The 57,671-nt window shown below is 45.6% G+C and carries 57 protein-coding genes and 1 pseudogene (1 of these 58 only partly in view); 6 read left to right on the top strand and 52 right to left on the bottom strand.

Going from position 1 to position 57,671, the window contains the following annotated elements; genetic code table 11:
• Together ACUTVW_RS19530 and ACUTVW_RS19525 are read right to left on the bottom strand one after the other, a co-directional pair.
• A protein-coding gene (locus ACUTVW_RS19530; RefSeq protein WP_445647352.1) for a LacI family DNA-binding transcriptional regulator crosses the window boundary here: on the bottom strand, nt 1-388 show its start. It extends 626 nt beyond the left edge of the window; the window shows 388 of its 1,014 coding nt (coding positions 1-388); it begins with the start codon at nt 386-388; the stop codon falls past the left edge of the window.
• Nucleotides 389-588: 200 nt separating this feature from the next.
• Nucleotides 589-1,500, bottom strand: coding sequence for a DMT family transporter (locus ACUTVW_RS19525; RefSeq protein ID WP_445647304.1), 912 nt, complete (start codon nt 1,498-1,500; stop codon nt 589-591).
• A 182-nt stretch (nt 1,501-1,682) separates the two neighbouring features.
• On the opposite strand from ACUTVW_RS19525, the gene ACUTVW_RS19520 reads away from it, so the two are divergent.
• Nucleotides 1,683-2,567 carry a LysR family transcriptional regulator gene (locus tag ACUTVW_RS19520; protein WP_445647303.1) on the top strand — a complete coding sequence of 295 codons (885 nt, stop codon included), beginning with the start codon at nt 1,683-1,685 and terminating at the stop codon, nt 2,565-2,567.
• Nucleotides 2,568-2,626: 59 nt separating this feature from the next.
• On the opposite strand, the gene ACUTVW_RS19515 is transcribed toward ACUTVW_RS19520, so the two are convergent.
• From ACUTVW_RS19515 to ACUTVW_RS19500, 4 genes are all read right to left on the bottom strand, one after another.
• Entirely contained in the window at nt 2,627-3,109 is a 483-nt protein-coding gene (locus ACUTVW_RS19515) for a tetratricopeptide repeat protein (RefSeq protein ID WP_445647302.1), read from the bottom strand.
• A 137-nt stretch (nt 3,110-3,246) separates the two neighbouring features.
• A complete protein-coding gene (cyoE, locus tag ACUTVW_RS19510; protein ID WP_445647301.1) occupies nt 3,247-4,104 on the bottom strand; it encodes a heme o synthase in 858 nt (285 codons plus the stop codon).
• Between the two features lie 171 nt (nt 4,105-4,275).
• Nucleotides 4,276-4,842: a hypothetical protein gene (locus tag ACUTVW_RS19505; RefSeq protein ID WP_445647300.1), complete on the bottom strand. Its 567-nt coding sequence runs from the start codon at nt 4,840-4,842 to the stop codon at nt 4,276-4,278.
• A 303-nt stretch (nt 4,843-5,145) separates the two neighbouring features.
• Nucleotides 5,146-5,499, bottom strand: a complete 354-nt coding sequence (locus tag ACUTVW_RS19500) for a DUF3243 domain-containing protein (protein ID WP_445647299.1) — start codon at nt 5,497-5,499, stop codon at nt 5,146-5,148.
• A gap of 224 nt (nt 5,500-5,723) precedes the next feature.
• Here ACUTVW_RS19500 and ACUTVW_RS19495 point away from each other — a divergent pair, with 224 nt between their 5' ends.
• Nucleotides 5,724-5,933, top strand: coding sequence for a hypothetical protein (locus ACUTVW_RS19495; protein WP_445647298.1), 210 nt, complete (start codon nt 5,724-5,726; stop codon nt 5,931-5,933).
• A 98-nt stretch (nt 5,934-6,031) separates the two neighbouring features.
• Here the strand turns inward: ACUTVW_RS19495 and ACUTVW_RS19490 are convergent, their stop codons facing one another.
• From ACUTVW_RS19490 to ACUTVW_RS19370, 25 genes and pseudogenes are all read right to left on the bottom strand, one after another.
• Nucleotides 6,032-6,946 carry an NAD(P)/FAD-dependent oxidoreductase gene (locus tag ACUTVW_RS19490; RefSeq protein WP_445647297.1) on the bottom strand — a complete coding sequence of 305 codons (915 nt, stop codon included), beginning with the start codon at nt 6,944-6,946 and terminating at the stop codon, nt 6,032-6,034.
• A 189-nt stretch (nt 6,947-7,135) separates the two neighbouring features.
• Nucleotides 7,136-8,779 carry an S-layer homology domain-containing protein gene (locus tag ACUTVW_RS19485; protein WP_445647296.1) on the bottom strand — a complete coding sequence of 548 codons (1,644 nt, stop codon included), beginning with the start codon at nt 8,777-8,779 and terminating at the stop codon, nt 7,136-7,138.
• Between the two features lie 93 nt (nt 8,780-8,872).
• Complete coding sequence (locus tag ACUTVW_RS19480; RefSeq protein ID WP_445647295.1) at nt 8,873-9,472, bottom strand: nitroreductase family protein; 600 nt, start codon at nt 9,470-9,472, stop codon at nt 8,873-8,875.
• A 100-nt stretch (nt 9,473-9,572) separates the two neighbouring features.
• On the bottom strand, nt 9,573-9,818 hold the full coding sequence (locus ACUTVW_RS19475) for a hypothetical protein (protein WP_445647294.1): 246 nt from the start codon (nt 9,816-9,818) through the stop codon (nt 9,573-9,575).
• Nucleotides 9,819-10,115: 297 nt separating this feature from the next.
• Nucleotides 10,116-10,964: an AraC family transcriptional regulator gene (locus ACUTVW_RS19470; protein ID WP_445647351.1), complete on the bottom strand. Its 849-nt coding sequence runs from the start codon at nt 10,962-10,964 to the stop codon at nt 10,116-10,118.
• Between the two features lie 84 nt (nt 10,965-11,048).
• A complete protein-coding gene (locus ACUTVW_RS19465) occupies nt 11,049-11,597 on the bottom strand; it encodes a glutathione peroxidase (RefSeq protein ID WP_434751526.1) in 549 nt (182 codons plus the stop codon).
• A 169-nt stretch (nt 11,598-11,766) separates the two neighbouring features.
• Complete coding sequence (locus ACUTVW_RS19460) at nt 11,767-12,612, bottom strand: aminoglycoside phosphotransferase family protein (RefSeq protein ID WP_445647293.1); 846 nt, start codon at nt 12,610-12,612, stop codon at nt 11,767-11,769.
• A 13-nt stretch (nt 12,613-12,625) separates the two neighbouring features.
• Nucleotides 12,626-12,913 carry a hypothetical protein gene (locus ACUTVW_RS19455; protein WP_445647292.1) on the bottom strand — a complete coding sequence of 96 codons (288 nt, stop codon included), beginning with the start codon at nt 12,911-12,913 and terminating at the stop codon, nt 12,626-12,628.
• A gap of 21 nt (nt 12,914-12,934) precedes the next feature.
• Nucleotides 12,935-13,210: a hypothetical protein gene (locus tag ACUTVW_RS19450; protein ID WP_445647291.1), complete on the bottom strand. Its 276-nt coding sequence runs from the start codon at nt 13,208-13,210 to the stop codon at nt 12,935-12,937.
• A gap of 226 nt (nt 13,211-13,436) precedes the next feature.
• Nucleotides 13,437-13,976: a GNAT family N-acetyltransferase gene (locus tag ACUTVW_RS19445; protein WP_445647290.1), complete on the bottom strand. Its 540-nt coding sequence runs from the start codon at nt 13,974-13,976 to the stop codon at nt 13,437-13,439.
• A gap of 216 nt (nt 13,977-14,192) precedes the next feature.
• A complete protein-coding gene (locus ACUTVW_RS19440; RefSeq protein ID WP_445647289.1) occupies nt 14,193-15,395 on the bottom strand; it encodes a glycoside hydrolase family 5 protein in 1,203 nt (400 codons plus the stop codon).
• Between the two features lie 219 nt (nt 15,396-15,614).
• Nucleotides 15,615-16,145: a GNAT family N-acetyltransferase gene (locus ACUTVW_RS19435; RefSeq protein WP_445647288.1), complete on the bottom strand. Its 531-nt coding sequence runs from the start codon at nt 16,143-16,145 to the stop codon at nt 15,615-15,617.
• A 36-nt stretch (nt 16,146-16,181) separates the two neighbouring features.
• Entirely contained in the window at nt 16,182-16,541 is a 360-nt protein-coding gene (locus ACUTVW_RS19430; RefSeq protein ID WP_445647287.1) for a GNAT family N-acetyltransferase, read from the bottom strand.
• Nucleotides 16,542-16,574: 33 nt separating this feature from the next.
• A complete protein-coding gene (locus ACUTVW_RS19425) occupies nt 16,575-16,757 on the bottom strand; it encodes a hypothetical protein (protein WP_445647286.1) in 183 nt (60 codons plus the stop codon).
• 54 nt (nt 16,758-16,811) lie between these two features.
• Nucleotides 16,812-17,279 carry a GNAT family N-acetyltransferase gene (locus ACUTVW_RS19420; protein WP_445647285.1) on the bottom strand — a complete coding sequence of 156 codons (468 nt, stop codon included), beginning with the start codon at nt 17,277-17,279 and terminating at the stop codon, nt 16,812-16,814.
• A 52-nt stretch (nt 17,280-17,331) separates the two neighbouring features.
• Nucleotides 17,332-17,982 carry a phosphotransferase enzyme family protein gene (locus ACUTVW_RS19415; protein WP_445647284.1) on the bottom strand — a complete coding sequence of 217 codons (651 nt, stop codon included), beginning with the start codon at nt 17,980-17,982 and terminating at the stop codon, nt 17,332-17,334.
• Nucleotides 17,979-18,314: a hypothetical protein gene (locus tag ACUTVW_RS19410; protein WP_445647283.1), complete on the bottom strand. Its 336-nt coding sequence runs from the start codon at nt 18,312-18,314 to the stop codon at nt 17,979-17,981. Before ACUTVW_RS19410 ends, ACUTVW_RS19415 begins: the two co-directional genes overlap by 4 nt.
• 40 nt (nt 18,315-18,354) lie before the next feature.
• A pseudogene (locus ACUTVW_RS19405) lies at nt 18,355-18,829 on the bottom strand (hypothetical protein).
• Between the two features lie 192 nt (nt 18,830-19,021).
• Nucleotides 19,022-19,486, bottom strand: coding sequence for a DUF2691 family protein (locus tag ACUTVW_RS19400; RefSeq protein WP_445647282.1), 465 nt, complete (start codon nt 19,484-19,486; stop codon nt 19,022-19,024).
• Between the two features lie 17 nt (nt 19,487-19,503).
• Complete coding sequence (locus ACUTVW_RS19395; RefSeq protein WP_445647281.1) at nt 19,504-20,031, bottom strand: AAA family ATPase; 528 nt, start codon at nt 20,029-20,031, stop codon at nt 19,504-19,506.
• 97 nt (nt 20,032-20,128) lie between these two features.
• Nucleotides 20,129-21,178 carry an ABC transporter substrate-binding protein gene (locus ACUTVW_RS19390; RefSeq protein ID WP_445647280.1) on the bottom strand — a complete coding sequence of 350 codons (1,050 nt, stop codon included), beginning with the start codon at nt 21,176-21,178 and terminating at the stop codon, nt 20,129-20,131.
• 42 nt (nt 21,179-21,220) lie between these two features.
• Nucleotides 21,221-22,195 (bottom strand): galactofuranose ABC transporter, permease protein YjfF, encoded by a 975-nt coding sequence (gene yjfF / locus ACUTVW_RS19385; RefSeq protein ID WP_445647279.1) that lies wholly within the window; start codon nt 22,193-22,195, stop codon nt 21,221-21,223.
• Nucleotides 22,185-23,228 carry an ABC transporter permease gene (locus ACUTVW_RS19380; protein ID WP_434751542.1) on the bottom strand — a complete coding sequence of 348 codons (1,044 nt, stop codon included), beginning with the start codon at nt 23,226-23,228 and terminating at the stop codon, nt 22,185-22,187. Before ACUTVW_RS19380 ends, yjfF begins: the two co-directional genes overlap by 11 nt.
• Before the next feature lie 4 nt (nt 23,229-23,232).
• Nucleotides 23,233-24,765 carry a sugar ABC transporter ATP-binding protein gene (locus ACUTVW_RS19375; RefSeq protein WP_445647278.1) on the bottom strand — a complete coding sequence of 511 codons (1,533 nt, stop codon included), beginning with the start codon at nt 24,763-24,765 and terminating at the stop codon, nt 23,233-23,235.
• Between the two features lie 137 nt (nt 24,766-24,902).
• Nucleotides 24,903-25,925, bottom strand: coding sequence for a substrate-binding domain-containing protein (locus ACUTVW_RS19370; RefSeq protein WP_445647350.1), 1,023 nt, complete (start codon nt 25,923-25,925; stop codon nt 24,903-24,905).
• Between the two features lie 249 nt (nt 25,926-26,174).
• Between ACUTVW_RS19370 and ACUTVW_RS19365 the strand changes: the two genes are divergently transcribed.
• The 3 genes from ACUTVW_RS19365 (at nt 26,175) to ACUTVW_RS19355 (ending at nt 30,560) form a co-directional block, all read left to right on the top strand.
• Nucleotides 26,175-27,986 (top strand): sensor histidine kinase, encoded by a 1,812-nt coding sequence (locus ACUTVW_RS19365; RefSeq protein ID WP_445647277.1) that lies wholly within the window; start codon nt 26,175-26,177, stop codon nt 27,984-27,986.
• Nucleotides 27,987-27,991: 5 nt separating this feature from the next.
• Nucleotides 27,992-29,581: a response regulator gene (locus ACUTVW_RS19360; RefSeq protein ID WP_445647349.1), complete on the top strand. Its 1,590-nt coding sequence runs from the start codon at nt 27,992-27,994 to the stop codon at nt 29,579-29,581.
• A gap of 88 nt (nt 29,582-29,669) precedes the next feature.
• A complete protein-coding gene (locus ACUTVW_RS19355; RefSeq protein WP_445647276.1) occupies nt 29,670-30,560 on the top strand; it encodes a sugar ABC transporter substrate-binding protein in 891 nt (296 codons plus the stop codon).
• Between the two features lie 99 nt (nt 30,561-30,659).
• On the opposite strand, the gene bglB is transcribed toward ACUTVW_RS19355, so the two are convergent.
• From bglB to ACUTVW_RS19305, 10 genes are all read right to left on the bottom strand, one after another.
• Nucleotides 30,660-31,739 (bottom strand): beta-galactosidase BglB, encoded by a 1,080-nt coding sequence (gene bglB / locus ACUTVW_RS19350; protein ID WP_445647275.1) that lies wholly within the window; start codon nt 31,737-31,739, stop codon nt 30,660-30,662.
• A gap of 32 nt (nt 31,740-31,771) precedes the next feature.
• Nucleotides 31,772-34,327, bottom strand: a complete 2,556-nt coding sequence (locus tag ACUTVW_RS19345) for a hypothetical protein (RefSeq protein WP_445647274.1) — start codon at nt 34,325-34,327, stop codon at nt 31,772-31,774.
• 5 nt (nt 34,328-34,332) lie between these two features.
• Complete coding sequence (locus tag ACUTVW_RS19340) at nt 34,333-35,157, bottom strand: carbohydrate ABC transporter permease (protein ID WP_445647348.1); 825 nt, start codon at nt 35,155-35,157, stop codon at nt 34,333-34,335.
• Nucleotides 35,157-36,062, bottom strand: a complete 906-nt coding sequence (locus tag ACUTVW_RS19335; protein WP_445647273.1) for a carbohydrate ABC transporter permease — start codon at nt 36,060-36,062, stop codon at nt 35,157-35,159. The genes ACUTVW_RS19340 and ACUTVW_RS19335 overlap by 1 nt, the downstream gene beginning before the upstream one ends.
• Before the next feature lie 92 nt (nt 36,063-36,154).
• Nucleotides 36,155-37,426 carry an ABC transporter substrate-binding protein gene (locus ACUTVW_RS19330; protein WP_445647272.1) on the bottom strand — a complete coding sequence of 424 codons (1,272 nt, stop codon included), beginning with the start codon at nt 37,424-37,426 and terminating at the stop codon, nt 36,155-36,157.
• A 22-nt stretch (nt 37,427-37,448) separates the two neighbouring features.
• Nucleotides 37,449-38,330, bottom strand: a complete 882-nt coding sequence (locus tag ACUTVW_RS19325; protein WP_445647271.1) for a helix-turn-helix domain-containing protein — start codon at nt 38,328-38,330, stop codon at nt 37,449-37,451.
• Between the two features lie 247 nt (nt 38,331-38,577).
• Entirely contained in the window at nt 38,578-38,880 is a 303-nt protein-coding gene (locus ACUTVW_RS19320) for a GNAT family N-acetyltransferase (RefSeq protein ID WP_445647270.1), read from the bottom strand.
• 5 nt (nt 38,881-38,885) lie between these two features.
• Nucleotides 38,886-39,170 carry a hypothetical protein gene (locus tag ACUTVW_RS19315; protein WP_445647269.1) on the bottom strand — a complete coding sequence of 95 codons (285 nt, stop codon included), beginning with the start codon at nt 39,168-39,170 and terminating at the stop codon, nt 38,886-38,888.
• A 40-nt stretch (nt 39,171-39,210) separates the two neighbouring features.
• On the bottom strand, nt 39,211-39,660 hold the full coding sequence (locus tag ACUTVW_RS19310; RefSeq protein ID WP_445647268.1) for a hypothetical protein: 450 nt from the start codon (nt 39,658-39,660) through the stop codon (nt 39,211-39,213).
• Nucleotides 39,661-39,946: 286 nt separating this feature from the next.
• Nucleotides 39,947-40,687, bottom strand: a complete 741-nt coding sequence (locus ACUTVW_RS19305) for a methyltransferase domain-containing protein (RefSeq protein WP_445647267.1) — start codon at nt 40,685-40,687, stop codon at nt 39,947-39,949.
• Between the two features lie 363 nt (nt 40,688-41,050).
• Here ACUTVW_RS19305 and ACUTVW_RS19300 point away from each other — a divergent pair, with 363 nt between their 5' ends.
• A complete protein-coding gene (locus tag ACUTVW_RS19300) occupies nt 41,051-41,500 on the top strand; it encodes a DUF1569 domain-containing protein (protein ID WP_445647266.1) in 450 nt (149 codons plus the stop codon).
• A 141-nt stretch (nt 41,501-41,641) separates the two neighbouring features.
• Here the strand turns inward: ACUTVW_RS19300 and ACUTVW_RS19295 are convergent, their stop codons facing one another.
• The 11 genes from ACUTVW_RS19295 to ACUTVW_RS19245 all read right to left on the bottom strand — a co-directional run bounded on the left by ACUTVW_RS19295 (nt 41,642) and on the right by ACUTVW_RS19245 (nt 57,641).
• Nucleotides 41,642-43,189 (bottom strand): glycoside hydrolase, encoded by a 1,548-nt coding sequence (locus tag ACUTVW_RS19295; RefSeq protein ID WP_445647265.1) that lies wholly within the window; start codon nt 43,187-43,189, stop codon nt 41,642-41,644.
• A 114-nt stretch (nt 43,190-43,303) separates the two neighbouring features.
• Nucleotides 43,304-44,317, bottom strand: a complete 1,014-nt coding sequence (locus ACUTVW_RS19290) for a carbohydrate ABC transporter permease (RefSeq protein WP_445647264.1) — start codon at nt 44,315-44,317, stop codon at nt 43,304-43,306.
• A gap of 21 nt (nt 44,318-44,338) precedes the next feature.
• On the bottom strand, nt 44,339-45,238 hold the full coding sequence (locus ACUTVW_RS19285) for a carbohydrate ABC transporter permease (protein WP_445647263.1): 900 nt from the start codon (nt 45,236-45,238) through the stop codon (nt 44,339-44,341).
• A complete protein-coding gene (locus ACUTVW_RS19280) occupies nt 45,235-47,838 on the bottom strand; it encodes a DUF5696 domain-containing protein (RefSeq protein ID WP_445647262.1) in 2,604 nt (867 codons plus the stop codon). The genes ACUTVW_RS19285 and ACUTVW_RS19280 overlap by 4 nt, the downstream gene beginning before the upstream one ends.
• A 22-nt stretch (nt 47,839-47,860) precedes the next feature.
• Entirely contained in the window at nt 47,861-48,484 is a 624-nt protein-coding gene (locus ACUTVW_RS19275) for a Yip1 family protein (protein WP_445647261.1), read from the bottom strand.
• The gene (locus ACUTVW_RS19270) at nt 48,471-49,910 is read right to left on the bottom strand and encodes a gluconolactonase (protein WP_445647260.1); all 1,440 of its coding nucleotides are present in this window, start codon (nt 49,908-49,910) and stop codon (nt 48,471-48,473) included. Before ACUTVW_RS19270 ends, ACUTVW_RS19275 begins: the two co-directional genes overlap by 14 nt.
• A 15-nt stretch (nt 49,911-49,925) precedes the next feature.
• Complete coding sequence (locus ACUTVW_RS19265; RefSeq protein WP_445647259.1) at nt 49,926-50,789, bottom strand: carbohydrate ABC transporter permease; 864 nt, start codon at nt 50,787-50,789, stop codon at nt 49,926-49,928.
• 3 nt (nt 50,790-50,792) lie between these two features.
• Nucleotides 50,793-51,698 carry a carbohydrate ABC transporter permease gene (locus ACUTVW_RS19260; RefSeq protein WP_445647347.1) on the bottom strand — a complete coding sequence of 302 codons (906 nt, stop codon included), beginning with the start codon at nt 51,696-51,698 and terminating at the stop codon, nt 50,793-50,795.
• Between the two features lie 72 nt (nt 51,699-51,770).
• Nucleotides 51,771-54,644 carry an extracellular solute-binding protein gene (locus ACUTVW_RS19255; protein WP_445647346.1) on the bottom strand — a complete coding sequence of 958 codons (2,874 nt, stop codon included), beginning with the start codon at nt 54,642-54,644 and terminating at the stop codon, nt 51,771-51,773.
• A 175-nt stretch (nt 54,645-54,819) separates the two neighbouring features.
• The gene (locus ACUTVW_RS19250) at nt 54,820-56,223 is read right to left on the bottom strand and encodes an ABC transporter substrate-binding protein (RefSeq protein WP_445647258.1); all 1,404 of its coding nucleotides are present in this window, start codon (nt 56,221-56,223) and stop codon (nt 54,820-54,822) included.
• Nucleotides 56,224-56,249: 26 nt separating this feature from the next.
• A complete protein-coding gene (locus ACUTVW_RS19245) occupies nt 56,250-57,641 on the bottom strand; it encodes an extracellular solute-binding protein (protein ID WP_445647257.1) in 1,392 nt (463 codons plus the stop codon).
• Between the last annotated feature and the right edge of the window lie 30 nt (nt 57,642-57,671).

Here is a 57,671-nt window from a genome sequence, read left to right as displayed (position 1 = left end):
TAATAACACCCCGAATGGCGTCAGGATTAAGAACCGAAAACATATGATCTGAAGAAGGCTCCGTCAATGTCAAAATGTCCATACCTTTCTCATTCAAGCGCGCTGAAATTCCGTCGAATACAGGGCCCCAGTACAAGGAAGAACGATTTTGCGATCGTATATTCGGAAACAAAATCAATATGGTACCTTCGTGTTTCTTCACCGCTCTTCTGCCGGATGATATAGGAGACTCCATTGCCTTATATTTTGGTTCTGTTTTAAAATAACCCAGTTGCCCTGCGGTTCTGACTATCATCTCACGCGTGTGCTCACTAACCCCCGGCTTACCCGTCAGTGCACGGGATACTGCGAACTTGGATACCCCCGCAGCATCTGCGATCTGCTGCATGGTCACTCTTTTACCCATCCTGCTCACCCGATTTTCCTGATTTTTCATCCAGTGTAGCATAAAACCCCGAATGAACAAAACATGTTTTGTTCATTCGGGGTTTGTTAGGTTAGAGTATAAAGACTCTGCAACGTCGGTTTATCCACGATTGCACGTCTTATCTGAACCTTTTTTAGATATCTATACCGATTCGGTTAACACTACAACGCCGGGCGCTTTCTTCGCCTGAACACAGGCTGTGACAGCTTGATCTCCGTGATTAATACCCCAGCCAGCATCAATGCTGCTCCGCAGTAGCCTTGAAGCGTAAGGAACTCTCCCTGAAAGATAAAAGCAAACGCAGCAGCAAACAGCGGCTCCAGCGAAAAGATCAAGCTTGTCCTCGTAGGCGAAGCATGGCGCTGGGCCAAAGTTTGCAAAATATAACCAAGCCCACTGCATAATATGCCAAGACCCAGGATCGATGCCCATGACTCAGGTGTATCCGGCAATTGCGGCGTTTCATATAGAAATGTGGCTACGATTCCCCACAAAGCTGCTACACCCAATTGAATGGTTCCCAGTGTAAGCGGATCATGCTTCGGTGTATAATGACCTGCAAGTATAATATAAACAGCATAGACCAGTGCCGCAAGAATACATAATAGATCCCCGAGATGCAAACTCATTTCATGTTGAAGCGTCAACAGTCCGAGTCCTGCAACAGCGACTACAATGCCGACACTCAGTCGTTTATCTGGCAACCGCCGGCGTATTACCATCATTAACATAGGTACAAAAATCACCGCCAGACTGATCAAAAATCCAGCCTGCGAGGCTGTAGTGCGCTGCACACCGTAAGTGATGAATACAAACGCGGCAAACAGAGCTGTACCCAGCACGCCTCCAGCAAGCAACGTCCCATGATCCACACTTCTCAGACGGCGGTGAAAGAGAATTCCTGCCACGATAAAGGCGATTCCAAATCGTAAAGCGATTAAATTAAGTTCCTGGATGGAGGCTAGTCCCGATTTCATAAACAGATAAGAAGACCCCCATATCACGGTTGCAAGCAGCATCTGCACGTCTGCTCTTCGTGTTGCCTGAATCTGATTTCCCTGTACCCCACTCATCTTGCTTCTACCTTCATTCTTTTATAATAGTCTGAGCTACGTTGTATATATGTATTAAACTAACTCGCCTTGGCAAGTATAAACGATCTCTTTGCATTATAAAAATGAATATTTATAATAGTTAATATGAAATAAACTCATGTATAGAAACACAGGCTAACCCTGGAAGGAAGTCATTGTATATGTCACTGATTAAATACGAAATTTTAAATACGGTTGTGGAATACGGCAGTCTGACCAAAGCATCCGAAGCCCTGAACATTACACAATCTGCCGTAAGTCACGCCATAGCAAGTCTGGAGAGCGAATGTGGTTTCTCCTTGTTGCACCGCAGCCGTTCTGGCGTCCGGCTCACCGCTGAGGGTGAGCGCATTCTTGGTTATACACGCGAGATTATGCGCTGGGCGGAACTCATGAATCAGGAAATTTCTCTAATCCGCGGAGCCGAGATTGGCACGGTGCGGATTGGTACTTTTGCCAGTGTCTCCACCCAGTGGCTTCCCGGTATTCTCAAACAGTTCAGACTACGGCATCCGGGGATTGAGATTAAGCTGTGGGAAGGGGATTATGCCGAGATTGAGAACTGGCTCGCCAGCGGTGCCATCGACCTTGGCTTTTTGTCCCTTGGTGACTCCTCACCCTTTGAAACGATTACATTACAAAAAGACAGGATCATGTGTATCCTGCCTCTCGATCATGTGCTTGCTTCAAAGAAATCGGTTTCCTTTGAACTTTTGTTGGAACAGCCTTTTATCCTGCCTAAATGGGGCGGTGATAACGAAATAGAACGTTTGATTCGGCAGCACGCCGCCAAACTAAACGTTGTCTATGAAGTTGCCGAGGATCAAGCCATTATGGCCATGGTTCGGAGCGGACTTGGCATCAGTCTGCTTCCCGAGATGGTGCTGCAAAATCATACCGACTCACTCGCACTCGTGCCACTTGCAGGTGACCCTTACCGAATGATTGGTTTAGCCTGTGCTTCTCTTCGGAACCTGTCGCCCGCGGCACGACGTTTCATTGAAGAAGTGCAGCAATGGCTCATTTCTGGCCGAGAAGATTTCTAGTCGAAAAGTTTAGTTTGGCGTTTTGGATCCTCAACTAACGTGTTGACCACACTTCTGACTTATTTCCAGACCCGATCTAGCTGATTTGCATAGTAACGTATCGCCCGGCTGTAGTCCGTTATTCGCTGATCTCCAGAAGTATCCGCGAGCTGAACGAGCAGCCGCCCCATCGCTTCTGCGTGTTCACCGAGATTATAGAGCACCATAGCATAGAACACTTCGAATTCCCGGTGCTGCGGAAATTCCGACATTCCGGTAAGTAGCCAAGTCCTTGCCTGCTCGTATTGTCCCAGCGTACGACAGGTGCTTCCAAGTCCAAGAATAGCACCGGCCCGATCTTCTGCAGACAGTTCAAGTTGCAGAGCTTTTTCATAATAAGGTACAGCTTCGCGTTCCAGGCCTAGTGAGTCATGTGCCCATGCGAGTTGATACCATCCTCCCCCATGTTGCGGCTCTAAATTCGTAATTCGGTGCAGAAGCTCAATAGCCTCCTGCACTTTGCCTTCTTGCCGCCACCGTATTGCTTGCTGCAGATCATTCATGTGGTTGTCACATCCCATAACAAATTATAACAAAAAGCACACTTTGATAGACGGGAACAACCAGAGTTATCCGCTCTTTCATTCAAAATGTGCTCTCTGAAGAGTATTTCGATTTCGTGCACTTCATTCGATTCTGTTTAAGACCACGTTGTGTTCGCAACCATCACAATAAATAGGAGCATCAGATAATTGACGGAGATCAAAAAGTTAACCTTCGCCCACTTTTCATCATCCTGTGTTTTCAACCCGCTAAGCGTATGTATAAACCAGATGATGCTGCTAATCAGAGATACAATCAGAAATACCAGCCCAACGTAATCAAAATAATACAGCAGGAACACGGCAGGAATCAGCAGAAAAACGTAAGGAATCATCTGCCATTTCGTACGTTTGACCCCTTTGACCACCGGTAACAGCGGGAACCCCGCAGCACGATACTCTTCCACGCGGCGAATACCCAGTGACCAGAAGTGTGGAGGCTGCCACAGGAATAACAGTGCAAACAACAACCAGGCTCCTGCATCAATCTCATTGGTTACCGCGGTATAACCAATCACCGGAGGCATCGCCCCTGCAATTCCACCCAGCGACGTACTCCACGTCGAAGTGCGTTTCAGCCACATCGTGTAGATTACGATATACGCAAACCAGCCAAGCAAAGCCATCCAGCCGGATAGCGGATTCACCAGTAGAAACAATACAGCTACACCAGCGACTCCGAGAACCAAACCGTAACCCAGAACAAATCCGGGCTTCAGATGGTTAATGTAATCCATTCTTTTTTTCGTTCGTTCCATCTTTTGATCCAGTTCACGATCCCAATAGTTGTTGATGACACAAGCCGAAGCAATCACGAGCGTTGAACCAATGACGACCATAAGCAGAGATAACCACGCGATATCCCATTGTGAAGCAACCCAGAAACCGACGGCAACCGCAAATACATTCAACCTTAACAGTCCGGGCTTGGTTAAAGCAATCATGTCTTTAAGCATCAGAAGCCTCCTGAATGATGTAAAAACGCCATTCCTATAATGATACATGTACCACCAATGAATTACAATCGCTTTCATGCATTTGTCATAACAAAAAAGCATCCTCTTCCGCTATTCGAACGGAAAGAATGCTTTTTGAATTTTTATGCTCTCATCCGGAGTGATCTCTTTTTAAGGAATGTACTGTTGTACAATTTTGATTACTTTGCCATCTTGAATGGTGAGGTGGTAAGGGAATACCGACAGATCCATAATCCGTTTATCCCCATAAAGTGACTCAAACTTGGACAAACTTACCGGTTCATTCCATTGGATCTCCGCCCCTTGAACCGTTCCATCCCGATCATACAATTGCATAAGAACGTTGGCGTCCGCTTTGACCTCAACCTGCTCTTGCTCTTTGTTGTCATTAACAATATAGTAACCGTCAGGTGCTTCGTCTATACCCGCATCCGGATTACGTTGTTTGAAAATGGCATTGGCTTCCTCGCCCTGATACCAGCCGATTTTATCTACAGTCAGCATTAATGTACCGTCTTGCACACGCATTCCATCAATATAAGCTGTATATACTTCGGAATTAGCCAACTGGGCTTTATTAGCAGAAGGTGACTGAACATTGGTACGCTCCTCCGCATTTGCAGGGGTAAGCAAATATGTAGTCAGCACGATGATGCCAAGTAAAGCCACTGCTGCACCAATAATCTGAAATCTCCATTTTTTCGCCGCGTTTTTCATGCCCATCTCTCCTTATTTCACTATATCTTTACACAGAATATTGCTCTTCCGAATTATTAAACGAAAGCTTTTCTTCTCAAACGTCCACGTTAACCATTTATTGTTCGTTTATGTTGTACTCATCATACGACATACCACTTTCTAAAAAGTATCAGCCAGATTAAAAATAGTTACAATGCACGTCACCACTTCTAGGCTTATCCATCGAATGAACATAGAGAAACCCCAAATCAGCTGCATTCGGGGTTTCTGCTGCATCTATATTAATCTATGTTTGTACAGGCCATTTATGCCTGAACTCTGTTAATGATTCGTTCTGGTGTCTTGCGCCAAACGAACCAGCATGTGAGCAAGCATATGACGCTCTTCTTCTTTACCGACGTTCCAAAGTTCCTGCAGGAGTTTCTCTTCCCGGTTACGAGGTTCTTCGTTTGCCGCCAGATGATCCGCGACTTTTTGTGCAATCTTGGCCATTTGTTCTTCACTTAAACCGATGGATTCACCCATAGCAATCCGTTTACCGAGGTATTCTTTGAATGCATCAAAATTTTGTAAAATCTGATCTCTTTCCTCCGGTGCAATCTTTTGAATTGCGTTGTCTACCTGATCTGTGGAAACCTGTCCATCTTTATGGATCACATGATTTTGTTCATTCATACGTATTACCTCCTTCAGTTTAGTTGCATGTTTTTTTATTCTTTGGCTTATATTGAGCCTGCAATAAGCTTCACAAGCATGTGTCATTTATAATATAAACGTTCTGTTGAAGTTTAATCATGCGTTTCAAAAATGCTAGTTGGGTTAATCGTTTTACATATACATGTCGGTGTTTGGTTATGTTAGTAGACATCGATAACTACGGATTTGAAGGAGGAACTATCATGAATAACAAGCCTAAACATGACAAAACCAACGATGAACTCAAACCAGGCGTGAATACCGTAATTGAACCGGACAAAAGAGATCCGGGCCCAACGGATATGATTGAAGGTGTCGTTGGCGATATCGTAGATAACATTCGTAAGGATTTTACCCATAAAAAACATGAGCCTTCCTCGGATAACAATACAGCGAATAAACCGGATAAATAAACATTAACACTCAGAAAAAGCAGCAAAAACAAGTCTTCCGTTATGCCGATTGGCGTAGGAAGACTTGTTTTGTTGTTTAATTTTTATATGCTCTCCACTTAACCTTGAACCAGCTTCTGCAACGCTTTATGAATCCAGATCGCCGCTATTGCACCTTCACCCATCGCAACGGTGGCCTGCTCGGCATGAAGACCAAGATCCCCGGCAATCCATACCTGAGGTGCCGCCTGCATGCTGCGTGCATCAGCCTCCACATGTTTATTGTCCGCGATGACAGCTCCCAGCTGTTCAGCCAGCTCATAGTGCACCCGGTTACCACCAAACGCGATAAATCCACGTTCCGATTCGAAAATCTGCCCATCCTCTGTTAATACGCCTGTAATATGACCATCTTCCATCTGCTGCACCTCCTGAACCGCAGCTTCAAGATAACGGACTCCTGCTTGCTTCATTTGGCGGTGAAGGTCAGCGGAGATCGCGGTCTGTTCATGATTGATATATAAGAGATCGTCTGTACGTTCAATTAAAGTCATCGCCATATTGGCTCCGGCTTCACCAGCGCCCAGCAGAATGGTTCGTTTCCCCTGAATTTCATACCCATCACAATCAGGGCATACATACACGGTTTTGCCGAGTGTAGGTTTCAGACCCGGAATATCGGGTACTCGATCCGACAACCCGGTTGCCAGCAGCACGGTTTTGGTCTCATAAACGGTTCCGGAGGAGCCTTTAAGCCTGATCTTTTCCTCATGTACACGTATGGCTTCAATAATTCGATCCTTTTCAAAAGAAACTCCCGTTTGCTCCGCCTGCATCCTGCCAAGTGCTCGCAGCTCTTTACCGGACACCCCATCCGGATAACCGAGAATGTTATGATACGTTCGGCACAGCGTTGATCTGCCCTCTCCGGCATCCACAACCAGCACTCGATGCGATAAATAACGTCCTAGCTGAATGGCCGCCTGAAGTCCTGCGATCCCTCCGCCCACAATAATGCAATCAAACTCTCGCATGTCTATTCTCCTCCTGTATATCCAATAACTTCTCTTTTTTAGATAGTATATTTACAGGACAATACTTGTCCTTCTATACATTAAACCGTACAAAGAGGCTTAAACGGCCCGACCTATTCCATAGCTTAAACCAAAAATAAAAGACCCAAACCTCCGTTTTCACCAAACGACAGGTTTAGGTCTTATTTGTTAGAACCGATACGATTCGAATCGCATCGCATTGGTAATGGCATTCCATACATCCGCAGTTTCTCCGCCCATATACCAGTAGGCCAGCCCTGCAATGTTCTGTTGACCACTCATCAGCACTTTGGCTGACAAAGATCGACTTTCTTCCGCCCAAATCTCTCTTGCCACGGAACTCGACGTATAGTTGATAACATACTGATTCAAACGTGAATCCCAGTGTCTTAGAGAGCCTGATGCGGCTGCCCGGATCCCTTGTTCTCCCAGCGTAATGTCCCAAGAAGCCCCTGCCGGATTCACGGTGGACCAATCTCGCGTATATAACGGAAGCGCAAGAATCGCCTTGGCACCCTCTACCTCGGACAGCATCTTGGTCAGCGCTCTTTCCACCCACGGAAGCGAAGCTACAGAACCTGGCTTGGGATCGCCGTTCCAATGCTCCTCATAACTCATGAGCACCATGTAGTCAGATATCGCACCCAGCTTAACGTAGTCGAAAGCTTCCGTCCAATCTGAGCCCAAATTGGGTGATACATCGACGGATACGACAGCACCGAGAGCGTGCAGGGATTTCGTTAACGAAGTCACAAACGCAGTAAAGCCCTCGCGATCGACAGGATCCACATTTTCAAAATCCACATTGATGCCGCCGAGTTTATATTTTTTCACAAAAGCACTCACTTGGCTGACAACCGCTTCCCGGTTCACCGAGCTGGACAACATCTGATGTGTCATTTCCTTATTGGAACGGTTACCCAGCATTGGCCAAATTGCTCTGCCCGAAGCAGATGCCCAAGAGATTAATGTTGCATTGGCGTGATCCGAAACGTTCATATCTTTGTTCAGGAAAAACCAGCGCGGAACAACCGTGTTGACAGGCGACTGCTCGACTTGTCTTATGAATTCTGCTGCCGATGAATTATACTGCCATCCCAGTTGAATCCCATGATCCTGCTTCCGCTGGATCTGTGCGGCCCATGTGCTGTTCTGTAAAATGGCATCCAACATAACCGCAGCCTCTTCACGTGTGACTTGGTCACTTGGTCTGAACATCCCGTTGCTTCCGCGCATCAATCCAAGCTGTTGCACCTTCTGTACATACGGACGAGCCCAGCTTGAGATGTCCGCTGCGTCCGAATATGTATTAGATATAAGATCGTTTGCCTCAGGACGCTGTTTCAGCATACGAACGAGAAACGCAGCTGCCTCTTCCCTTGTGATGGAAGCATTCGGTTGAAACTGACTCTGGCCCTTGCCCTCAAGAATGGATAGATTAGTCATCGCGGCCACATTACCGTAATACCAGGCATTCACAGAAAGATCTGCAAAAGGTTTAATGTTGTTGGAAACGGGCTTTAGTCCGAGTAAACGTACCGCAAACGATGCGAATTCAGCTCGTGTGACCGCTCTTTTGGGTTCAAACGAGTACTCCGTCGTTCCTGTAACAATACCTTTTTGTACCAAACGTGCAATGGCCTCTCTTGCATAGCTTGTACGTGTATCTTGAAAGGTTGGCTGCTGAGCCCCCGCTGCGTTAACGGCGCATCCATTGCCAGCCACTGAACCGAATAAAATGGCGCCACTTAAGACCATCTTCCATACGGGATGAAAAGCTTGAAATGCTCTATTGGCATCTATTATTTTCACAGTAAAAAGCCTCACTTCAATAGATTACGATCTATATCATCGTATCAAATTGAAGCGAGGCCGTATGTGGTTAAATATTGGTAATGACGAGACTTACTTGTGTACTTTCACACGTTCTTCAATCGGCTGAAACTCTTTCTCACCTGGTGCTGCTGTTGGTTTACCAAATGGCATCTGAGCGATCAGTCTCCAGTTCTCCGGAATGTTCCATTCTTGCTTCACTTTCTCATCAATCAATGGATTGTAGTGTTGCAGTGACGCACCCAGTCCTTCTTGTTCCAGAGCTGTCCAGATGACCAGTTGCAACATACCGTTGGATTGGTTAGACCAGATTGGGAAGTTGTCAGCATAGGCAGCAAAGTTTTGTTGAAGCTGAGCTACTACATTGTTGTCCTCAAAGAACAAAACGGTACCGTAGCCGCTACGGAAACCTGCCATTTTCTCCGCTGTGGATTGGAAAGTTTCTTCGTTGCCCACAACTTCACGCAAAATCTCTTCCGTGTGATTCCATAGTTTATCATGCTGTTCACCAAGCAATACAACTGCCCGGGATGTCTGTGAGTTAAATGCAGTTGGTGTATACTTTACCGCTTCTTCGACGATTTCCTGAATTTTCGCATCCGAGATTGTGGATTCCTTGCTGATTCCATAATAAGATCTTCTGTTCTTCAACGCATCAAAAAAAGTAGACATTCATATACGCCTCCTAAAACATTTGTTTGTTCATTGCTAACAAGGTAACTATAATATAGTAACATACGTTAGTCAATAAACTATTTTATTTTCATTTAAATTATTCCCTCTTGCGATAGTCTGCCCGGTACTTCTCTTCCGTAGACGAATTTCGTTTTGTCTGATCTTTATTTTTCTCTTCTTGTGCTTCCATATTCAGATCTTGCATCGGAATCGGGTCGACGGTTTGTTCTTGCTCATATTGATCCAGCATGCTTTCGTGTTCAGTTTTATATTGCTCCGGATGATCATGCATCTGGTCCCGTCTGTCATTTTTCTGTTGCTGAGCCGGTGTTTGCTTTTCCATGCCTGTTCGCCTCCTGTAATAACATTTCCTCGTTATTTAAGATGTTTATGGTTAATAAGACGGTCCTTGTCTCGATCATTGGTATCTGTCTTACCTTTCTTTACCTGTTCCACTGGAAGTCTAAACATCTGTCGTTACGTGAAGATTGCCGATTCCTGGTCGCTATTGTTCATTTGTTCTAAAATAAAACGAAAAAAGCCGACCATGTAAATCTACTGGTCGACTTCTGGATGTCATTCTCTTATGCTTCGTTCATGCTAATAAGCGATAAGCTTCGTTTAAATTCTTACCCCGGCCTTATAGCTGCCGATGCAACTGACTCCGATACAGATCGGGCGAACAGCCCACGCTTTGTTTAAAAATGCGGCTGAAATGAGACAGACGTTTGAATCCGGACAATCGGCTGGCCTCTGTCACACTCATCTCGGGCTGAAACTGAAACAGCAGTTTTGCCTGATTAATACGTCTGTCATATAGATACTTGAATATGGTCAGTCCAGTCATCTCTTTGAACATGCCTGCCAGATAGGGCTTGGACAGGTGCAGCTCCTGAGCAAGATCATCCAGACCGATGTCATGCATATAATGAGTATCGACATAGCGGATGATATGCTGGACATGTCTTTCTTTCTCCGATGAAGAGCGCTGTTCCTGTACATGCCCCTGACAGATCTCTGCCACACAATATAACAGATCACAAACCCGGATATTCATGCGCTCCTGTCTGAATCTGGACGAGTGAGAGGTTAACTCGTGCAGATCATACAGCAGTGCTTCAAACTCCGTGCGGATCTCACCTGTGAGGTTAACCCGGCAATTGCCCAATTCATCGAACGGCTTCAGCACTTCATGGATGCGCTCCGGGTGCAAGCTTTCGCGAATGGCAGAAGGGTCGAAATGAAGCGTTGTACGAACATACGGTTTACCGACTTGGGGATGCGGCCGGTGCAGTGTCAGGCCATGCATTAACACCAGATCCCCCGGTTCCAGCTTGTACACACGATCCCCGATAATATAGGTACATTCCCCATCATGAAAATAATAAATTTCATAATGCGGATGCGAATGGAATCCGTCCGAATTGCCTGGGTCAAACTGACTCGTAGCTCTGTAGGTATACGCCAGTGGAGCATTAAACTGCATCATGCTTGGCACGTCATCACCTCCTGTGCAAAAAGAAAGCGGGATACCCCTTTATGCTTGGTTGCCCCGCTGATGTTAAGCTAATTTTTATAAGAGTTCCCGGATACTCGCTTTGATCTCATCCATGGAATCAACCGGCTCGAAGCGCCGAACGACTTGACCTTCTGCATTGATGAGGAATTTCGTGAAATTCCATTTGATTGCATCGCCGTGCAGCCACTCAGGTGCTTTGTCTGCCACCATCAGTTTGAGCAGTTTGGCCTGAATGTCACTCTCATCAAAGCCGGCAAACGGACCTGACTTTTTCAAAAAGTCATAGAGCGGATGCGCTGCCTCTCCATTCACATCCAGTTTCGCAAACATCGGGAATTTCACCCCGTAGTTGATCTGACAGAAAGACTCTGCCTCTGCACTACTACCTGGTTCCTGCTCCGCAAACTGGTTGCACGGAAACCCGATAATTTGCAGACCCTGATCCTTGTACTCATCGTACAACTTCTGAATATCATCAAATTGGTGTGTATATTTACATTTGCTTGCCGTGTTCACAATCAGTACAGGCTTTCCTTCATATTGAAAGAGCGGAAAACGCTCTCCACTCGTTCTGGTCACAGTGAAATCATAAATGGTTGGCATAAGTCGAAGTGCACCTCGCAATAGTTATGTAGTTAATTATTTGTAGAGTCACCTCTCATTATATACGAAGTCAGTCAGGTTGTATTGAGAAAGGTGGTGCGTCCCCCAATGTACAAAAAGAATACAGGCCGTTTTTACGTTGTATTTCCCCGAAAACGATATAACAAAACTACGACCACTCTTGCCAATGTTGCTCCAAAAATGTCACTTCTCTCTCATAGTGAGCCAGATGACCTTCTTCGACCATCTTCACGAAGGCAACTTCTCCTGCTGCTGCACGTTCCTCTAATGTTTTGCACATAAAGCGAATGCGGGACACTACCCAATTCTTCAGATCAGGCGGAACATGTAAACCGTAAGCCCCCATAAACATTTTAATGCGTTTTTTCCGAACGGTTGCGTGCGTTTCTCTATCATATGAGGCAACTGATTTGCCTTGGCCTTCAAGATTAGGCGAGAAATTCGCTAGTGGAACACAAGTATATAAAGTGTAGGCGATATCCCACAGCCGTGGCCCCGGGCATGCCAGATCAAAATCAATAATACCCTGCGGCAAACCATGCCTGAAAACGATATTGTATAAAGCAAAATCGTTATGGCAGACGACTTCGGCTTTCTCTGATGATATCTCTATTAATTCATGTGACCGTTCTTCTACAGCTATACCTGGATAATCGTTGTCCGGTTGTTCTACAGTTCTAAAGTTAACGGTTGCATCGTGATAGGCTCTTAATAAATGGGCAACGGCAATCAGTGATTCGTCTGACCACATATAACTTTCGATCTCCGGATAATCATTACCCGGGACATCTCCGTCAAGGTAAGAGAGTATTTCCCTGCCCTTTTCATCCATGCCCAAATACTTCGGCGCCTGTTGGAAGCCCTCTTTTTCCAGATGCAACAACAGTTCATGTACATAACGATTCAGGATACTCCCCCGGCGAACCGTATCCCCAACGCGTACAACGTCATTCACGTTACCACCTGTCAACTTCTCCTCCGGTTGGTTGGACAACTTGAATCCTCCTCTATTTATAATTCTCTGGCCGCTCGTATTGATGTCTATTCTTGTTTTTATTTTTGTAAGTTCCCGGGAACCCGGCAACCAGCAATACAAATCCAACAAAAAACATGAAATATACGAGTAGTCCTGTGGGTACATCTACCGTCTGCGTAACTTCTCGCAAACCTTGCTCCGATCCGCTTCCCGCCTCAACCAGTGCTGCTGATAAGCGGATTGATATACGCTCCAGCGTAGATATAAACACACTGGCAACCATTAAAACAACACCCAAAATCTTGTTCATCTGATTCAAAATGTAACCCCCCCTTCCTCTTTATTCAAAACAAATCTCACTGTACACTCCGGTCAAAAAGGTCTTTAGCGTTTGTGCCAGTGCATAGTGGTTGGGCAGGTCTTTAGCAATGACGCCTCCAATATTACCTGCCTCGCCTTGGGTTAGACAGGTTAGTTGAAGCTCATTCCAATTTCCATATATGAATGAGAGCAAGTATTCCATAGGCTGTTCTTGATATATTCGAATTTTGGTTCCTGCCCAGATCGGATCCTGATCCTGTATCTCATCCACTGGAATCCATACCTCCGTTGTCAAAAAACGACCTCCTTCAATAGACTTCACTTCAATTATAATCCATGTTCTTCCATTAAGGAATTTCTATAACTCTTCTAAGGGGGATGCCGTAGCTTTTTATCCGGGTTTTCACGTATGCTTCTACGGATGAAGCTATACCTAGTTTCATCAGGTCGGCATTCTTGGTATATCAAAAGCGCCGTCATCTCTGACGGCGCCTGGTATACTCTTTTACTCCCAAGTTGTCTTACGTAGCTAAAATGTGATGCAACGCCATATGACTTTCGAGAAAAGCAGAACGTTCGACATGGTACAAATCATATATGGGCTGCTTTGCATTAATGGCCTGCGTGACCTCTGGATACAGGTCATTGGAGAGGTTAACATAAGGTAGTTTCTCAACCGCTTTGCGGGAGCGAACATTTTGCTTACGTATTTTCATAAAAACCGTCTGTACGTCGTGTTCAAGAAACAGTTCTGTCAAAAAAACGGACTTTGCTCGCTGACTGTATCCTTGTCCGAAATAAGGAGCACCGATCCATGTCGCCAGAAATCCAGTATCGTTGATGATGTGATACAGATCAATGGTGCCGATCGAGGTTCCTGTCTCATTAAAAATCGTGCGTGAAATGACGGTTCCCTGTTCTTCCTCTGCAATTAACTGCCGGGTTAAAAACATGAATTCCTCTTGCGACTGACATGCATAACGAACATAAGGAGAAACTGCGGGGTCCATCATCAAACTGTGCAAATATTGACATTCATGCAGCTCACGCTTCTTCAACATTCTGTCTACCACCCAATCCTTCAAGTTCGCTAGATCTAAGCCAAATTTAGTATAACCATGGATGTGTGGCGTTCAATGAATTCTGCTTGCGGCTTGTGTAAAATTCAAAGAAAAAACGGTTGAGCTGCACCCGAGATCGTTGTGGAAAAGCACACTAAAACGGCATGTTCCTAATTATAGAAACATGCCGCTAAACACTTACTACTGACAGATCAATTATTGCATGCCTTGCATGATGGCATTAATAATATTTTGCTGTGTTACGGTATTGTTAAATCGATTGAAGAGCGCAAATCCATGCTGGCCGTTGAACCCGTTGTCCCAATAAACCGGAACCATTTTATATTTTTTCGCCTTGGCAGTCACGGCTTTGGCATAAACCGCACGATACGTATTATTGCTGGAATCATAAGAAGATTTATCGATAGAACCGAACTCACCCATCACAACGGGATAACCTTGTGTTACAAATTTATCGTGCATGGACTTGAACTGGGATTCGAGATAATCCTCCTGTCCCCATGTCGACTTTTTGGAAGGGTTCGTCGCGGTTGCTCCCCATTGCGTAATGTTTCCATTCTCTTCACCGGCAAAATCCCATGGAGAATAGTAATGTGCCGAGATCATAATCCGTTTCTGAGAGCTTGGAATGGCGGAAGATCTGAAATTATCGCTTGGAACGACAAAACCGTAGTTGCCGACCGTATAATCAATATTTGTGTTCCAACCTGGAACGAGTAACCATCTCGCATTGTTGTTCCCACCTGTTTTGCGAACGGTATCCACGAAAATCTGATTATACGCGTTCAAGTTACCATAATAAGACGTATTCGGGTTGTTGTAATTCCCGTCAAACACCTCATTCATGGACTCAAAAACCAGACGCTCATTATAATTGCTGAACTTGGTGGCAACTTGTTGCCATACCTTTTGATACTTCTCCCGGATTACATTCTGATTGCTGCTGTTCACATGTAACCACGAACCTGGAATCGAGTGGAACCCGTCCCCATGCATATTGATGACTACATACAAACCTTCGTTATATGCGTAGTCCACCACTTGCTGTATGCGATTGAGCCACGCTGCATTCACTGTGTAGTTGGGAGCGCTTCCAATATAGTTGAGATAAGAGACCGGAATACGAATCGTTTTGAAACCTGCCGCTTTTACCTTTTTGATCAGCTCAGGTGTGATCGTTGGATTACCCCATGATGTTTCATTGGGTGTTCCATTTACGGTAGCTTCCAGCTGGTTACCCAGATTCCAGCCCGCACCCATCTCCGCTGTAATCTGCGCGGCCGTTATTGATCTCAAATCCGCGGCCGATGCTTTGGAACTCCACCCCGCAAACGCTGCTGTCGCCATGAAAAGCAGTGCTAAACTGGCAATACCAAATTTTTTAAACGTTTTCGACATAACGGTACCTCCGCTTATTCTGATTTGTAGAGACAGTATTGTGGTATGTTTCATTATTCTCAAGGTGCTTGAATCGAAACGAGCCTCCTTTCGTTATCAAGCCTTTTCCAATATGGTACAAGCGCCTTACACCAACAGAATAACTCATTTATGGAAAATAAAGTTCATTTTCCATTGTTAAATTGACGGTTTTTTACAAATTCTTGCTCATGTTTGCTCTTAAACAATTTTAATAGTCATATGAATATCTTTGGGCTCCTTGGTATGAAGTTCTTCATCCACATCAGATGTCATATGACTTCCCTGACTTTGGTAAAAAGATACCGCTGATCTCGTTTCGGTTGATGAGATGTACAAGGATTTGGCTCCACGCTTTCTTGCCTCGTTACTTAAAAAGGTTAGAATCCTTTGCCCAATCCCCTGCCGTCTGTAAGCTCTGGAGACATACATAAGATCCAGTTGCAACTGGTTATGCTCTTTTCCTCTAAATTGATGGGCAAGCACACCGAATCCTACCAATCTCACGCCTTCAAAAGCACCATACGCCATGCCACCTTGTTGCAATTCATAAATGTAACGATCCTGTATTTCCTGCAGCTGCTCTTGATCCCAGTTCGCACAATCGTAATCTTGTTTATGCTCAACTAAGCTCTGCTCAATAACCTCATAGATCAGGTCGATATACTCAGAGCGGTCAACTTCATGTAACTGTTTTACATGATCCAGATTTAAGATTTGGTATGTAATCATACTAATGTCTCCTTTTTATTGGCTCCGTGAGTCTCCCTACTTTACATCTCGATTAGCGAGATACTCATCCTTCGTTAATCCGAACATAATAAAATCCATATGTTTTCCATGAATATAAACAACTTGACGACGAATCCCTTCTTGCACACAACCCAGTTTCTGCATCATTCTAGCCGAGCCTTCGTTACCTTCCAGCACATAATCGTTGAACTTATGAAATCTGCGCTCCAAAAAAGCATAACCAAGCAAAATATTCATCGCGCTTGTGCCATATCCCTGACCACGATAAGGTTGATCAATGACAATACCGATACTGAACGTTCCGTTTCGCTCATCCATGCTGTTCAGATTAATTCCACCGATGTTATGCCCCTCAAGATTTTCAATGGTAAACATGATACGACCATTGGTTGATGAGAACGCTACGTTCTATTCTACAAATCGTTTGGCGCCATTGATCGTTGGCGGAAGCTCAACAGCACACTCAAGCAAAATGCGCGCAGGAGAGTCAAAGCCTTCTGTATAACAGTTCTCCCAGTCCTCTTCTTCAAATGCTCTCAGCCTAACCTTATCATCTTGCCAGTAATACTGGCTATAATCGATTGTTCTCATATGTATGCCTCCCTTTAAACGATGTGTAAAAGCACAGTTCAGCTATGAAGTACTTCACTTTACTTCCAATCGGTAAATAACCTCATCATCAGAATTGGTCTGATTCTCGCTTACAAATGATAGACCTGTATATAAGCGCTGAGCAATATGATTGTCTCGTTCAACGGTCAGTGAAATGACGTGACATAACGGATGTTTTTGCATGATATAGTCGATCACGGCTCTCAAAGCTTGTTTTCCCATACCTTGTCCTTGAACCGACTTGTCGATCTGAAAGCCGCCAATCCAGTAATTATCTGTACTCTCAGGTGTATAACTTACGTAAAAGAATCCAATGATTTTGCCTTCCTTTTGCAAAACGTAAGGATCAAGTGCTTCATCCCACGGTTTAATATAGGCGTAAGCGAGTGCCTCCGTAACATTTGGAACCAGATGTGTCTGGTTTTCATGTAGCGAAATTTGTAAAGCCTGTTCCCAATTATCTCGTGTAACGGGATGAATCTGGATGATGTGTGTTCTCATATATTCTCCCCCTTCAGCGACCACTCCTCACTATATCATTTCAGTTCGTCTTTTATAGTTTAAAGCGGCAACCTTCAAACGGAAGATCATTTTGGATCAGATTAATGGCTGCTGAGATAGCACCTTTTTGATGTTCAGACAAGCTACCTTCATCCCCATTCCAATCCTTTAACCACCAGAAGAACGAACTTATATTTCTATACTCCATGAATAAAGGAATCCGAGCTATCCATTCTTGTGCAATCGGTTGTTGCTTCACATAGCCTTCCAGAAAAGCGGTCAGAAAAGTCTTCGCGAACTCATCCTTCGTTCCCCACTTCGGATCATGTGCCCCCCACCACACCGCATGTGCAGCCGCAACCCCAATATCCAGAGCATACCAGCCGCGTATCGCATCATCAAAATCAAAAATGTTAAGCTCACCCTGATCAATCAAACAATTATAAGGATGGAAATCATAATGAATCAGGCCGTAACCGTCGTCCTTTCTGGGCAAATCCATCAGTTGCTGCTCCAATGTTCGAAGCTTCCCTAAGAGCAAGGCATAATCACCTGTATGAAGATGTGGATTTTTCAGTTCCAGTGGAGCCCAGTCCGCTCTAATTAACTTTGGATCTTCGGGTTGATAGCTTTGTGTTAGATGGTGTAAATTGCCCATGACGCTTCCCCATCGAGTAAATAAAGTCGTATCCCATACACTCAATCATAATCAAAAAAATAGCCAATCGCTCCTTCAAATACCGCAGCAACATAACATTTCTCCTGATCACGGCACACAGCGGTCAACTTGCCTTCCACACTCAGTATAGGTAATGAGGCACGGACACCCTTGGACACCAGATAGCGAACCCAGTGGACTTCTGCCTGAATAGATTTCTCATATGCTGCCGGTTTCTCCGATAACCGAAGAAAATATGTTTTATCTTGCTGATTGAATCTGTACACCACATTCGTAGATTGACTTACCAGAACCAGTGACTCAGGAGCCATGCCAAATGATTGAGAAGCTTGTGAAATTATTGCTGTGGATACCATCTTATTTCAGCTTCCTTTCCTCGCTATAATTAAATTAAATTCATCGTACTACAATCCCGCTAGTCATTTTCATATTCGGAGCATACGTCATATACATGTTTTCATTGAATTCCCTTGCAAATCTCTCCTCTGCCTCATACTGATGGATGGCCTCCTCGGAAGTTAATCCTCGGGCGGCTCCTAACCCTTCTTCTTTTAAGGCGTTATACAATGTTTGCTTATCCGGTTCGTCCATCTGTTGATCCAGAAAGTTCACACGATCGCTTACTCGGCATTCCACGCCTCTAAGACCAAACTGACTGAGCAGTGTCGGAATCTTCATGCCTATATTTCCATCTTTGCCGCTCTCTCTAGCAGCCCATGTAACCAAAACCACATCCATAATCGATCATATGTACGGCTTGCTTAATCTTCCAAACTCGTTCAACTAGAAATTCAAAATAATCATCGTTATAGTAAAGCCAGCGCGTCTTTTTCAGATAATCTATTTGGTTATCCCAATAATATCCAGACAAAAGAACCGCCCCTTTCTTTATGTAAACGCGTTCAAAATTTCAATTTCCTCCTTCCTGCTATCATGTTCAAGCTGATGTACCCTATCTCATTTTCCCATTCCAAGTTCTTACATTCCTCTATTCTATCTCTAAAATATGTCACGGTCTATCCAACCTCAGGATGATCCGATCTCTGACTCCCAGCTTATATCACTAGACAGATAGTCTTGTTCTTACGTCATTATCATCCGTAATATAATCCAGCGCTTCGTATCCCCGTCTCTTGGTATGCCTGAGCATTTCTTCTCGTTTATCAGCATCTTTAATGTATATCGCTACGTAACTGCTATCTATGACAAGCAGTGCGAGCTGGCACTCACTCTCCGCATAGTCTTCATATGTCTCTATATCCATGATTGCAGTACGTGTCGGATAAGCCTTCAGATTGGCAAAGATCAGATAATACTTATTATCTTCAATAATTTGCCGCAACTCTTCTCCCGCCATGCCCATAACCCGGTCTGGGAAAAGACTATCTCCCAAGGTATCCTCAACAACAAAATAGGACTCCTCCCCGCCAACAAACCAGTCATAATCCGCGATCTTAATCGGTTTCAGGATTTCGCCCAAAAAGCTCCCATATTCATTTGGAATTTGGAATTGTATGCCTCTTTTCATATTGCCTCCTCGTCGTTTTACCCTTTCAGTTTCTCCACAATAATATCGATCACTTCATCCGTCTCCAGATGATCCGTGGGAATACGGGTTTCAAATGCATCTGCCTTGAACGCCTCGACACACTTCGGTGCTTGTTGATACTGCCATCCGCCGAATTCATCTCCACGTTTAGCAAGACGCCCATATATGGTCTCTAATTCAGCCGTTAGACAAAAATGATGCAGGTCTGGGTCGATCTCTTTTAGCCCGTTGTAGATGTAATCAAAGTTACCTTTTTTATAGAGCGTCATGGGAACAATCAAATGTTTATTATATTTTCCCTTCACCTCTCTGGCCGCCTTCACCGTCAACACTTTCCAGAGTTCGATATCTTGAAAATTATCCGTGCGTTCCTGCTCTTTTCGATGTTCCTCGGGGAGAAGCTTCCGCAGCATATAACCTATTTCTTCCGGATCAAAGATCATGCTATTTTCAATTCTTGGCTGTAGCGCCTTCGCTGCTGAAGTCTTACCAGAGCCAAATGCACCATTAATCATAATGATCATAGAATCACTCCTTCACATGGAATCATATCGGGTAAATAATATAAATCATCTTCCATAAGAATGCAAAATCCCGTCGGAATTGTCCAACAGGATTATGCTAAAACTTTCGATTAAGCATCTCACGCTTCGCACTTTCTTGTGTGAAAATATCCTCTCGGGGCACCATGCGTTTGGGCAACGTACGTCCTGCCATAATCTCTTTGGCCGCCTGCATGAGCTGAGGACCGAGCAACGGGTTGCATTCGACCACTGCGTTAATCTGCCCGTCTGCCAGGATACGCAGTGCTTTTCGTGAACCGTCTACCGACACAATTACGACGTCCTCTCCGGGCTTCAAGCCAGCCTCCTGAATCGCCTGGATCGCACCAAAAGCCATTTCATCATTATGAGCAAAAAGAACCTGCGGTCTCTCCTCTTTCGGGACTTGAAGAAAATCGTTCATGACCTGCCTGCCTTTGTCCTCTGTAAAATCAGCAGGAGCACTTTGTGAGAACAAGATATGCTCTTGATCACCCAGGATGCTTCTAAAACCCTCACCGCGCTGGATCGAAGGCGTTGATCCACTCGTGCCCTGCAGTTCCGCAATTCGAATCGTCCCTGGTACATTCCGCAGCCGGTCCTGAATGTACTTCCCCGCTTTCACACCCTCTTCATAGAAGTCCGACCCAATCGTGGTTACAAAAAGCGAGGTATCCTTGGCGTCTACGGATCGGTCTACAATGATTACGGGGATGCCCGCTTGCTTCGCCTCCTGAAGGATGGTATCCCAGCCCGATTCCACCACCGGTGCAATAGCGATCACATTCACCTTTTGCTCGATAAAAGAACGAACAGCCTCAAATTGTTTCGTCTGAGACTGCTCTGCATTTTTCAAAATGAGTGTAATTCCGGATTCCTTGGCGGCATCCTGAATCGATGTCGAATTCGCCATACGCCAGGCACTCTCGGTACCAAGCTGTGAAAAACCCAATATAATCGGTTCCTTCGAAGGCGTGTTATATTCGAGCGACTGCATCCATTCTTCCATAGATGGCAGGGATTCAATGTTAGATGGAACAGGAAGGGGCTTTGATTCAGACTCATCTGCAGTACAGCCGGTAAGACACAGTAGAAGCAACAGGCACAACCAGCTTACAACTTTGTTCACCAGATCCTTCCCCCTCCTCTAACTTGTGACGTTCAAATACGGTCAATGCAGAGACTTGGCAGATACTCGTCGTTCGCTCAGAAGACGCTGGAACAAAATAAAGACAAACAGCATCAAACCGATAACAATCTTCGTCCACCATGAGCTGAGCGTGCCTTCGAAACTAATTATAGTTTGGATAATCCCCTGGATCAATACACCAAGGAACGTACCTGCCACGTAACCCACACCGCCGGTCAGCAGTGTTCCACCAATAACAACCGCCGCGATCGTATCCAGCTCCAGACCCATCGCATGTAATCCGTAACCGGATAACATGTAGAATGTAAAAACCACACCCGCCAGTGCAGAACAAAAACCACTGAACGTATAAACTAAAATTTTTGTGCGTGCTACAGGTAGTCCCATCAGCATGGCAGATTGCTCACTTCCACCAATAGCATACACATTGCGCCCGAAACGAGTGTAGTGTGCAAGAAAGATAGCAAGTAATAGAACGATCAGGGCAATGATCACATTGATCGAAACGAAGCTGCCGCCTGGAAGCGGAATTTTGGCCTGTGCTACATCCGTATAGAACGAGTTCGTAATCGTAATGGTGTCTGTACTGATGACATAACACAGTCCTCTTGCCAGAAACATCCCTGCCAATGTGACGATAAAAGGCTGAATTTTAAAATAATAAATGATGGCTCCCATCACCGTGCCAAACACCGCGCCCATAATGAGCACCATGGGGATGACAACGGTCGGCGGCCATCCTTGCTTTTCAACCAGGCTCGCGCTAATAATTGTGGTCAGCGCGATGACCGACCCAACGGACAGATCTATACCCCCGGATACGATCACAAAGGTCATGCCAATCGCCGTAATAATCAGAAAGGCATTATCGATCAACAGATTAAACAAGACTTGTGTGGAAAAGAAACCCGTGTAACGGAACGAGCCAATGGCAATCATCACAGCCAGTAAGCCGAAGGTAACCAGAACCGGGAGAAGCTTTCGATTAAGATACATGGCGATTCACCCCTTGTTCAGCTGGAAACTTCCGCTTCTTCAGGCGGTCTGTCATAGACTTGCGGAAAGCTTCGGATTGGATTAAACATACGGCGAGCACTACAAAGGCTTTAACAACCAGCGTAACCTCTGGCGGTACACCGATCATATAGATCGTTGTTGTTAAGGTTTGAATGATCAGTGCTCCAACCACCGTACCCATCAAAAAGAAACGGCCGCCATTGAGTGACGTCCCGCCGATTACGACAGCCAGAATGGCGTCCAACTCATACCAGAGCCCTGCATTGTTCCCGTCCGCACTGGAGACGTTGGAACTAAGAATCAGTCCTGCAATGCCAGCACAGAGACCACAGAACACATACACGGCGAGAATGACGGTTTTGGAGCGAATTCCTGCGAGCTGGCTGGCACGAGCGTTATTTCCAACCGATTCAATGAACAGTCCGAGGGCTGTTTTTCTGGTGAGCAGAACCGCAATAAGCAGCACCGCCAGTACGATAAAAATCGAAAACGGCAAAGCCGCAAGCGAACCCGCGCCGATGTACTGATACTGCGCGTTGGACACGGTAATAATCTGTCCATCGGTAATCAACTGTGCAATACCACGTCCAGCCACCATCAGAATCAGCGTTGCGATAATAGGCTGAATCCGCGCAACCGATACCAGTGCCCCGTTCCACACGCCCAAGACCAGAGCAAGACCGATGGATAATGCAAGTGCACTCAGAACAAGCCAGAGCGAACTTTGATCTGTTCCTTTGCTGATCGTCATACATGCCATCGCTCCCGATATCGCAACAATGGAACCTACGGACAGATCTATGCCGCCGGTTGCAATCACCAGGGTCATACCGATGGATACCAGGATCAGCGGTGCTCCAAAATTCAGAATATCGATCAAGCTGCCGTATAGATTGCCCTCACGCATCACGAGCGAGAAAAAATCGGGTGAATAGAGCAAGTTAAATAACAAAAGTAATCCAAGCATACATAGCGGCCAAAACAAATGATGTTTTCGCATCCTGCTAATCATTACGTCAACCTCCTGCCATGGCTTTCATGATTTGCTGCTGATTGATCTGATCTCCAGTAAGTTCTTTGACTTTTTTCCGGTCTCGCAGCACAGCTACCCGGTCGCTGACCCGAATCACTTCTTCCAGCTCCGAAGAAATGAACAGAACACCCGTGCCTTGCTTGGACAGCGAAAGTACAAGTTTTTGTATTTCCGCTTTTGCTCCAATATCAATGCCGCGTGTAGGCTCATCGAGAATGAGCAGATCCGGGTTCATCAATAACCAGCGTGCAAGCAATACTTTTTGCTGGTTGCCACCACTCAGGTTTTTGATTAGCTGCTCCGGATTTTTAGGATGGATCTGCAGTAAATGGATATATTTTTCAGCGATTTCATCCTGCTTTTTACGAGAAATCGGTTTAGACCATCCCCGTGTCGCCTGATAGGCAAGAATAATGTTCTCCCTGATGGTCAGATCGTCAATAATACCTTCGGTTTTCCGATTCTCCGAGCAGAATGCAATATGCTGATCTATCGCATGCCGCGGCGACTTCACTGTGTTTCCAGTATCCGCAACAGTTAATTTGCCTTCGTCGGCGCGATCTGCACCAAAGATGAGACGAGCGATCTCCGTACGGCCCGATCCGAGCAAGCCAGCCAGACCGACCACCTCACCCTTCCGAATCGTCAAGTCAAACGGTTCAATGGCACCTTTTCGTCCCAGTCCCGTCGCCGTAATCATGATATCCCCTGCGTTTGCGTCTATCTCTGTCTCTGAGTTCCCTTCGACCGATTGTTTTGGAAGTTCCTCCAGAATTTCAAGCTCTTTACCGATCATCTTAAGCACAAGCTCCATACGAGGAAGAGTTGCTGCAATGTACTCCCCTTCCAGTTCACCGTTGCGGAGTACAGTCAGTCGATCTGACATTTCATACACTTGGTCGAGAAAATGCGTCACGAACAGAATTGCCAGCCCTTCGCTCTTCAGCTTGCGCATAATCTGAAATAGCTGCTGCACTTCATTTTTATCCAGACTCGATGTTGGTTCATCCAAAATAAGTACTTTGGCTGAAATGCTCAGTGCTCTGGCTATGGCGATGAGCTGCTGTACCGCTACCGAATAGTTTTGCAGAGGGGCTTTCACGTCAATCACCAGATTCAATCGTTCACGCAAAAGCTTCTCTGCGTCCCGGTTCATTTGTTTCCAGTGAATACGACCAAACTTCATCGGCTCCCGACCGATATAAATGTTCTCTGCGACGGTTAGATTCGGGCAAAGATTCACTTCCTGGTACACTGTGCTGATCCCCGCTCTTTGGGCTTCCAGTGGTCCCGATATCGCAAGCGTGCGATTGTCCATCGTCACGTTGCCTTCGTCAATCGAGTAAACGCCGGTCAAGACTTTAATTAACGTGGACTTTCCTGCCCCATTCTCACCCATCAATGCATGAATTTCACCCGGAAACAGGCGAAAGCTGACGTTAGAGAGTGCTTTTACGCCCGGAAAACGCTTGGTGATGCCCGTCATTTGCAGGATGGGTGCGTGATTATCCTCCATATCCAATCTCTCCCATTATAAATTAATAAAATCCCCTTATGTTGTAGAAGCCGTTACCCGCAATCGGCAGATAGAAAAAAGTCATTTAGCGACAGTCAAGTCGAAAAATGACTTTTCGGTGTTAACCGCATCTACTATTAATATTCGCGTGTGGGTAACGCTTCTTTGGCTTGCTCCGATGTGAAGGTCGTTTCATCCGTGACGATGCGGGCTTCGATCTCTTTCCCGTCCACCACAGCCTGAACTGCTTCCATTAACTGAGGGCCGAGCAGCGGGTTACATTCCACGATAAAATTGATCTTGCCGTCGGCTGCTGCCTGCATGCCATCTTTCACCGCATCGACAGAGATAATCGTGATATCTACGCCTGGTTTCAGACCTGCAGCTTCAATCGCTTGAATTGCGCCAAGTGCCATATCGTCATTGTGGGCATAGAGAACATCAATTTTCTTATGAGCTTTGAGGAAAGCTTGCATAACCTCTTTACCTTTTGCACGAGTAAAGTCACCCGTTTGTGACGCAATGACCTTCAATTTGGCGTTGGAACCAATAACCTCCATAAAACCTGCTTTGCGATCATTCGCTGGTGCAGACCCCGTTGTTCCCTGCAATTCAACGATATTGATCTCTTCTTGGGTATCTTTGTATTTGTCGTTCAGCCATTGACCTGCTTTGCGCCCTTCTTCAACAAAGTCGGAACCGATAAACGTCTTGTACAACGATTTATCCGATGAATCCACGGCCCGGTCGGTCAGAATGACAGGGATGCCTGCATCCTTCGCTTCTTTCAGAACGGTATCCCAGCCAGACTCCACTACTGGAGAAAAGGCAATAACAGTCACCTTCTGCTGAATAAAGGAGCGTAACGCTTTAATCTGATTCTCTTGTTTCTGCTGTGCATCGGAGAATTTCAGATCATAACCTGCTTCTTTCGCCGAGTCCTGAATCGATTTGGTATTGGCTGAACGCCAGCCGCTTTCCGCGCCAACTTGGGAAAAACCAAGTGTAATCGTCTTGGAACTGGCAGGTGTGCTGCCGCTTTCTCCTCCCGAACCTGCTTGATTTTTACCCGATGCTCCGTTGCCGCTGTTACAAGCTGTACTGACAAGCATAACCATCGCCAGTGTGATGGTGAGTCCCCACTTTTTTTTGCTCCGCATCATATGATCCTCCCTTGTAAGTTCACCTTGTGTGGTGTGATCACATTATAAAACGCTTACATTGTTCACTTATATGGAATGTCATGCGCATTTTATGTAATAATTTAGTAATTGTGGAGCGGATCTTATGAAAACGTGTAATTTTTTTGGTTTATCGTGCACTATTTTGCGATGACCTCCCATACTTCAAATTCATGTTATAATAATGCTACCTTTTGATCATGATCCCTTCAGATGGAGTGGAATGCGTTGAAACTTGTTAGGTGGATAACTTCAAGCCTCAGGCTTAAATTGCTCAGTATGTTCATCATCCTCAGCTCTGTACCGTTGATCATCGTGGGATTGATTTCGTACCACAAGTCCTATACGGTTGTATCGAATCATAACAAAGCCTCTACACAACTGGCCGCTGATCAGCTCGCCAGAAACATCGACATCATGTTTGAAGATACCGAACGATTGCTGGAACTGGGCAAGAATCCGCAAGTACTACAGTATCTGTACGCTCAATCCGAGTCATATACGGAAGCCAAAGGCATTTTGCAGACGTACAATCTCTACCGGGAAACCTACAAATATGATAAGGTTCTGAATATTTCGTTTGTTAACTTTTATGGCAAAGGCATTAGTGAACGAAAAGGAGTCTTCAAGCTGGAACGCAACCCGCTTCGCAATCCCTACTTTCAATATTTGGTTCAGTACCCAAACGCCATTTTGCGAGTTCCTCATACCGCACCCTATGCTGAGCATAACCGTTTGGACGGATTCGTTTATCCTAAACAGAATGCGCTTTCAATTATGACAACGGTCAAGGAGCGTATTACACATGAAGTCATCGGTTTTATAGTGATTGATCTGAATGATTTGTTCATCGATGATTTTTTGACAACAACGAAAATTAAAGATTCCGGCTTCTTTTATATTAACGATCAATATGGAAAAACACTGTTCAAACCACCTACGGACCAGGCATCTCTTGCCATCATCGACCAGATTAACTCCGTTCCTCTCCATGCACAGCAAGACAGCTTTAACCTGTCGGCAGGCTCCAAACCTCAGTTTGTCGTATATAGTACGTCCAAGCAGACTGGGTGGAAAATCATCGGTGCCGCGCCTTTTCAAGAAATCATTGCGGAAGCCAACAGCATTCGTCAGTTAATTATCATCAGTGTTTCGTTAAGCGCTTTCTTTGCTATTTCTTTATATTTTTTCCTGAATAACAGACTCATTCATCCGATACAAATTCTGATGAACAAGATGCGAAAAGCGGCGAGCGGTTATCTGGAGGTCAAAGTCTCCCCTACCGGCTCAGACGAAATCGCGGATCTCGGCCAAAGCTTTAACATCATGCTCGAGAAAATCAAAACCTTGATCGATAAAAGCATTCAGGAAAATGAACAAGTCAAAATCGCTGAATTACGCACACTGCAAGCTCAGATTAATCCGCATTTTCTGTACAATACGCTGGAGTCCATTATCTGGATGGCCGAAGCCGAAAAGAAAGAAAATGTCATCAAGCTGGTTCAGGCCCTCTCCAAGTTTTTTCGATTGAGTCTAAACAAAGGCTTCGACTGGGTATCGATCCAAATGGAGCTTGAGCATGCCCGCAATTATCTGGTTATTCAGCAGATGAGGTATCACGATATTTTGACATACGAAATCCATGTGAACCGCGAGCTTCAAGAGTATCCGATTCTAAAAATGACCCTGCAGCCCCTGATTGAAAACGCCATCTACCATGGCATTAAAAACAAGCGTGGTCAAGGACTCATCTCGATTCAGGGTTACGTGGATGATACGAGCATTGTGCTCACCGTACAAGACAACGGCATTGGCATGACACCTGAAAAATTAACCCAGTTGAGAGAAGAGCTCGAACAGTCGGCAGGCTCCCGTACCATTCAAGAAAAGGAGCAAGAAGGCGGGTTTGGTCTGCTGAATGTGCATGATCGAATACGTCTCTATTTTGGCCCGTCCTATGGCGTCGAGATGGAAAGCACTTATATGGAAGGAAGTACTTTTAAAATACGCATTCCAAAAAGCAAGGAGGTTCAGCATTGAAAAAAGTGATGATTGTCGATGACGAGATCGGAATTCGGGAAAACATACGGAGTAGCGTAAATTGGGAAAAAGAAGGTTTTCACTACTGCGGAGATGCGCCGGATGGAGAAATTGCCTTACCTCTAATTGAAGAATGGGCGCCTGATATTCTCATTACTGACATTAAAATGCCGTTTATGAACGGGTTAGAGCTGGCCTCCATCGTCCGTGCGCAAAAACCTGAGATCAAGATCATTATTATGAGCGGTCATGATGAGTTCAGTTATGCCCAGGAGGCTATCCGGCTTGGTGTAACGGAGTACTGTCTTAAACCCGTCAGCGCGGCGGAGCTTCTTCAGACGTTGCATCAAGTCAGTCAGAAAATCGATGAAGAAGAACAGCGAATGACCAACCGCACGATGACCCGGGAAAAACTGCTTGCCGATCTATGCGGCGGTCTCATCGGTACAACGGATGCCCTTGATTCAGCCAAAAAACTTTCGCTCCCGCTTTCCGCCAAATTTTACACCATCGTCATTGTTGACATCCGGTCGCAAGATGAGGCTCTGCACTCGGAACTGTTATTCAATAATACACTTCATTTTTTGGAGGAAAACGTTAGCATACATGTCGAACTTCTCCCCTACATTCGGAGCCGAACCGAGCTGGTGCTGCTGCTGAAATCCAGTTCCGAAGACAGGATCACCGCTTATCTGGAACAGCTTCGAGGACCGATTCGCCTGGAACTGGAGCAACAGTTCAACTGCAGTGTTACGCTTGGCATTGGTAGCCGCCAGGAGCGTCTGCAGGGCATTCATATCTCCTATCTGGAGGCGGATGAAGACAAATATATCACTCGTTTGACCCAACAAAACAAAGCTGCTCTGCGCGAGATTCATCTGGATGAGAGAATGAATATTTTGCTGGATCGCAGCCGGTTTCTTGAATTCCTCAAAATTGGCGACGCACATCAACGTGACAGCTTTGTGCAGGAATTCGCCGCGCCATTAGAGTCGATTGACTGGAAGTCCTCATCGTATGGATTCTATTTGTTAAATGATCTTACGCTTGAATCCTTTCGACTGGCGAATCAGCTTTTTCGTATGGGGGCTGACCCGGATGAAAACATCCGGAGCCTGCAGCACAACATCCAGGGAATAACAAGCTGGGAAGCCTGTACTAGGTACCTCTGCTCTCTGTTGAATCTATTATGGCAACGAAGAACAGCGTCCTCTGGCAAATACAGTGATGTGATCGATCAGGTCAAAGCGTATGTGTCAGAGCAATATAATAACGAGCAGGTTTCATTAAAGACGATCTCTGCACATGTGCGCGTCAGCCCAAGTCATCTCAGCAAAATTTTCAGCCAGGAAACCGGCCAAACCATAACGGAGTACTTAACCCAAGTGAGAATCGGTAAAGCCAAAGAACTGCTGAAAACAACGAGCAACAAGACCTTTGAGATTGCATTTAAGGTGGGGTATAACGATCCTCACTATTTTTCGAATATATTCAAAAAAACGACGGGAAGCACACCCAAAGAATATCGCACGCAAGGGGTTGTGACATCGGGTGAACCATCAATAGACATGAGAAAAGAGCCGATGTATGAATAAACTCAAACGGACTGGCTGGCTCTTGCTTATGATGTTGCTTCCGTTAACAGTAACTTCATGTTCAAGCCTAACTACGAGTTCAATGAACATGTCCAGTTCAGACGATCTATCTTCCAAACGTCAGGAAGTAAAACTGTATGCCGCTACAACTGTGGAACCATCAACGGAGAACAAAACATTCGGAATCATCTATCCGATGACCTATCCGACTTATGAGATGATTACGATGGATGCTGCACAATCAGCTGAAAAGCATAATATCACCTTAACCGTCAATGCACCGGATGAGGCCAACACCGAACAACAAATCCGCATCGTGGAGAACATGATCAAACAGCGCGTTGATGGCATTGCCATTTCGCCTGTGGAGGCTGAAGCACTCACACCTGTGATTAATAAAGCCAAGGCGACCGGCATTCCCGTAGTCACGTTCGAATCCGATGCTCCCACCAGCAAGCGGGCTGCTTATGTCGGAGCTGATAACTACCAGACAGGCCAACAGTTTGCCAGAACTACAGCGAGGCTGCTTCACAACGAAGGTATGATTTTGGTCGAAAGTGGTTTGCAAGAAATGTATGGTCTGCAACAGCGGTTAAACGGGTTTATTGATTATATTCGTAATGAAACAGACATCGAAATTCTGGAGGTCAAATACAATCAAGGCAATGAAAATCGAGCCGTTGCGGATATTGAATCCATGATTGATGCCCACCCCCATTTTAATGCAGTCGTTGGGCTGGATTTTGTTTCTGTCTCTGCCTCTGCCCTCGTCTGGAAAGCCAAAGGGTTGAATCGTCACCTCATTGCTTTTGGTGACAGCTCGATCAGTGAAAAAGGACTGCTGAATGGTCAGCTATCCGCTGTCATTTCGCAAAATGAGCGGGCGTGGGGAACGGAAATTGTTGAAACGCTGCTCCGTGCCAGTGAGGGGCTTGCCGTTGAGGATTTTAGAGATACGGGGATCACTGAATTAAACTAGGATATGGTTTGAAACGAATCAAAAACACCCCACAGAGAGACTCGTTTATAGGGTCTGCTCTATGGGGTGTGATTTGATCATTTCATTGTTTGTCCGGGATCATCTTATATCAGCGGCCTGGACCTGCAATCCCTCGATCAGAATAAACAACGTAAGGGCTTGCCCATACCCCATCGGACTAATCGCTATGTCTTTATAAAACTGGGCACCCTGCCCCACAGGCGTTCCATAGGACACCTGCTGTACAACTCCGTCTTCATCAATATGGTTCAACACGGCTGCAAGTGCCTTCATGCCGATATGACGATAGGACTCGTCCAGGTACCCGTAACGAATTCCCTTAAGAATACCGTATCCAAACGCTGCCGTTGCGGAAGTTTCTTGGTATGAGTCTGAATCGTCCAGTACCGTGTGCCACATGCCATCCTTATGCTGCAGTTTGCTCAGTGCTTTGATCTGAGCAGTCGCTGTATCCAGCAGATACGTTTTTAGCCCGTCTTCGATCGGAATAATATTCAGTAAGTCCATCACTCCAGCCGTATACCATGCGTTGCCTCTGCCCCAATGAACAGCACCATAGTTATGATTTCCGTTGAAATCCCAGCCATGATAGAACAATCCCGTTTCTTTGTTGTATAGATATTTAATGTGCACAAGGAATTGTCGCTTGGCTTCTTCTATATACTCTTTTTTCTTAAAATACACCCCTGCCTTGGCCAAAAAAAGCACTGTCATAAAAAGGGTATCGATCAGAATTTGCCCATCATTGGCATCTCCCGTAATCATATGCTGGAACGCTCCATCTCCGGTTCGAAGCAGCCCCTTCATAATCCAACTGCTCCACTCTTCACAGACACGTTCGTATTCCGGGTTCCCGGTCAGCTCACATAGGGACATCAACGTCAGCATGGGCGCACAGGTATTTACATTTTTTTCGGGTAAGCCTTCCATCAGTCTTGCATTGTACCATGACTCGAGAAATTCCAGCACCTTGGCATCCTTTGTTGCTTCATAGAGCTGGAGCAAACCATAAAGTCCAACACCCTGAGGCCATTCCCACAAGTGAATGTCGATCAGTCCAATGGGAAACTGTTCGTTAATGCTTGTGTTTTTCATCGTTTCCATTGCATGGGATACCTTGCTTATTTTCTCCAGAAGCACTTCTTGATTCGGCATCATTGCTTTCACTCCCTAGATTTATTGCACAAGATTCAACGCTTCATGTCCTGTACCTTCAACTGACCTGTTACTCCATAGCCGTTATGCACGATTTCCTCTCCTTCAATAAGAAAAGGTTTGTTTATTCCCCACTGAATGGAACCATATATCGGATCTGTCAGGGTCATCGTTAAAGATTTCCTGTCAAACTCAGGGCTTGCGGAGCGAACTTGATCTACAAAAGCGCCAAATGATCCAAATTGCTGTTCTGTTCCTGCTCTTATAATCCAGGCATTCCGCAATCCATGAGAAATGAGCTCCCGCTCTCTCGTCACTCCATTGCTCTCCATACTTGCGCCATTAGCCGCATATAGTGCCGCATATCCCTGATCCAGGCGGGCAAAATGCCAGTTCTTATGCCTTACCCATTCTGTGAAGGAACCCGTAGGAAAATAAGCATGTGTCCAATCCGAGGTATGATCCGCTGGAATATCAAACATCATCAGCGCCATGCCTTCATGCTGAACAACGTCGGGCAATATCCCGTTTCCAGCCCAAAAGCAAGGCCGGCCATCCCCATGCTTGTATATCTCTGCTGGATGATTCACCCAAATCTGCGCTTCTGGCGACATAGACAGATGATTCACATGCTCCTGATAACCTGGCTTGCCTGGACGAAAACCGATGATGGAGGATAAGGCATATTCCGCTGTCCGATAATGATAGAGCTTGGCGTACCCTCCCTTACCCTGCTGATTCGTGAACTCCAGCATCTGATTCTCTCCAAGGATCAGATGCTCCTGATACGCTGCAGGAGGATTATAGTCCGATAAACTCAGAGCTACATTGCTGATGGAATAATTATTCACATGACCGATGCCATAACCGATCCAACACATAGAGGTCGTTCCTGCTGCATAACTGCCCAGAAGTTCTTTCTCATAGCTGCGACCGAACGTTGTAGACATCACGCCTTGATGCATCTGAACCGTAATATAATAGAATAACAGATCCATTGCCTTTTTCGCTTGCTGTCTGAGCTGTTCATTATGTGCAAACTCATAAATATGCAACAGTCCAACAGCATCTATAGGAATGTAGGCACTCGAATTCCATTCTGCCAATCCTTCATCCAAAAAGCGCTCAAACCACAAAGCAAGTCTCTGCTCGGCTTTTTGACGGTGCACTTCACCGGACTCACCACTGTTACTGAACATTTCATCCCCAAATAGTTGACCCGCTAACAACTCATTGGTATGGAACAACAAGGCATGGTTCTCACTGAAGAACCACATCACATCATCGCCGGGTTCATCAATCCAATATCGGTAGTCCAGAATGCTTGCTTTTACCCGATTCCAGAATGATTCACTGAACAAACCGCTATTTCGTTCATCTCTCCAAAGGCGAAACAGTCCCACTAAATAAAAGTCGCTGCAATCTTTCCGCTGCTCAATCCCTTCCACACCTTCAAGTAACATGTTCTCCGCTTCTTGCCGATTGCCATTCGTTTTTAACATTGCAATCGCTGTATGAATATTAGGACTGCCCTTCTCCGCTATACATTGCAGAGCCAGAGATTTGCGAGCTTCAATATCTGTAGCTTGCTGAGCAGCCTCATCATAACTAGTGTCGTAGGATTGACAGCCGAACTTTTTGGTCAGTACTACGTTGGATACAGAAATCGTCAGCGTGAAGTATACGTAATGATGGCCGAAATCATTGGTATGTCCAAGAACCAGGTCATTCTGTTTCTCGGCTATGTGTATGGTCTTATTTTCCGTGCCATCAAAGAAATTACCATACTGGATATCGACCTTTCTAACGATGTCTGGCAAGGGAAGCGGCAATCGAAGCTTGATCTGCTCACCTCGGAAAATATCTGCAGGAAAATAAGCTTGTTCCAAGGATTGCTCGGCGGATTGTACATCCTCTTTCAGATGAGGAGCAATAGGCAATGAAATATGCAATTCCTCGCTTCCAAGGTATTCAACTGCAAAAGCATACATCGTATCTCGCTCAGCCAGATCCTCCCAGCATACATAGATTTCATTGATTCCAGCTACAAGTTCAGCCTCGATAATGACTTCCTGTTCTTTGTTACGAATCAGCGGTGCAAAGTCTGTCACCAACTCCCCATTGATCCACAATGACAGACTACCATAGGTTTTTATCCGAAAAGAAGCCTTATGGTTAGTCGAAGAGATGAGACGTGTCGCCGCATAACTGCGAAGATGTGTGGGTACAAACCAGAATCCTGATTTCTCTACTCGTGGATTACCCCAGGGAGAGTATAGTTCCCATGGCATCCCATTCTTTTCTCCACCAAATGCATCGCCCGGGCTCGGAAACTCACTCCAGTGATCAAAAAACCGAGCCACAGCCTGGGATCTCCTATTTTCAACAAACTCCTGTCTACATGGATTCTCATGAATCGCAAATCCGTCAATAAGCCAGTCGTTAATGTCTCCCTCCATCGTTGTTGGAACAAAGGCAACCGGCTCCGTATATATGCCACTGATCATCCAATGATTGATGACCTGATTGCCGCCTAATTTCATCGGTCTGTAATTCAAAGTATCTATCCCGTCACAGGTGGGTTCTATCATTCAACTCATCCTTTCATACCTGAAGTAATCATGCCGCTGACAAAATAACGCTGGAAAACCATAAAAACAATCAGCACAGGAAGCATCGTTATAACGGACATCGCAAGCAAGCTTCCCCAATCCACGTTGTATTCACCAATAAAATTAGAGAGAGCCAGCTGGATCGTATACTTGGATGGATCACTAATCGCAATTAACGGCCATACAAAATCATCCCATCTCCACATAAAGGAGAAGATCGCGAGCACGGCAAGAATCGGCTTCGCTATGGGAAGAATGATGCTCCAGTAAATTTTCCACTCACCCGCGCCATCCATCCGCGCTGCTTCCAATAATTCGTCGGGTACACTTAGCAAATACTGCCGCATAAGGAACACACCCGTCGGCGTTGCAGCTGGTGGGATAATAATCGCGAGCAGGGTATTATACATGCCAAGTGCGCTGAGAACCTTGAAGATCGGGATCATAATGACTTCAATCGGAATCATAAGTGTTGAGATAAAACCGATTAAGATAATCGAGCTTCCCCGGAAGCGGTACTTTGCGAGTGCAAAGCCCGCCATGGAATTGATCAATAACAGCAGTAGTGTTGAGGACAGCGTTACAATCGTACTATTCATAAAATACAGGCCAAAATCGCCTTTCCTGAAGGCCTCTTTGAAATGCTCAAAGGTGACTGGCTGCGGCCACAGCTTGGGAGGGAAGCTGTACAGATCGCTATTGGTTTTCAGAGCAGAAATAACGACCCACAAGACAGGCAGGAGCCACACCACTGCGGCAAGACTTAAAATACTGTAGATGATAACTTTGACCCAAGGCTTCATGACCATCATGTAGCCCCTCCTTTCGATAGACGGAATTGCAGAGCCGAGAATCCGCCAATAAGGATAAACAGCATCACCGACATGGCGCTAGCGAGGCCAAGCTCCTGTCTGTTAAAGCCAATCTCATAAATATATTGAACAATATAGGTAGTATCCTTACCCGGCCCACCACCTGTAAGCGCAAACATAAGTGGAAAAGCTTTGAACGCATCAATCAGAGCCAGCATAACGACAAGCAAGCTTGTAGGCTTAAGTAGCGGAAGTGTGATATATCGAAATACCTTCGTTCCGGTCGCCCCATCCAAGCGGGCAGCTTCATAGTAATCTGTAGGTATCGCCTGCAAGCCCGCGATGAAAATAACCATAAAAAAACCTGCACGTGACCATACTGTCGCGATAATTACAGCCGTATTTGCCCAGAACGAAGAGGTTAGAAAACCTACAGGTTCTACCCCAACCATGGTTAACAGATGATTGAGAATGCCAAACGAGTCTCCAAAAATCCACTTCCAGGTCAACCCCACGATGATGTAAGAAATCATGGTCGGCCAGTAAAATATAGCCCTGAAGAAGCCACGCATTCGAATCTCACGGGCAAGCAGCAGAGCAATACCTAATGCTGCCGCATAAATTAGAGGCACGACGATTACGGCATAAATTCCCGTTCTTCCAATGGTTGACCAAAACTCTTGGTCCCCTATGATTTTGATATAATTGTCCAGGCCGTTAAACTTCATCGGATTCAATCCATCATAGACATGGAAAGAATAATAGAGGCCGAGTAAAGAAGGGAATACAATGAACGTTCCAAATATGACGAGATTGGGAAGTATGAACAGATAAGGAGCAATCCTGAGCTTCCTGTTCTGTTTAGCCAGCGTTTTACGTTTTAATAGTTGTGCCTCACTCATATGCTTGCCCCTTTCTTATGCGTTAAGTGAAAGGGAGCCTAACAGGAATCCGTAAGCCCCCACGTGTGAATGAACAATAATGACTTTACGTTTTATTGACTTTTAATGGCTTCATTAATCAGCTTAGCCGTCCGATCCAAGGCTTCTTGCGGAGTTGCCTTATCTGACAGAACGTCCATAATATTATTTTTCAAATCAGTTGAAATCTTGGAAATAAGCGTTTGTCTGGACCAGTCATTGGCCGCAAGCGGTGAACTATTCTTCAGTTCATCCGAGAAGATTTCAAACATCTCCTTGCCAAATTCATAATTCAACGTGGCGCTATCCTTCCGCGGACTCATAAACAACGACTCCCGATTATATTTGGAGTTCACTTCTTTCGATGTTAAATATTCAATAAATTCGGCAGCCTGCTGCTCCTGTCCACTGCCTTCGAAAGCCATCAGGAACTTGCCACCCGGTACGGAAGAACGCTGTGTTCCTTTTGGCATATAAGTGACGCCCCATTCAAAATCGGTAATGTCCTTGTAATTGCTAATCATCCAGTTTCCAGCCCAGTGAGCAGCTACTGTTCCGGAACGGAACAGATTGTTTGGGTTCTCCCCTCCGAACCATACCGATTCAGGCATAATCCCTTCTTGATGCAACTGCTTGAACATCTCCATGGAGCGAATGCCTGCTTCACTATTAATGGCTGCCGCACTACCATCCTCGGTTAAGATACTTCCCCCGTTCTGGTACAACAGCGTGGACCAGCGATGTGGAGTGACATCCCAAACCATGCCATATCTCGCTCCACCTTTGTCCATCACCTGTTTTAACGCAGCGATGTATTCATCCCACGTCCATACGTCATCAGGAGAAGTCGGCACTTTGACACCGGCTTTATCAAATAAGGTTTTGTTATAAATTAATCCATTCGCTGTGACATCCATCGGCGCTGCTACGATTTTGTCATTCATAACATAATACGGCTTCAAAGAATCAATAAATTGATCCTGAAATTGACCCGCATTTTCTACATAAGGCGTAAGATCAACGGCTTGATTCGCAAAAGATCCTGTATCCGTTACACGACTCAGAGCAGGTGGTTTGCCACCAGATAACATCGTTTTCAATTTGGTTGGGAGATCCTTGAAGCCAACTTCAATGAGATTGATCTTCACTTTGGCATTGGTCTGCTCATAATCTTTGATGATTTCCTTGATCACTTCGCCTTCTTTTCCGTCAGAAAACCATAAAAAATCAAGAGAAGATTGTTTCGTATTTTCGTTGTTACCTGTACTTGAACAAGCAGTTAGCACAATAAGTAAGATAACCATTACCATACTAGCGGCAAGCCTAAACGTTGTTCTTTTTGTCATATCAACATCTCCTTAGATGGAATTAATGAATTTCGGCTTCGTTAAATAATTCATTTTTACGGAATAACTGTGGAGAAACACCCACGTATTGTTTAAAAGCTCTGCTGAAATACACAGGTGTATTGAAGCCTAATGTCTCAGATATGGACAAAATCGGTGCATCCGTAGACAGCAACAGCTTTTTGGCCTCTGCAATTCTTTTGCGTATAACATAATTGCTGATGGTGTATCCCGTTGTCTCTTTAAAGGAATGACAAATATAATATTTATTCAAATGTAGCGTTTTGGACAGTTCATCCAGCGAAACATTCTCCGCGTAATTTTGGTTCAAATAATGAAGAACTCGGCTTACGCTTGACTGCTTTTGAGAAGAAATCAGAATCGGATCGACGGATTGCTCACTAGTCATTTTCCGATAAATCCTCAGCAACAACTGAGTAAGCATCAACTTAACCATCGTTTTACATCCTGCACTTCGGGCGTGCATCTCGTCTTTAATCCCCTTAAATGTATTTGTAATGTATTCACGCTCCTCCGGGGACCAATGCACCAACAAACCGTTGGGGTGGCGGAATATGGACATGAGATTTTCCAATTGGCTAAGTTCAAGCATGTCCAATAACAATAATTCCGTAAAATTGACAAAACTTCTCTTGTATACCATCTCTCTCGAAGGATTAATCCGATGAGGGACTCCACCTCTGAATATAAACATATCCCCGGGCTTCGGCTTATAAATCCGATCACCGATTAAGAAGGTTGCATCCCCTTGGATGAAATAATGAATTTCATATCCATTATGTGTATGAATGGGCCATTCATCTTGAAAATTATCCGCTTCTGATCTCACATAAACTTCATTTTCCTGCAAAGCCATATTCGTCGGGGTGTGTATGGTTAACATCAATAAAGATCTCCCTTCTCAGAATACAAAAAGCAATATAGTGTAATAAAATAAAATGATAGCGCTTTACAATGAATTGTATCACAGTTATTTCGACCTAATCAGAACAATATTGCTGTATTGTTGATCACAATTGTTGCAAATGATTCGAAAGCATTTCATACATACAAATGCTGGAAACAAAAAAAAACGCTGTCCAGCACTTAGGCTAGAACGCGGTGGATAAGACAAACGCTGATGCTAGGAATTATTGAGCCGGGACGTTCGTGGCTAATGAAGCAAAACGGTTTTTCCAATCTAGCTTGTAAAGATCAATCTGACCTATATATTCCTGTGATTCTCTGGCTCCAACAACAAAGCTTCTACTCGCAGCCTTCCCCTCAACCATCGTTCTGAAAAAGGATTCTGTTTCATAACTCGAATGAGGATACAAGAAATTGTCTGATAAATTTGCCGTAATTTCCGGGTCGTTGACCCACTGCTTCATATACAGCAGATCCGCATCCTGATACTCTCTGAGCACGATTCGTTCTCCATATATGCGAGACATATCCGTTACCTCCTGTTATGTTTCCTGGCCTTATCCTTCTTTATTAAAAAATCGATGATGAGACCTAACCCCGTCCAAAAAAGCAGATGAAACCCATAAATAAGCGGCTTAAATAAGTATGTTGTCTCCGGGTTCATATTGATGTCTGTTAGCGGGCGGTTTAATAGTGGATTGAAAGGATTTGTTAAATAGATCAAAATGTTTTTATCGTCATTACCAGACAAGTTGTTGAAACACACCAGCAATGAGAACAGCACAAACCAGAAGGTCAGCTTTTTGAATATTTTCATCTTCGTTGTACCTCCTCTCTAAAAATCTTACCCGATCCGTTTAATCAGGCCTAGAGATGTTATTGAGCTGTTCAATATAATCTTTTTTGCGAAAATGGAACGATGGGAAAGTTGAATAATCCCAATATCCTCCTGCGGAGTCTTCCGTTCGATGTGGTTGTTCAAATTGACTCCATATTATGGAGTCATCTGTTTCTGTGATTTTCACCAACAACGGCCAGCAACCTGGCAGTCCGCAGTTACAGCCCAGGACTAGGGTTTTTCCTTCATAATTAAAAATATCATCCTCTTGTAGCCTGCCTGTAAAGTGTGCTTCAATATGATCTACTAATTCGATATTAAGCCCTTCATATAAACCAGCAATTTCAGACTCGAATTGAGCTTCGTAACGCTTCATGCGCTCTACTAAAGATTCATTATTAACATAAATAGTAATAACGGAAGCTTCTTGTTCTTCTGAGTATTCAAGTTTAAATTCAATTGAATCCATAATCTAACTCCTATTTGAATAAATTGTCGCGGATATCGCCCATCAGTTGCACTCCAAAGCTCGGACAACCTCACCATCCATAAGTTCAAACCAATCATCCGTCGTAACAGGCCTCACCTGAATCGTCATTTAAAATTCCTCCTAATGGTTCTCTTACTTTTCCGATATACCTATTCAACTGTTTTCTCATACTGCATCACTCCTTTCATTAATAGAATTTCATTATATAACTTGAACAAAATCAATTATCAAAGTGAATATTATAAACTAGTTCAACTCATAGTTGCTATGATAACGGCTTTGTACCGCAAGCGGTAATAAAGTTCATCATGGCATAGGCTTCTGGCGAATGATTTATGGCTTCGAAAGCTCGCTGTAACTGGGCAAACTCCTCCGGGCTAATGATCCCCTTTTCAACGAAATGTACAAAACGCTGCAGATTAAATTGCTGCTTAAATCCTTCTATCCCCAATAAATCGCTATGTTGAAGAACAGCATCCATGTCAATATGAATGTATCCGCTCTCAGAAAGCAGTCGCGGCAAACTTCTGCCAATTAACCGATTACCACCATGTTGTGCAACATAGTCCGCAATTTTCATTAATACGGTGTGCAACGCCGGTATATCCGGATTCACTGCCCCAAAAACACCATCGTCAACATCTATAATAGCAAGTCGGCCACCGGGCTTGAGCACACGATAAATTTCTTGCGCCGCTTCGATCGGATTATGCAGGTGAAGAAAGATGAGTCTAGCTACTACAAAATCAAACGTATCATCCGGCAAATCCATCTGATAAATCGATGATTCCACAAAATGCAGCCGTTCAGAAGAAACGTCTTTCAGTCGTTCTTTGGCTTGCGCTTGTAATGAACGATCAATCTCAAGCGAGGTAATCTCGCTGTCTGGCAAGCTGTCCAATAATTGCTCTGTTATGTAACCCGGTCCGCTTCCGACCTCCAATACACGCATTCCATTTTTGAGCCCATACCACGCCAGATTACGGAATTCCTTGGACCATCCCATAACGGCTTGTATCCTTAACCTCTTTAGTTCTTCTTGAAAACTTAATACTGTGGTTTGGGAATTATAAGTTGAACGTGAGTCTATCGTATTTCTCCTCCTGCTCTTCATTGAAATTGTAAATCTACATGATTACACTTTTTTCCTGCCTAAAAAAAGAGCCACCTTGTGATGTTTGTCTATCGTTCCGCCTGCATCAACGTTTTCCATAGAATCAACCTCCAATTTTACTAACATTATAATCTCATTTTCATTGACTAAACTTACCATATTTTATTATTCTTGAACATAAGAGAACAAACTTCTCAATAATGGAATGATACTGTTTCTGGTGCTCAAGTTATTAAAATGGATCGGGGTGTTCCGATGAAAAGTATCTTTGAACCAAGGCATGCTGCTGAAGTTACAGAGCGTCTGGATCAACTCAGAGAAGATTCCACACCTCAGTGGGGAACGATGCGGGTTTCTCAAATGTTAGCTCACTGCTCGGCTTTTCACGATATTCCCCTGGGGAATACTTTTCCGCCAAGAGGGTTGCTCGGAAGACTTGTTGGACGGTTAGCCAAACCGATGTTTTATAATGAAAAGCCCTTACCACATAATATGTCGACTATTCCAACAATCGTTATTGACGATGATCGAGTGTTCATAGCTGAGAAAGAAAAGCTGAAACAACAGATCAACACTTTCCAAGTCAACGGTCCGGATCAATGCTCCCAACATCCCCATCCTTTCTTCGGAAAACTGACAACTGAACAATGGGGAAAAGGAATCTATAAACATCTGGACCATCACCTTAAGCAATTTGGGATTTAACCACGCTCAGGCACATCACATCACATCATACCAAAAAGCCCATGGCAAAATTCAAGCTTGATCATACATCTCTACATGTACCAAGCTCCAATATGCCATGGGCGATATCGAGTGAAACCCTTCCGCTTTACTTTTTACTATCTATGCACCGCCAGTGAGGGTCACAACCGATTTCCCCGGAATGTATACATTAAAAGACTGCTCCTCTTCTGTAGCCGTAACCCTCTCCTGACAAACCAGATCCAGTTCCGCATTCGTCACATAAGACTCCATTGTATTGACCATTCCATTCAGACCCAAGTCATGAAGATGGACTCGGACATACTTGTCATGTTCACCATGATTCACAAAAACGGCAGTCACGGTTTGCTCTCCCTCATGGACATAAGCTGAACCTAACAAACCGCTTTCGGCTTCCTCACCAAGCCCGGTCAAGTCGATTCGCTTCGAACCAGGCCGAATGAATCTGCTATAGTTACCAAGTACCCACAGCATTTTCGAAGTTAGTATATTTTGCTCGTCCCCAGCTTCATTGAAATCCGTATAGATCAATCCATCCTTGTAATCGACTTTGGAAACCGCAGTCCACCATTGCCATGCAGCCGCACTCGCTTCTACCAGATCAAAATGAATCGTTCTTGCAACATGAAGCGCAGGCTCAATGCCTAAATCACGTCCAGGTCCATAGTCTCCCAATATGCAATACTCCGTTACCCAGTATTTGCTGTCTGGATCATAGTGTTTCATGTTGGTGTGCAGCAGCTTTCTAAGTCTGACCAACCGATCATCACCGGGACTTCTGTAGTCAGACCAGTAGGAGTGGGAAGCAATTTTATTTCCTATCGCTTCTTTCACCTGAGGATCACCGATCATATCCTTTATGTATTCCCGATACTTCCCTGTCCCCAGCTTGTTAGCTCCGCTGGTATACGTGCCACTTCCCGCAAACTGACGATAATATTCATCGTCCAGCAGCGACGTGATTTCCACTCCATCCGGTGCACTAATCCGTGCCTGTAGATCCGTCTGCTGCAGCTGGCGGTATAATTCCAGAATCACTTGTTTCAGGTCATCATTATTATAACGATTAGCTTCCTGCCATGCCTGATTCCAGTCCCAAGTCGGCTCGTTGATCGGACTAATATAGTCGAAGACAAGCCCTTTTTGCTTGAAATACGTTAAAACATCAATCAAATAGGCCGCAAACTTCCCCTCATAGCCTGACCTCAGATTCGTTGAACCGACTTCAAGATCAGGCTGAGCATGACCATTTTGGGTCATCCACACCGGAGGGCTGTTTACAAACGCGATCAGGGTCTCAACGCCCCGATCATGAGCAGCCTGAAGAAACCATTGTTGGCCAGACTGTCTACTCCAGTCATATTCATCTTGCTCGGATATTTTGAAGGCTTCCGCTCGTCGCCACGGGTCAGGAATGCGTCCCTGATCTGATTCTGTTGAGCCTGCGCCTATGTTGAAACGCCACGCGGACAACCCGATTCCTTGATCTCTGGAAAATAACAGGTCGGCGATCCGGATCTTATTTTCCTCACTCCAATGTTTCCCGATCGGTTCCATCGACCAGGCATCCGAAGCACCAAAATTGTCAATGCTCTGATAACCTGTCTTCCCATCAATCGTGACTTGTGCATCCGGCTTATTTTTTGTTTTAGGCTGATCTCGTTGCATCCCTCATCCTCCTCTTCCTGAACTATTTTTTAGACATCTGTACCCACGAGCCATTGCTTTGCTATGGATAAGAGGCTGCCATTGTTTAGACAGCCTCCTATGAGTTAACTGCTCTTATCCTACAAGACCGGAACGTTCCACACTCTCGACAAAATGACGTTGAACGAACAGATAAATGATAATCAGCGGTAGAATCCCCATTAGCACACTCGTATTCATCATCATGGACATAAAAAACGGATCTTGTGTATAGGATGCCGCAGCTTGCCCTCCGCCCGTCAGATACGTCGCAATCGTAAAGCCCGAGGAAGACATCATTGACGACATGACTTTGGGTTCGTTCAGGTACATATTGGTAAAGAAAGAGTCATTCCACTGCCATACGAACGAAAACAGCATGACTGTAACCATCGAAGGTATCGCATTGGGCAGAATAATACGCCAAAACGTTTTGAAATACCCTGCACCATCCACGTATGCAGCCTCTTCAATCTCACGCGGAATACCTCTGAAGAACTGGCGGAAAATGTAGACATACAGCCCTGTCTTCACACCCATCCCCAGCGCAGCCGAGATTAGAAATGGCCAGTACGTGTTAATCAGATTGGCAGGACTGCCTCTGAATAGTTCGATCAGACCCATCACATCAAAGTTTTTAAAGTTTAGATAGAGTGGGATCATGATCGTCTGTGAAGGAACCAGAATGGTAAATATTACGGCTGCAAACAGAAAACCACTGCCTCTGAACTTGATTCTTGCGAAGCCGTAACCTGCCAGAACACACGTTATCGTCTGAAGTAACATCACCGCAGAAGACAACCATAGGGTATTCATCAGCACGCCGGGATAGTTCATCGCCGTGAAGACCAGTTTAAAGTTTTCCAGCGTAAACGTACGCGGAATCCAGATCACCGTTGGATCATACAGATCGGACATGCTTTTAAAGGCAATCGATATTTTCAATAAAATCGGATAAAGAATGACAAATGAAATGCCAAAGATCAGGACAAATCTGACTAAAATCCACGCCCATTTCTTGATTATTTCAAACCAGTAGGCCGTGGAACCCAGGCGCTGCAGCCATTCCTTTTTCACTGGCGGCTGCTCTGCTGCGGTTTCTGTCTTCATGTCAGGCCTCCTTCAGGATTACTAGTTTTGATAAAAGACCTTACGGGACACCAGGGCGGTCGTTACCCACAGGATCAGTGCGATAACGGCAAAGTACATCCACGACATCGCCGCACTGAGTCCAAAATTAAAGCTCTTGAAGGCCGTATCCACTACAAGCCGACTTGTCTGGTCACTAATGAAGCTGTCCACGATGGTATACACCAGGTTCGTGAGAATCAACGGGCTCAGCATAGGGAACGTAATTTTCCAAAAGGCTTCGTAGCCTGTAGATCCTTCAATTTTGGCCGCTTCATATAGCGATGGTGAGATCGACTGCAGACCCGCAAGGAAAATCAGAATCTGAACACCGGATTGACTGACAATCTCGTAAATTCGGCTGACCGCACCTGTCAGGTATTCAACAATAATAGGACTCATGCCAGATTCAAGCAGCATAATGGTCAGATCCAGATTTTTCATCACGGACAGTCCACCGCCCGTCATATCGTTCGCACTACGGACAACAGATTGCATCAAATCCCCGTTTTCGATACTCGCAATAATACCCGAAGCCAGAATAACCGGAAGAAAAAAGATCGCTCTCGCCAACACCCTTCCATGAAACTTCTGGTTCAGAATGACGGCAAAAAACAGGCTGAAAATAATAATTAACGGTGTGTTCACGGCAATATTGATCACAGATTCCGTCAACATCCTTACATAGGATTCATGAGAGAACAGCGCCTCACGAAAATTCGCCAAACCAATAAACTCCAGCGTAAATCCTTCATTAGACACCTGAAGATTGCTCAGACTGTATCGGAACGAAGAGATCAGCGGCACCATGAACAGCAGCAGGAAACCGATGAACCAGGGCAGGATGAAATACAAACCGTAATATCTGTTTTTTTGTTCCAGGGATAGTTTCTTAAGTTTCATTCCGGCATGTCACCTCCTACCTGGTAGCTCTTCGCTGCAACACGTATGCCGTTCAGTTCCACAGCAGCATCGTTGTAATTTACAATGACCGTTTTGCCTTTTTCAAAAGTGGTTTGATAAACACCTTTGCTCAGCTGCTCGTGTTTAACGATGGTTTGATTCTGTACATCCTGCAGGACGTTACTCAGTTCCTTATACCGCTCAGCGGATTCCTGAATCCAGCGCCGATAATCGGCTGAGTACAGCGCATCAAAGCTCGTCAGCTTGATCGCAGATGGATCTGCATAGAACCACGTGTAATACGGCGCTGATCCCGTTTCAATCGCCCGTAACATCTGCATATGGGAATCCTGGTCATCCGCCATATTCCAGGCCTTACCCGTATACTGCACGTAGCCATGATATACCAGTTGGAAAAAGGGTACTCCTTCATCGGTGATGTTAAACCCGCTGTTGCTCACAGGTGCATCCACGATATGTCTGGCATACGGACTTGCATAACTATTGCCGCCTTCCACGAGAAGCAATGCTTCCGAACTGCGCACCTGCTCAAGCTGCTGCATCATGACTTCTTTGGCCTGCTCTCGATTGATCACCTTAGCGCGGTTGAAATCCGAATTCAGCTGGTCACCCAGGTCGCGAAGCGAGAGCCCCGAAAGTCCCATCTCTTTGTAATCTTGCAAAAATCCGCTCACGATACCCGGCACCGCTTCAGGACTGATGACATACCCCGGAGGAACATCATCATCGCGTATAAAGGTGGAGATTCGGTACGGGAACAACTGCGCAAGTTTACCCGTAATTTGCCGTGAAGCATACGATTTTTTGAAACCCTTTGCTTCCGGGAACGACTCCAGGAATGATACGTCCGGGTATAATCCAAAACCATTCTGTTGTACATAAGCCTGCAGACTTTGCAAACCTTTAGCGCCTCCAAGCTTCTTGTCAACGTCGATGGACTTCGGCATGTCGTGTTGGATTCCTCCGCCAAACCATCCCGAGTACCGAAGCTGGATGTCCTTCACACCCAGGCTTTGCATCTCTTTTAAAATATCCTGTGCCTCTTCAAACGTCGTCAGCGGTTCGTAGGCATTGTACGGGATGCCGAGAAAGAACTTTTTCTTCGGAATGCCGCCGATCAGTTCGACGTAGAAAGGCAGTTCGGTATCCTCAGCCAGACGGGTGAGTTTCTTTTGTTGGATCAGATAATCCCGATAGGTAGAGGCCATGCCGGAATAACTCGCATTATCTGCATTCAGAAATTCATATACAACGGACATCTCGTTATGAAAAGGCTGCGCCTGAAACCGTTTGACTGTGCTGGAACGCCAGCCATTCGTAAGGGTAACCTCTTCCATACTGCTCAGCGTAAAGCTTGAATGTACGGTGTTGTACTGATTCAGTCTGCCGCTAACATCCGCCTCGACGGACGCAACTGCATCACCTTTATCAATCACAGCAAGATATCCTTTGTCTCCGTAACTCATGCCGAACACAGGCATTCTCGCCTTCTGTTCCTTCTGAATCTGGGAGAGCTGGTTCACGGCACGATCGCCCCCATACAGAGCGGTACTATAAGGGGATACCAACGTTTTTTTGTTATTAAAATAAATCAGTGATCCCGATCCGTCCGGCACCAGACTATATCCTTTATCCTTCGGCCCGCTGGCTCCAAAGAATGGCAGCAGGGACAAGGATTGAATCTTCATCGTCTCAGGATACTGGATTCCGTTCTCCGGAATCGATACGCGCAGACGTCCTTCCTCCAGCCGATAGTGGACAGGCACAACGACACTTGTGCTTCCGCTTTCCTCTTCACCGTAGGCCGCTTTATCAACCGCGATCTGTGCCTCATCATAACCAACGGACTCAAAGATCCGGGTGACTTTGGACAAACCTACACCTTTCAGAGAAGAGTCCCGTCTCTCAAAACGTTTGTTCTTCTCATCGTACTTAAAGCGTTTCTCGATCTCTTTCTGGTCTCTTTCTTTCAGCTTCGCGAGAATCAACGTGTTAAAGCGTTCCTCGCTAATATATTTAGGGATAGCTTCAATATCACTTTTGACTTCACCCAGCGTGTATACGATATTGAGGCCGTCCGCTACTTTTTCAACTTCAAACTGACCACTCTCTACACTGTGCGTAAAATTATCGTATTTGAGCGCATTGCCCGTATTATCGTAATACGTCAATTCAAACTGCACATTCAGCTGGGATTTGTTATAACCGGTCGCAATGGCATCTGCTTCACGATCCTGCGGGTTAGAAAACCACATGGCACCGTTCTGCTTATCCTTGACTGCAATTTCTGTCGTTTCCGGCTTAAGATATAGAATCAAGCCATCCTTCTCTGCAACAGCTTCCATCCCCTCAGGGACAGCTACGGCTTTATTATTCTCTTGATTTGCAGATGCAACCTTCGGTTCTGAGCTGGTCGCAGCGGATGGTTCTGTTCCCTCACTTTTGGCATCCGTCTCTTTTGAATTACCAGATGTGGTTACCACACGTTCAGATACCGACTCCGCATAGTTGACATTTTGAGCCATGAACAAGCTTGCAACGAGGATGAACGCCGCTAATGCAGTACGCTTTTTTCTCATATCAGGCACCTCCTTTCCTCTCCTATTCGCGCAGTGTGATCTCTTGAAAGAGGGTGTAACCAAAACTGATGATCTGCTGGATCAGACTAAAGAAAAGCAAACCCAGAAAGATTACAACGCCCATAACAACCAGGGTCAGCAGCATGGTCGTAATCGTTTTCATCACTGAATACTGATGTACCGTCTTGGTTCCGATAAAAAGCAGCCACACAAACCAGATGACACCGAACGAATCAAGCAAGTAATAAAAAGAAGATTCGCGCAGCGTAATCACATTACTCAGCAAAATATTGGGGATGTTGACCAGAATAAGCGGAAGCATCGCATACCCTGTGGCCATCATAATGTCTTTGAACTTGCCTTCCCCGTCCATCAGCGTAGTCAGCGACCAATTGGAGATACACCAGAGAAGAAAAGGGAGCACAATATACTTGAACTCATTAATACTGTTGAGCGAGAGTGGATAGTTGTTATTCACAACATATCCGGCAAACTGTCGCTTCAAGATCATTGTTACTGTCACGGCGAGCAGCACCAGCAATGCCACACGCAGCCTGCCTTTATTTTCATACTTCAAATCCCAGTATCCGTCAAAAGGGCGTACCGCTACATGCAGAGAGTATTTGAGCTCCTTAATTAGCGACATCTCTGACCCCCCTCTCATTCCTTGATCTGGCGACTCGGCGCCAGACGATGATGCTGATTAGCAATGCAATCGCCACCGTCATATAAATGCCGAAATATTCACGCATGTATTCTCTGCGATATTTCGCTAAAGCTTTGGAATAATATTCGCGGTCATTCCCCAGCTTCAGATTGGTCATGGCTTCCTTGTACTTTCCTTCTCTCAGCATCGATTTGCCGATACCGACATAAGCCATTTCATAGTTGGCATCCAGGCGCAGTACCTCCTGCCACAACTTTGCCGCCTCGGTATGTTTGCCGGAGCTGTACAACCGATTGGCCTCATTGACCAAGCTTCCAAAGGTTGTGGACTTGAATTCTGTAATCCGTCCGAGATCCCGATCCAGTACATAGATGGCGTCTCCGTGGCTTTCAATGGCCACCGGATTTTTGAATGTACCGATCTGATTGCCCAGCTGACCGATGACATAGAGCAGATTGCCATCCTCGTTATACGTGAACACCCGTCCTCTCGTTGAATCCAGTGCACGGTAGACACCGTTACTGGACACTTTGATATCACTGAAGGAGGATCGATTGATGCTCAAGTCGCCGACCGGTGCAAATTCTCCATTGACCCGAAGCACGTCTATGCCGGACGGATTCAATCTTTTGACCGCGGAGGCTGTGTTTTTGTCCGCTGTCGTTGTATAGATAAAACCGCCGTCATCGATATCTGCGTTGTTGAACTCCAGCGGGATAAAACGAATCATTTTTTCTCGTTGCTCCTTGGTGGATACGGTTTTCCAGAACAGATCAACCGGATCGAACTGCACGCGATTCGTGCCCATAAATCCTGTAAAACGTCCGTCACTATCAAACTCGATCAAGCCTTCGAAGACCCCGCGGCCAACCACATAGATCCGGCCTGCTTTGTCCACGATGACCTTTCGAGGAAAGTACTCAAACGTATCACTCAGCACATCCGACTCCGGCGCACCGACGGCACGCACAAACGTGCCGTCCTGATTCAACTCTACGATTCGTCTGTTTTCCGTATCCGCTACGTAGATTTGACCCGCCTCCGTCACGAAGAGACCTTCAGGATTGTTAAAATTGTCCTGTTTACCGTCATGCTTAAAACCCTTGATGACACGAAGCGTTTCCCATTTCTCGTTCAAGACAACGATCCGTCCATTCCCTGAATCCAGAACATAGAGCAAGCCATCTTTTGCAGCATATAAATCCAGCGGAGACTGCCACGCTCCTGTTCCGGCCTCTTCACCTGTGATGACTCTGGAGGGAAGAAATGCGATGGGTGACTTAACCGCATCCCCCCAGTAGTTATAGGTATATCCCTCATACGGTGCCGCATGAGCCTGGTTATGTCCGAGTCCGGCAATCAGCAGGGAAGCTGCCAGAACGATCAGCCATGATTTCACTCTCATCTCTAACACCCTCTCTTAATCCTTCATGCCGGATGAAGCCATCGTTTGAATGACATTGCTCTGCGATAATACAAACGTTACGATGGGTACTGTCATCATGATGACAGCAACGGCAGCGCCTACCCCTGCCCGAGCAATCCCCCCTTGTACAATCTGTCCCATAGCGTAATGCATGGTTTTGAGCTGCTCACTGTAGATGAAGCTGCCACCATCCGTTCCCCACAGCATCTGCATCATCAGGATGAGCAAGGTTAACCACGCCGGTTTAACAAGCGGCATAACCACCTGTAAGAAAATTCGATACTCGCTCGCACCGTCCATTTTAGCCGCCTCCAGCAATGCATCCGGGATCTGCTCCATAAACTGCTTCATCAGATACAAGCCGAGTGGATAAGCAAATGCCGGAATAATGATCGCTTGATACGAGTCAAGCCAGCCGAGTGTCGACATGATCATATAGTTCGGAATGGCCGTGACATGTGGCGAGAACATCAGTGACAAAACAATCACCGTGAACAAAATCTTATGTCCGCGAAACTTGTGTTTTGCCAGTGGATATGCCGCCGCAGAGGCCAGAATAATATGACCGAACGTGCCCGCCGCGGTAATAAATACGGTATTAAAAATATATCTGGAAAAGGGAACCCATGAATTTTTCATGACCTGAAACAGATCCGAGTAATTTTCGAGCGTTGGATTCCGAACAAACAAGGTTGGCGGGAAAATGAACAGCTCATCCAGCGGTTTAAACGCATTGTTGATCACATAGATGAGCGGAACCGCCATAAACGCACCAAACCCGCCAAGCACAAGGAACAGCAGGATATCGACCTGCCAAGATCTGTTGATTTTTCGTTTCATACGCAAGGCTATCTTCATCCGCTATTCCCCCACTCTCTTCAGAAGCTTTTGTACAAGCAGGTTGGAACCGAGCATCAGAGCGAATAGTACGGTTGCAATGGCAGACGCATAACCCATCTCGAAGCGGATTGTTCCATAATCCATCAAGTGAGTAACAATGGTATGTGCGCCATACTGTACACTCGGGAAACCGGCCAGCGCCGTAGCCACTTCGGCAACCGCCAGGGACGCGGTAATCTGAATGACCGCACCAAACATCAGCTGAGGACGCATCGAAGGCAGCGTAATGTACCACAGCTCCTGCCAGCGGTTCTGTACCCCATCAATTGCACCTGCTTCATAGAGCGTACGATCCACTGTCTGCAGACCCGCAATGAACGCCAGGAAACTGGTTCCCAAGCTAAGCCACAGCTGTACAAGCATGATGATTGCCAGCATATACTTCGGATCTTGAAGCCATAGGATTGGCTCATACAGTACTCCTATTTTCATTAAGAATCCGTTCATAATGCCGTACGAATCCCCGGAGAAAATAATTTGCCAAATAAAAAACACATTGCCCGAAATCGAAGGCGCAAAAAAGATCAGTGTCATAAAGGCTCTCACCTTGGGATTCAGCTCATTGATCAGCCATGCAAAAACAAAACAGGCGATGTAGCTGATTGGTCCGGTGACCACCGAGAAAATAATCGTATTTTTGAGACCGATCAAGAAAACATCATCATTCCAGAGCAGCTTGGAGTAGTTCTCCCAGCCGACCCATTGCGGAAACTCCAGCATATTGAAATTGGTAAAGCTGAAGAAGATGGAGATGATGACGGGAAACACAGTAAATAGTAAAAACAACAACATATACGGTGATAGCAGGACATACAGATGTTTATCCCGCTTCATATCTCTGACAAAGAGTTCCCATTTGCCCGGCATGCCGGCAGGCGTGCGCTTGGGCTGAGAACCGGTTTTAGTCACCATGTTTGCCTTTTGCAAAAGAGTCCCTCCCTAGCGCATTCCGTCCAATTTAAACTCTTTTCGTTTCTGCTGAATTTCATAGTTAATTTCCTGCACATAATCATAGATGGCATCCGTGGAATTCGTGCCGTTATTGACGACCTCACGCAATGCATTGTCCAGATGGCGGCCTGTAAAGTAACCTCCGGGAACCTCTGGAACCCCCTGCACCCACTCCCACTGTTCTTCCAAACTGCGGTAATCGCGAATTGGCCACGGTAACTCTTGTAATGCTTCAATGTTGGCGGTTGGGTAACGTGCAGCAGCTCCCATCAGGCCTTCCATTTCCCGTCCGAATCGAACTTGTGCATCCTTGCTAACCCACCATTTCATGAATTCCCATGCCGCATCCTTATGCTTCGATTGTTTGAGCATTACCGTTGCCGTACCGCCACTCGCCACATCCCGTTTGATGCTTCCATCCTTCTGCTTGAGGCCTGGAACCGGAACGAATTCCCATAATCCCTTGATCTCTGGAGCAGAGACGGACAGATAGTTGTAGAACGTGTAATCCATAATGCCAACCGGCATTTCTCCTGTTCTAAAACGCATCGGAAAATCAAAGGTGAGCGGAAGCTTATAACTGGTATAAAAATTCGTCCACTCTTTGAACGCCTCCAGCCCTGTCTCGGTATCCATACCACTCTTGGCACCATGGTCCAAATAAAATGAACCACCCATCTGATACAGCAACATCGCATAGGCCCGGTTCACTTCGAGTACCGGTACACCTGTCGTTTGAGCAAGCGGCAGTGCCATTTCCATATTGTGCTTCTGTAGCACCGGAATCATGGCATACACGTCTTCCCACGTTTGCGGCGGCTTCAGATCAAGCTGCTCCAAAATATCTTTTCGGTAAAATAACATGTTGAAGATTTGCTGCTCCGGCAGCGCAAATACTTCATCCTCAAATTGATAAGGAACCATTGCACTGTCTCTGAACTGTTTAATTAACTCGTGATAACCCGGATACGTGGACAGATCCTCTGCCGCGTGCCGCATCCCGAAGTTAACCGGCACATCATTGCCTACTTGCATAGCCACATCCGGGCCTTCCCCTGCAAGCGAGGCACGAAGCAGCACGTCCGCATTGACCAGCTTGAGATTTACACTTATGCCTGTTAGCGGCGTAAATGTGTCATCAATCATCGCTTTTAATACCTGCGCCTGGTCGCGGCCTGTACCAATCCAGACGGTAACGGATTGTTCTTCATCCGCTGTACTGCCAATCGTGTCATAATCTTCGAAGAAGGAATGGAAGAAAGACGACACCTCATGTCCGACTTTGCGGAAAGCCGAATCATTTGCTTTTGGCAACTTCTCATCAGGCGAAGCCAAGAGCAGATAATCAATCTCCAGCGGTTGCTCACGCACTTCCAAGAGCCAAGAACCGACACTACCGACGTTGATTTTGAATTGAGACAACCGTTTCTGAACAGTTTCCGGTTTATCGGCCAGATCGGCCAGTTGATATGCGGTTTTATTCAAAATCGCCGTTTTATCGCTTTTCTCTCCTGTTAGATGAATTAACTCTTCAGATACCGCATTCAAAATATCACCTTGCTCACGAAACACTTTCACCATGTCCGGAATCTGTTTCTCTAATTGATAATCACGATACGGGTCAGGTACATTACCTGTGATCATCAGAATTTTCCGATACATCGCATTGATCTCAAGCACACTGGCTTCAACCTGACGGATCAGAGGCGCGATGGCTCCCAGACTGACCTCCAGCTGCAAATCATGTTTTCCTTTGGTTAAATAAAATAAATAAGGCTCTTCTTCGCTCCCCAAGACGTTCATCTGCCAATCGGAATCATAGAAGAATGGAATCTGTGTCATCTCTTTGAATGGAATTTTGTTGTCAATCTGTAGCGAGCGGGTGGAGTATATGCCCCTCAGCAATTCCTGTCTGCCTTTGATCGCAATCTTATATAAGCCATCCTCCGGTACATCCATTTCCCATGCAATCCATTGCCCCGGCACACGCCAGTTGTTTCCGCCAATGGTGTTCATTCTGATTTTGGAAACATCATACGGCTCGGTCGATGTGCTCGATCGATCTGTAATGGGATACAATGTCGGTGATGACTTGGTTGCAGCCTGTTCCCCTTGAACTTTGATCAAATGTCCACTGGTTGCCGCGTATCCCTTCAATTCGTACTCCTGCTTCAGTTCGGCATAGGATGGCGGTTCTTCGTAATGATGCAGTTTGATCGAATCAATGACCATCGGCTCCCGTGTAGATACAAGCTTTATGGAGTGTTTCCCTGCTGAAAAATAAAACTGGTACGGCTCTTCATAATAGCCTTCTTTATCTCTCAGGATGGACTCCTGCCACATCGGTGCTTCAATCTGACGCGGACGCAAGTCATTGCCTCGGTTGTCCTGCTCGATTTCGGACTTCTCGTTGACCCAAACCCGATGAAAGCTCATATTACGTGCACTATTGAAAGGGAGTTCCCCATCAATCCATAATTCACGTTCAATGGCAGAGCTCTTTCCTTGAATCGGATAATAGCGCAAGGTCATGTGATACATCCCGGATTCCGGAACATCCACGTCCCATTGCACTGAACCACTTTCCTCTGTTCGTATGAACTTGCCCGTTTCGCCGCCGAGCTCCATGATCATCTCGGGTTTCATTCCTTCAGCAGCTGTGTAATCCGCTCCCTGAATGACAATTTCCCTGGAAGGCCTTTTTTCGTTCTGGAATTGCTGCAGATAATAATCATAGCTACCCTCAGCAGCAGACTCCGATATCGGCATCACACGGCTCGGATCTGATGTTCGATTTCCGGTTTTCGAATTGCCGCTTGCACCGGAACTGAATATCGCATACACCACGACGAGCATTACCATGACGACGACAATCGTCACTCGGGATAATGTGAATTTCACCCAATGCCCCTCCTTTAACTGACTCTCGTGAACCTAATCAGATGGACGGCCCCGCATACTGTTTTCCGGCTAACGGGAACAGACATGAGGCCGTCACTTCAATCATTTCAAATCGTTACAATCGCTATTCTCTACATTATTTTTTCTTGTTCTGCTCTCCGCTTAACACTTTTTTCACGGCTGCCTGCGCAGGTGCAATAACTTGTGCAACACCTGTAGAAGGTGTAACTTCACCTTTGACAAACTTCTCCGTTACGCTGTCCAGCTGCTCCTTGATGCCGAGACCGCCGAAGCGTCCACCAAACAAGCGCTGTACCTTACCATCATCATTCATTGCATTTGCAATCGATGTTTCATCCGGCAAAATATTCTCAAGGGAAAGCCGGCGGTTATCTTGCCAGTTATCAAAGTCTTGCAACTCTTCCCAGATCTTTACGATTACACCAGCATCCTTAACTCCCTTAGGAATCACGTAAGCTGCTGTCTGACCGAATGGTTCATGATATGTCTTCGCTTGAGGTCCCTTCGGCATATAGACATAACCCCACTCATCCTTAAGCTTATCTACGATCCGACCTTCAACCTCCCATAGTCCTCCCGGATACATTGCAATGGTACCTTCTCCGAAGTATTTGGCTGGATCTTCCCAGTCGTTTCCTCCGTTCGCTTTGATCACTTTATGCTCATTGTATAGGCTATGCAAGAAGTTAAGCGCTTCCATTGCTTCGGGCGAATTAAACGTTACTTTGCCTGTCTGCTCATCGTACAGTTTGCCGCCATTACTCGCGATCAGCATCTCCGAAAGCACGTAATGTGCACCAGCCAAGCCATATTGATCCATTTTACCGTCACCGTTGCGGTCAACCGTTAACTTTTTGGCCGCATCCAGCATCGTATTCCAGTTCCAGTTATCCTCGTCCATTAACTGCTGTGGGTCTTTTATGCCCGCTTCTTTAAAAATCCGTTTGTTATAGAACATGCCGCTTTCATTCGGTGTATACCAGCTTTCCAGGCCATACACCTTGTCTCCCCCAAAGCGCATCGAGTCAACAACATCTTTTTCCACCCGAGTGTCTTTGAGATAATCATCCAGCGGTGTCAGAAAACCGCCTTGCATAAGTCCCCAGATGAAACCATCGGGAATACGGACAATTTCCGCAAAAGGCTCGTTGGCGAGCACAGAAGAAGATAGTTTTTCAGAAGTAGACCAGTATTCGGTGTTCAGATACTTAATCTTCACGTTATACTTTTCTTCCACCATTTTGATCCGTTCACGTGCTAGTTCATCCGACTCCGAATCGCCTTTTGGTGTGGCATCCCACCAGTGTGATATTCGAATGACCCGTCCGTTCAGATCAGGAGCTGGCGCAGCCTCTTCCTTCACTTCTTCCTTGGCCGGTGTTGTATTAGTCTCTGTTTCAGCTGGTTTAGCAACAGGCTCGGCCGGTTTGTCAGAACCGCTGCATGCAGACAAAAGCGTGATCAATGCGGCAAATAAAACAAATAACATCACTTTGTTAGACATCATTTTTTTCAACATGGGCTGCCTCCCTCGAATAAATGAATTTACTTGCTTTTTTCGCCCTTCAATACTTTCTGGATTCCTGCCTGCGCAGGTCCAATGACCTGAGCAACACCTGTAGAAGGAGTTACTTCACCTTTCACAAACTTTTCAGTTACACTGCCAAGTGCTTCCTTGACACCTAAGCCACCAGCCCGTGCTCCGTATACCCGCTCAACCTGTCCGTTGTCATTCATGGCGTTAGCAATGGACGTTTCGTCTGGTAAAATGTTCTCCAGCCACAGACGGTGATTATCCTGCCAGTTGTCAAAGTCCTGAAGCTCTTCCCAGATTTTGACGATAACATCGGCGTCCTTTACACCCTTGGGAATAACAAAACTTTCGGTACTGTTGACTGTATCCAGATAGGTTTTGGCTTTGGGACCTTTAGGCATGTAAACATAACCCCAGTCGTCTTTTAACTTATCCAGAATACGCCCTTCTACTTCCCATAATCCGCCAGGGTACATCGCAATGTTGCCTTCTGCGAAAAATTTAGAAGGGTCTTCCCAGTCATTGCCCGCGTTAGCCTTCACGACTTTATGGTCGTTGTAGAGACTATACAAGAAGTTAAGCGCTTCCAAAGATTCAGGAGAATCAAACGCTGCCTTTTGCGTTGCCTCGTCATACATTTTACCGCCGTTGCTTCCGATCAGCGATTCATGAAGTACGTAGTACGCACCAGACAGACCATACTGATCCATCTTGCCATCACCGTTCTTATCCACAGTCAGCTTCTTGGCTGCATCCAGCATCGTATCCCAGTTCCACTTATCTTCCTCCATTAGCTGCTCCGGGTCTTTCAAACCAGCTTCCTTAAATATTCGTTTGTTGTAAAACATTCCGCTGTCATTCGGGGTATACCACCCTGTCAGACCATATACTTTATCACTGCCAAATCGCATGGAGTCGATAACATCCGGCTTGATCTGCGTATCTTTCAGGTAATCATCCAGTGGTGTAAGGAATCCGCCCTGCATTAACCCCCAGATATATCCGTCAGGCACACGCACAATCTCTGCAAAAGGTTCATTGGCCATCACCGATGAAGAAATTTTCTCGGACGTCGATCCGTAATCTGTATTTAAATAAGAAATTTTAACGTTGTATTTCTTCTCTACATTTTTGATCCGCTCACGAGCCCGTTCATCTGCTTCCGAGTCTCCTTTGGGAGCCGCATCCCACCAGTTCGATATTCGGACAGCTCTGCCTTTCAGATCCACGGCTGGCTCCTGTTTCTCCTGTGCAGGTTCAACCGCCGCTTCTTTGTTTTCGTTCGCAGGCGGCTGATTCGCTGTATCAGCTGGTGTACCTCCACCGCTGCAGCCAGCCATGATGGTTACGAGTAAGGTAAACATCACTAGTGGACTAAACCTTTTCCTTCGCACAAACTTCATCTTACACACGCTCCCCCTCAAAGTTAGATA

This window comes from Paenibacillus sp. TSA_86.1 (assembly GCF_052691815.1).
This window is presented reverse-complemented; position numbering and strand designations above follow the sequence as displayed.

Coding starts and splice junctions, on each gene's coding strand:
- ACUTVW_RS19420 (WP_445647285.1), bottom strand. CDS start 17,279: ATGAGAACACACATCATCCAGATTCATCCCGTTACACGAGATAATTGG.
- ACUTVW_RS19400 (WP_445647282.1), bottom strand. CDS start 19,486: ATGAAAAGAGGCATACAATTCCAAATTCCAAATGAATATGGGAGCTTT.
- ACUTVW_RS19495 (WP_445647298.1), top strand. CDS start 5,724: ATGAATAACAAGCCTAAACATGACAAAACCAACGATGAACTCAAACCA.
- ACUTVW_RS19285 (WP_445647263.1), bottom strand. CDS start 45,238: ATGAAACTTAAGAAACTATCCCTGGAACAAAAAAACAGATATTACGGT.
- ACUTVW_RS19520 (WP_445647303.1), top strand. CDS start 1,683: ATGTCACTGATTAAATACGAAATTTTAAATACGGTTGTGGAATACGGC.
- ACUTVW_RS19325 (WP_445647271.1), bottom strand. CDS start 38,330: ATGTTAACCATACACACCCCGACGAATATGGCTTTGCAGGAAAATGAA.
- ACUTVW_RS19465 (WP_434751526.1), bottom strand. CDS start 11,597: ATGCCAACCATTTATGATTTCACTGTGACCAGAACGAGTGGAGAGCGT.
- ACUTVW_RS19515 (WP_445647302.1), bottom strand. CDS start 3,109: ATGAATGATCTGCAGCAAGCAATACGGTGGCGGCAAGAAGGCAAAGTG.
- ACUTVW_RS19300 (WP_445647266.1), top strand. CDS start 41,051: ATGAAAAGTATCTTTGAACCAAGGCATGCTGCTGAAGTTACAGAGCGT.
- ACUTVW_RS19345 (WP_445647274.1), bottom strand. CDS start 34,327: ATGATAGAACCCACCTGTGACGGGATAGATACTTTGAATTACAGACCG.
- ACUTVW_RS19490 (WP_445647297.1), bottom strand. CDS start 6,946: ATGCGAGAGTTTGATTGCATTATTGTGGGCGGAGGGATCGCAGGACTT.
- ACUTVW_RS19380 (WP_434751542.1), bottom strand. CDS start 23,228: ATGATTAGCAGGATGCGAAAACATCATTTGTTTTGGCCGCTATGTATG.
- ACUTVW_RS19375 (WP_445647278.1), bottom strand. CDS start 24,765: ATGGAGGATAATCACGCACCCATCCTGCAAATGACGGGCATCACCAAG.
- ACUTVW_RS19290 (WP_445647264.1), bottom strand. CDS start 44,317: ATGAAGACAGAAACCGCAGCAGAGCAGCCGCCAGTGAAAAAGGAATGG.
- cyoE (WP_445647301.1), bottom strand. CDS start 4,104: ATGCTTAAAGACATGATTGCTTTAACCAAGCCCGGACTGTTAAGGTTG.
- ACUTVW_RS19320 (WP_445647270.1), bottom strand. CDS start 38,880: ATGTCTCGCATATATGGAGAACGAATCGTGCTCAGAGAGTATCAGGAT.
- ACUTVW_RS19480 (WP_445647295.1), bottom strand. CDS start 9,472: ATGTCTACTTTTTTTGATGCGTTGAAGAACAGAAGATCTTATTATGGA.
- ACUTVW_RS19250 (WP_445647258.1), bottom strand. CDS start 56,223: ATGTTGAAAAAAATGATGTCTAACAAAGTGATGTTATTTGTTTTATTT.
- ACUTVW_RS19355 (WP_445647276.1), top strand. CDS start 29,670: ATGTCCAGTTCAGACGATCTATCTTCCAAACGTCAGGAAGTAAAACTG.
- ACUTVW_RS19255 (WP_445647346.1), bottom strand. CDS start 54,644: ATGGTAATGCTCGTCGTGGTGTATGCGATATTCAGTTCCGGTGCAAGC.
- ACUTVW_RS19440 (WP_445647289.1), bottom strand. CDS start 15,395: ATGTCGAAAACGTTTAAAAAATTTGGTATTGCCAGTTTAGCACTGCTT.
- ACUTVW_RS19475 (WP_445647294.1), bottom strand. CDS start 9,818: ATGGAAAAGCAAACACCGGCTCAGCAACAGAAAAATGACAGACGGGAC.
- ACUTVW_RS19395 (WP_445647281.1), bottom strand. CDS start 20,031: ATGATCATTATGATTAATGGTGCATTTGGCTCTGGTAAGACTTCAGCA.
- ACUTVW_RS19505 (WP_445647300.1), bottom strand. CDS start 4,842: ATGAAAAACGCGGCGAAAAAATGGAGATTTCAGATTATTGGTGCAGCA.
- ACUTVW_RS19435 (WP_445647288.1), bottom strand. CDS start 16,145: ATGATTACATACCAAATCTTAAATCTGGATCATGTAAAACAGTTACAT.
- ACUTVW_RS19500 (WP_445647299.1), bottom strand. CDS start 5,499: ATGAATGAACAAAATCATGTGATCCATAAAGATGGACAGGTTTCCACA.
- ACUTVW_RS19275 (WP_445647261.1), bottom strand. CDS start 48,484: ATGTCGCTAATTAAGGAGCTCAAATACTCTCTGCATGTAGCGGTACGC.
- ACUTVW_RS19445 (WP_445647290.1), bottom strand. CDS start 13,976: ATGTTGAAGAAGCGTGAGCTGCATGAATGTCAATATTTGCACAGTTTG.
- ACUTVW_RS19410 (WP_445647283.1), bottom strand. CDS start 18,314: ATGGTATCCACAGCAATAATTTCACAAGCTTCTCAATCATTTGGCATG.
- ACUTVW_RS19335 (WP_445647273.1), bottom strand. CDS start 36,062: ATGAGTGAGGCACAACTATTAAAACGTAAAACGCTGGCTAAACAGAAC.
- ACUTVW_RS19315 (WP_445647269.1), bottom strand. CDS start 39,170: ATGAAAATATTCAAAAAGCTGACCTTCTGGTTTGTGCTGTTCTCATTG.
- bglB (WP_445647275.1), bottom strand. CDS start 31,739: ATGATGCCGAATCAAGAAGTGCTTCTGGAGAAAATAAGCAAGGTATCC.
- ACUTVW_RS19305 (WP_445647267.1), bottom strand. CDS start 40,687: ATGGGATGGTCCAAGGAATTCCGTAATCTGGCGTGGTATGGGCTCAAA.
- ACUTVW_RS19330 (WP_445647272.1), bottom strand. CDS start 37,426: ATGACAAAAAGAACAACGTTTAGGCTTGCCGCTAGTATGGTAATGGTT.
- ACUTVW_RS19310 (WP_445647268.1), bottom strand. CDS start 39,660: ATGGATTCAATTGAATTTAAACTTGAATACTCAGAAGAACAAGAAGCT.
- ACUTVW_RS19340 (WP_445647348.1), bottom strand. CDS start 35,157: ATGGTCATGAAGCCTTGGGTCAAAGTTATCATCTACAGTATTTTAAGT.
- ACUTVW_RS19430 (WP_445647287.1), bottom strand. CDS start 16,541: ATGTTTACCATTGAAAATCTTGAGGGGCATAACATCGGTGGAATTAAT.
- ACUTVW_RS19260 (WP_445647347.1), bottom strand. CDS start 51,698: ATGCCGGGCAAATGGGAACTCTTTGTCAGAGATATGAAGCGGGATAAA.
- ACUTVW_RS19525 (WP_445647304.1), bottom strand. CDS start 1,500: ATGAGTGGGGTACAGGGAAATCAGATTCAGGCAACACGAAGAGCAGAC.
- yjfF (WP_445647279.1), bottom strand. CDS start 22,195: ATGTATCTTAATCGAAAGCTTCTCCCGGTTCTGGTTACCTTCGGCTTA.
- ACUTVW_RS19245 (WP_445647257.1), bottom strand. CDS start 57,641: ATGAAGTTTGTGCGAAGGAAAAGGTTTAGTCCACTAGTGATGTTTACC.
- ACUTVW_RS19265 (WP_445647259.1), bottom strand. CDS start 50,789: ATGAAGATAGCCTTGCGTATGAAACGAAAAATCAACAGATCTTGGCAG.
- ACUTVW_RS19295 (WP_445647265.1), bottom strand. CDS start 43,189: ATGCAACGAGATCAGCCTAAAACAAAAAATAAGCCGGATGCACAAGTC.
- ACUTVW_RS19370 (WP_445647350.1), bottom strand. CDS start 25,925: ATGCGGAGCAAAAAAAAGTGGGGACTCACCATCACACTGGCGATGGTT.
- ACUTVW_RS19470 (WP_445647351.1), bottom strand. CDS start 10,964: ATGATGCAGTTTAATGCTCCACTGGCGTATACCTACAGAGCTACGAGT.
- ACUTVW_RS19270 (WP_445647260.1), bottom strand. CDS start 49,910: ATGAGAGTGAAATCATGGCTGATCGTTCTGGCAGCTTCCCTGCTGATT.
- ACUTVW_RS19280 (WP_445647262.1), bottom strand. CDS start 47,838: ATGAGAAAAAAGCGTACTGCATTAGCGGCGTTCATCCTCGTTGCAAGC.
- ACUTVW_RS19425 (WP_445647286.1), bottom strand. CDS start 16,757: ATGAGAACAATCGATTATAGCCAGTATTACTGGCAAGATGATAAGGTT.